This is a genomic window from Fulvivirga imtechensis AK7 (genome assembly GCF_000331535.1).
Lineage (GTDB): Bacteria > Bacteroidota > Bacteroidia > Cytophagales > Cyclobacteriaceae > Fulvivirga > Fulvivirga imtechensis.
Genome location: NZ_AMZN01000128.1, coordinates 1 through 47,675, shown reverse-complemented (window position 1 = coordinate 47,675; position 47,675 = coordinate 1). Strand labels below are relative to the sequence as shown.

Genomic DNA, 47,675 nt, shown 5'->3' with positions numbered 1-47,675 from the left:
CTATGTCATTATCCTCAAAATCAACTGAAAGTTGTTGGAAGCCTCGGGATGACGCCTTAACTTAAGAGCATTGTTCTCCTCCCAGGGAGGGGTGTAGTTTGCGTATATGAAACCATTCACGTTTACCGACCTATTTAGCCGCAAGCTTTACGCTTCAAGCTGCAAGCAAACCAGGACTCAACCTGAAACCAAATAAACAAGAAACCAGACGAAACCAGTAACCAGTCACAAGAAGCAACCAGAGATCAGCAACCAGCAACTAGCTAAACTTCACTTTTTCCTTGGTAAGATTTCGTTCATAAAGGTGTTGCATAATGCCATCTTTGAGACCAACATCGGGTACGATTATGCCTTTTGCTCCGGCCCACTCCATTACTGCAATGTAGATCTCAGAAGCAGGAATGATAACATCCGCCCGGTCAGGATTCAGTTGTAGATCATTGATACGCTCTTCCATAGTAAGTCCGCGTACAAATTTTTGAACCTCTTTTACCTTTGATAGCGTCAATTTATCACCAGGGGCTTTTTCGGCCAGCTCAAAGATCTTGTTGATGTTACCCCCCGTGCCTACTGCTATTACCTTATCTATCTTGCCGGCTATATTTTCAGAGACCCACTTCTTCATATTTTTCCAGATCAGAGGCGAATCATGATGCTCCAATCTGCGAACAGACCCTATTTTGAAAGACCGGGCGGTAAGTTTTTTGCCTCCTTTAATAATTGTTAACTCCGTGCTGCCACCACCAACATCGATGTGCAGATAATTCTTTTTGTTATCCAGAAAAGAACTAATAGCATTATTGATCAGCAAAGCTTCTTTTTTTCCATCGATAACTCTGATCTTTAGCTTCACATCTTCTTCTATCTCCTGCACTATGTCCGGTCCATTTTTAGCTTCTCGCATGGCAGAGGTAGCGCAGGCCATATAATCATCCACCTCATATAGGTCGATCAAGAGCTTAAAGGCACGCATGAGCTTTTTAAATTTTGTCTTTTTCGAAGGGCTGATGCTTCCGGTGTTAAAGACGTCCTGTCCAAGCCGGAGGGGAAAGCGCACGTACTCAAGCTTTTTGAAGTTAAGCTGCCCTTTGGTCCTGATCGTATTCGTAACCTGTAATCGTATGGCGTTGGAGCCTATGTCTATTGCTGCTAGTCTCAAATTGGAAAAGTTTTCACCATAAAATTAATAATCTATTGATTATAATAGAATTTTGCAGGATTATTTACAATTTTATATTTCAAAACAAAAACAAGGGGCTATGGATATTAAGGAGTTACTCACGAGAAGGATACTACTGCTCGATGGAGCTATGGGTACTATGATCCAGCGATATAAGTTGACAGAAGAAGACTTCAGGGGCGAAAGATTCAAAGATCACCAGTATTCGCTTAAGGGTAATAATGATCTTCTTTCCGTTACAAGACCCGATATTATTAAAGATATTCACCGGGCATACTTCGAAGCAGGAGCGGACATTGCTGAGACTAATACTTTTAGCAGTACTACTATTGCTCAGGCCGATTATCATCTTGAGGATGCGGTTTATGACATCAACTATCAGTCGGCGCGTTTGGCCAGAGAGGTAGCGGATGAGTTTACTGCTCAGCAACCTGATAAGCCAAGATTTGTGGCAGGTTCAATCGGCCCCACCAACAGAACAGCTTCATTATCACCGGATGTTAATAATCCTGGCTACAGAGCCATTAGCTTTGATCAATTGGCTCAGGCCTATAAAGAACAGGCGAGGGCATTGATCGATGGTGGAGTGGACATATTGCTAGTAGAAACGGTATTTGACACATTAAATGCTAAAGCAGCCCTCTTTGGAATATCTGAACTGTTTGAAGAAATAGGCCGGGAATTGCCGGTTATGGTGTCCGGAACTATTACCGATGCCAGTGGGCGAACCTTGTCAGGACAAACTACTCAGGCCTTTCTTATCTCCCTGGAGCACATGCCCCTGCTGAGCATAGGTCTGAATTGCGCATTGGGCGCCAAAGAATTGCGACCATATTTACAGGTGCTCGCAAAAGAATCAGAATTCTTCGTTAGCGCTCACCCAAATGCAGGGTTGCCCAACGAATTTGGAGAATACGATGAGACTCCTGAGGCCATGGCCGCACAGATAGAAGTATTTTTGAAAGAAGGATTGATCAATATCATTGGTGGTTGTTGTGGAACAACGCCAGAGCATATCAAAGCCATCGCAGAGGTAGCCGCTAAATATCCTCCGCGCCCGCTTCCCGTCATGGAAGTTCATTGAGAAATGCCATCGGTGTAGCCGGTGTTGCAGTTTGATGACATGATTAAAAGTGACACTAAATTGGAGCTTATCGCAAACCAATGATGAGTGCCATTGTTAGAATGGTGCAATTTCGTTGATGCTCTTTTTTACATTTTAACGATCATTTGGTATATTCATGTTATGGCAAGAACAATAATCGTATCTAACAGGCTTCCGGTTAAAGTACAAAAGGATAGCAAAGGAAACCTTCATTATAAACCCAGTGAAGGCGGGCTTGCTACAGGACTGGGATCAGTCTATAAACAGGGAGACAATGTATGGGTGGGCTGGCCTGGGCTGTATTTCACAGATGAATCCAATAAGAATGAAGCCTCCCAGCGGCTGAAAGAGGAAAACATGAGCCCCGTGTTCTTAACGGAAGAAGAGATACGGTTGTTTTATGAAGGGTTTAGCAATGAAACACTGTGGCCTACATTTCATTACTTTAATCAGTATGCATTATACAAGAAGTCTTATTGGGTAGAGTATAAAAAGGTAAATCAGAAGTTTTGCGACCAGGTGGTGGCGATAGCCAATCCAGATGATACCATCTGGGTGCATGATTATCAACTGATGCTCCTGCCTGACATGATCCGTCAGAAGCTGGCTGACGCTAGTATCGGCTTTTTCCTGCACATCCCATTCCCTTCATTTGAGGTCTTTCGCCTGCTTCCATGGAGGAAGGAATTGCTGGATGGCGTCATGGGTTCTGACCTGATTGGATTCCATACTTATGATGATATGCGTCACTTTCTCAGTGCAGTGAGCCGCATCAGTTTTTTGGGCAACCACCACGGGCAGATCATGAGAGACAGAAGGACAATTGTGGTCGATTCGTTTCCCATCGGTATCGACTACGATAAATATGCAGCTTCTGCGGCCTCACCAACTACACTGAGTAGAGAGGTAAAGTTCAGGACTTCTTTGGGTGACCAAAAGCTGATGTTGTCCATCGACAGGCTGGACTATTCCAAAGGTATCCCGGCCAGGCTACAGATCTTCGATATATTTTTATCCAAGCACCCTGAATATCAAGGCAAAGTTTCGCTGCTGATGGTAGTGGTGCCGTCAAGAGACAATGTGGAGAACTATAAGTCATTAAAGGAGGAGGTAGATCTGCTTGTAGGCCGGATTAACGGTAAGTACGGCTCTATGAACTGGACACCCATTCATTATTTCTACAGGTCTTTCCCTCTGGAGGATCTGTCTGCATTTTACCGCATGGCTGATGTGGCGCTCGTTACCCCTATGCGTGACGGTATGAATCTGGTTTGTAAGGAGTTTGTTGCCAGCAAACTAGACAAACGAGGGGTGCTCATTCTCAGTGAGATGGCTGGTGCTTCCAAGGAGTTATCAGAGGCGATCATAGTAAACCCTAACGATAAGCATCAGGTGGTGGATGCCATTTACGAAGCGCTGACTATGCCTGAGGACGAGCAGGAAGAACATATGGAATATATGCAGGATACGCTAAAGAAATTCAATATTCACCACTGGGTGAAGCTTTTCCTGGGTCGCCTCGATCAGGTGAAGGAAAAGCAGCGTAAGATGGCCACAAAAGTGATGGATATTCAGATGAAGGAGGATATGATCGATGCCTTTGCCAAGAGTAGAAGCAGGTTGCTATTCCTGGATTATGACGGCACACTGGTGCCATTTAACAATGATCCGCAGCAAGCCAAACCGGATAAGCAGTTGCGCGAGATATTGAAGGGCTTGTCAGAGTTAGAAAATACTCATGTGGTAGTAATTAGCGGCAGAGACCGGATGACTCTTGAGAAATGGCTCGGAGACCTGAACCTGGAGTTTGTCGGAGAACATGGTGTATGGGTGCGCATGAATGGTGAAGAATGGAAAACAATTGAAACACTGGATGCATCATGGAAGCAGGAGATAGGCCCTATTCTTGAAATGTATGCCGACAAAACACCCAGGTCTTTCATTGAAGAGAAGGATTACTCATTGGTGTGGCATTATAGAAAGGTAGAGACAGGTTTAGGTGAGCTTCGCGCACGCGAGATCATCAGTCACCTGAAGTATCTTTCAGTAAATATGAATTTACAGGTACTCGAAGGCAACAAAGTAGTTGAGATTAAAAACCTGGAAGTAAATAAGGGTAAAGCCAGCTCAAGATGGGTGGAGCGGCATAAAGATACCGACTTCATAATGGCCATTGGTGACGACTGGACTGATGAAGATACTTTCAAAGCCATGCCGGAGCATGCCTATACCATAAAGGTAGGAGACCTGCGCTCAGGGGCAAAGTATAGCGTTCGTGATTACGAAGCTGTGAGAAGCCTGCTGGAAAATATGCAGGGCGCTCTAAAAAAAGTTGGGTCTGTCTAGCTTTCTACTGATCCTATAGGCTGCGTTTACCAGGCCAACATGGCTATATGCCTGGGGGAAGTTGCCCCATTGACTGCCGGTTTTAGCATCTACATCTTCGCTAAGCAATCCCAGATGATTGCTATAGGTCAGCAGGTTTTCAAAGGCTTTAATGGCCTCGTCAACTCTTCCCGCACACGTAAGTGCTTCCACATGCCAAAAAGCACAGATCAGGAAGGTGGTTTCCGGTTCACCAAAATCATCCGAATGCTTGTAGCGGTAGAAAAGGCCCTCTTTGGAACGTAGTTCTTTTTCCAGTTCGATCAGGTGTTTTTTGGCTGCTTCCGAATCATTTTCCAGGTAGCCCATCATTATAAGCTGTAAATTGCTGGCATCAAGATTTTTGGAACCTATCGCCTGAGTATATACGCCACGCGTGGCATCAAAACATGCTTCTATCTTTTCTGATGAATCTTTTATGAGTTTCTCTGCCAACAGCATGATCTCCTTATTATCAAAGGCCTTTCCTATCTTATGAGCAGCTTTAGCGCCTGCCCAATGGAAAAGATAAGTATAGCAATGGTATTGGCTCAACGTTCGGAATTCCCATAAACCGGCATCGGGTTCGTCCATGAGTTGATCTATCTGCTTAAGAATGTCATGTATCAGGTTAAGGGAGTCTGATCTCTCCAGGTTGATGAATCTTCTGTCTACATACAAAGGAAGCAAGGCAGCCAGTAGTTGGCCATAAACGTCATTTTGTACGTGAGTATATGCTTGATTGCCAATACGCACCGGCTGGTTGCCCAAATAACCTTTAAGATCAAGGATCTGCTCAACAAGCTGCTCTTCACCGGTAATGCCGTATAGCGGCTGAAATCTTTCGCTGGACTTGACCGAAATATTGACAATATAATTGAAATACCGCTCTAACTCCTCAAAGTGGCCTATATTATTAAACGCAGTAAGCGTATAATATGCATCACGCATCCAGCAATACCTGTAGTCCCAGTTTCTGCCGCTGCCCGGGGATTCCGGCAGGCTGGTAGTGCCGGCAGCTATAATAGCCCCGGTGTCCTCGTATTGGTGGATCTTTAATACCAAGGCAGAGCGGTTGATCTGCGCCTGATGGAAGTTGCTGACGCTAAGGTTTTTTACCCATCCCCTCCAATATCGCTTCGTCATGTCCAGGAAGCTTTCGCAGGTGCTGGCCAGAGGGGCTTCAAGTGGGGCGCCATAGGTGAGCACGAGGTATTTTGTCTCATTAAGAACAATATCCCTGTTTTGTACGATATAAGAAAGGGAAAAATTGGAGGTAAGTCTAACCTCTTTTTCAAGACCAAGATATTCAATATGGTTGCTTGCCTCATATTGTGAAGGGGTGAGGTTGCCATAATCCGCTACCGGGTGGCAAATCACCTTTACCCGTGGCCGTCCCTGCAGAGGCTCGATCTTTCTTACAAGCATCAGCGGCTTAAAATACCGGTCGTACTGATGAAAGCGGGGAGCAAAATCGGTCACCCTGTAGGTGCCTTCAGCAGATGTGATCTCTGTGCAGAGGATATTAGTATTTTCCAGATAGTACTGACGGCTTTCCTTTATACCTTCCGAGGGTTGAATGGAGAATTCACCGCCTTTTTCGGAATCTAACATTTTACCGAATATAAAACTGCTGTCAAAGCGAGGCCAGCACATCCATTCTATATTGGTATTTTTGTGAATATGAGCCTGATAAGAGCAATTGCCGATCAGGCCATATTCATAAGTATGTTTCGTCATATACTAACGGATGATTTTTTATTTAAATAGTCGACTACCAAACTGCTTGCCCCAAGTATGGGGGCGCTTTGGTTTTGAAGACCCGAAGGTAAGACTTTTACTTTATTTTTGTAAATAGGCATAAGGTTAGCTTCCAGGTACTTTTTAGTAGGGGTGAATATCAAATCACCAGCGAGAGATAATCCTCCGAATATGAAAATGGCTTCCGGGTTTGTGTGTGCTACACTATCAGCAAGCTTGGACCCCAGAATTTTGCCGGTGTATTCAAATGCGGCCTTAGCCACCAGATCGCCTCGTAATGCTGCTTCGGTGATCATTTTAGTCGAAAGGTCGTGGAAGCTGATCCCCCTTAGCTCACTCTCTTCTATATAGTCAGCCAGTAGCTTATAAACAGTGCGCTTAATACCTGTGGCCGATACATATGTTTCGAGACATCCAACCTTACCACATCCACAGTGCCTTCCATTCGGGTTGACAGTAACATGGCCCAGCTCAGCAGCAAATCCCTCGAAACCGTAAATGAGTTCACCATTTGATACTATACCCGACCCTAAGCCGGTACCAAGCGTGATCATGATAAAGTCGCGCATGCCTTTGGCGTTGCCGTATATCATTTCACCCATAGCAGCGGCATTTGCATCATTGGTGATGATCACAGGTACATTAAAGTCTTTCTGTATGATCTCTACAATAGGTATAATGCCTTTCCATACCAGGTTGGGGGCATGCTCGATGGTGCCCCTGAAATAGTTGGCATTAGGAGCGCCAACTCCTATCCCCTGAATATTATAATTTTCTTTGGTTTGTGCCAGTCCCTGCCTGATGGCAGTGCCCAATTCTTTGATATAATCCTTGAAATCTGCGTGTCGTTGGGTGGGTAGTTTGCTCTGGTATATGACCTGGCCCTCGCTGTCTACAATGCCAAACTTGGTGTTGGTGCCACCAATGTCGATGCCTACGGTAACGTCCTTCATGATTGTTGGTAGTGTTTTTTTATGTGATATTGTACCAGGTCATCAATAGGCTCCTTAATGATTTTACCAACCATAATTCCCTTTTCTTCTGCAACTGGTTTTAAAATATCTTGAAAAATATGAGAAATAGCTCCTGTAAAGTGAGTTTTTACAGACTGATACTTAGTAAAGGTAGTAACATAAAGATCCATGAACTGGTTCATGCCCTCCTGGAGCATTTCCTGGAAGTACTCTTCATCTTTATACTTTTCGATAAACTTCATAAATGACGCCAGATATACATTGCCATAGGGCTTCATATATACATTTTCGAGAATATCGTCTTTTGAGAGATTATATCTTTCAGTAAAAGCCACGTGGATATGTGCCGGAAGCTTTTTGTACAGATACGCATTTAAAAGCTTCTTGCCATAATATGAACCCCCTCCTTCATCACCTAAAATATAGTCCAAAGCCGGGGTTTCCTGTCTTACTATATCACCATCAAAATAGCATGAATTAGCGCCTGTGCCTAGTATGCAGGAAATGCTGGGAGTGCCTTCGTAGGTGGCCAGGGCGGAAGCTACTATATCATGATTTACATAGTGATGCGCCCTGGGGATCACTTTTGAAACCGCCCTTTTTACTATCATCTGAAGGCTTTTACTGCCGCAGCCTGCACTGTAAACAAATGCTGCTTCAAGGGTGTCAGCATGATTGGTTATGTCAATAGCAGATCGGATGGTATCGGCAATCTTTTCTTCGCTGTGAAAGAAAGGATTAATTCCATCGGTGCTTACCTGCTTAATGATATTAGCATCGTCAACAAGCCGCCAGTCACACTTTGTAGAACCACTGATACCAATTAGAATCATATAGACAAGATTTTTGCTATTCTCAATAACTCAGGATCGATCTCTCGCTCCTTATTCATTGTTGTTTCAAAATCATTGTAAACGATCTGGTGATTTCTAACGCCCACCATCACGTCAGTTTTCCCCTGTATCAGGCCTTCCACAGCCGCTATCCCCATCTTACTGGCCAGCACCCTGTCAAAGTAGGTAGGGGAGCCGCCTCGCTGTAAATGACCCAATATAGTCACTTTTGTATCATAATAACTAAATCTCTCATTTACTTGTTTAGCGATTTCCATGGCGCTTCCACTTTTTCCACCCTCTGCTACTACTACCAGACTGGATCGTTTGTCGCTTTTGTCAAGCATTTCAATGAGCTCATCAGTGGTCATTTTCTCTTCAGGAATAATAGCTGCAATAGCTCCTCCGGCAATACCGCTATTGATAGCAATGTACCCGGAATCACGACCCATCACTTCTATAAAGAATAACCTGTTGTGAGACAGTGCCGTATCACGTATTTTGTCAATAGCCTCGACAGCAGTGTTGGTGGCTGTATCATATCCTATGGTGTAGTCAGTGCCTGGTAGATCATTATCTATGGTGCCCGGGATACAGATCACCGGTATGTTAAATTCCTGGTAAAATTTGTGAAGACCTGTAAAGGTACCGTCACCGCCTATAGCCACCAGGGCATCTATATTCCTTTCTTTTAAATTTTCATAAGCTTTCTGACGGCCTTCAGGGGTCCTGAACTCTTTGCTTCTTGCTGACTTTAAAATGGTACCCCCACGCTGTATAATATTACCTACCGACCGTGCATCAAGAGGCACAATGTCGTTATCTATCATTCCTTCGTAACCTCTGTATACAGCAAAGACCTCCTTGTCGTAATAAATGCTGGCCCTTACCACAGCCCTGATCGCTGCGTTCATTCCGGGTGCGTCACCACCGGAAGTAAAGACTGCGATTCTTTTTATTTCGGTGCTCATTAATTATTTTTTATATTTGACAAATCAAAGTTAGTGTAAAAGATACACTTAGGCAATAAAAAAATTGAATCAGATAATTTCAAATAATCTCAATCCCCATGTTTCAGTTGACTGCGTCATCTTTGGTTTTGACGGAGAACAACTCAAACTATTGATAATAGAACGTAAGCCGAAAGATGCTGTTTCGGCTTTGCCCGGTGATCTAATTAAAGATAACGAAAATCTTGATGAGGCGGCATGTCGCGTGTTGTATGAATTGACAGGTTTGAAAGATATTTACCTGAAACAGTTACAGGCATTCGGTGATCCTGACCGTATCAAAGACCTTGCTGATGTCAGGTGGCTTCGTGATGTCCGGGAGGAGCCTCTTACGCGAGTTATTACCATAGCATACTATTCGCTGGTGAATCTGGCAGAATTGGCGCCCCGGCCTGCATCATTTGCCAAGGAGGTTAGATGGGAATTGGTAAAAAAAGTAGGGAAACTGGGTTTCGATCACAATTACATAGTTGATAAAGCGCTGGAGCAATTGCGGCTGAATCTTAAATATGATCCTCTGATCGGTTTTGAGCTTTTACCTGAGAAATTTACCCTGCGACAGCTTCAAAAGTTATACGAAGCAGTACTGGATCAGCCTATTGATAAAAGGAATTTCCGAAAAAAGTTTTTGACTGCCAAAATAGTGGTTTCGCTAGATGAAAAGGAGCAGAATGTTCCTCACAAACCGGCACAATATTACCGGTTCGATCGCAAGCGCTACATGCGGATCAAAGACCGGTTTTGGTTTTGATGTTTTTTGACCGCAGAGAATGTAGTAATCAGTTCACAGTTTTCAGTTCACAGTTCACAGTTTTCAGTTCACAGTTTTCAGTTCCGTGTGAAATGTGTGTGTAGTGACCAGTAACATGGGACGAGCGACCAGAAGCCCTATCCAATAGGAGACGAGCCATTGATCATCAGCTCAGCAGTGGCCGGGTTGGTGGCCATAGGAATATTGTGTACGTCACATATTCTCATTAGCATCTGCACATCCGGTTCGTGGGGGTGCTTTCCTAAAGGGTCACGGAAGAATATTACCATATCCAGCTCATTTGTGGCTGCCATAGCGGCAATCTGCGCATCACCGCCTATGGGGCCTGAGAGTAGCTTTGTCACCTTCAGGCCTGCATTAGCTACATGACCACCTGTTGTACCTGTTGCGAATAGCTCTACATCTTTTAGCTTATCCTTATTCTTAAGCAGGAAAGCTACCATCTCAGGTTTTTTTCCGTCATGTGCGATAATGGCAATGCGCATATTGCTTATTTTTTCCGTGATATAGCTTTTAATGCAGCGTCTACAATGTTTTGAGGACCTAAACCATATTTCTCCAGTAGCTCCTCTGGGGTGCCGCTTTCTCCAAAACTGTCCTGAACCGCTACAAATTCCAAAGGAGCAGGATTATTTCGGATCAAGGTTTGGCTAATGCTATCACCCAGGCCACCATTGATCTGGTGCTCTTCCGCACTTACAGCACATCCGGTTTTCTTTACTGACTCCACGATAGCTTCCTCATCCAAAGGTTTTATAGTATGGATATTGATCACCTCTGCATTGACTCCTTTTTCAGCCAATATTTCCTCAGCCAGTATGGCCTGCCATACCATATGTCCGGTAGCAAAGATGGTAACATCGGTACCTTCTATCATTTTTATGGCTTTGCCGATTTCGAATTTTTGATCAGCAGGAGTAAAAACAGGCCATTTTGGTCTGCCGAACCGCAGGTATACCGGCCCGTCATGGTCAGCGATAGCTATGGTTGCCGCTTTGGTCTGGTTATAGTCGCAAGGGTTGATCACAGCCATGTGTGGCAGCATTTTCATCATGCCGAGGTCTTCCAGTATCTGATGTGTTGCGCCATCTTCTCCCAAAGTAAGGCCTGCATGAGAAGCACATATCTTGACATTTTTTCCGGAATATGCCACAGATTGCCTGATCTGATCGTAAACCCTTCCGGTGGAGAAATTGGCGAAAGTTCCCGTGAATGGTATTTTGCCGCCAATGGTCATACCTGCAGCCAGGCCAATCATATTGGCTTCAGCAATACCCACCTGAAAGAACCTCTCGGGAAACTCTTTTTGAAAAGCATCCATCTTAAGCGAACCGGTAAGGTCGGCACAAAGTCCTACTACCTGATCATTTTTTCTGCCTAACTCTAACAGGCCGTCACCAAAACCTGAACGGGTATCTTTTTTCTCTGAAAATGTGTATTTAGCCACTGCTGGGTATGATTTAAATAGTGTTAATTTTTAAAGCCCCAAATTTAGGAGTTTTAGTTTTAAAATCTACTGTCTGGTGGCTGGTTTCTTGTTTCTTGTTTCAGTTCACTGAACACTGAAACTGAGAACACTGAAACTGAGAACAGTAAACTGAGAACAGTAAACTGAGAACAGTAAACTGCTTAGTCGAAAAGCTTCACAACCACAGATCTGCCTTCCTCTATGGTTACTGTTTTAATGGCGGTATATTTACTTCCCGGAGCCCTATCTACACGGAATACTATTTTGTAGTTTCCCGGTTGGATGGCCAGTGTTACTCTCGACTGGTCATGAGGGAGGTTATAGACCCATTCCTGCTCTCCGGAGGGTTTGATCTCATAGATACTACCATAGCCTGCTGCACTGTTGTTGATGTTCAAAATTCCCGGGTCCGGCAGACTGATGGAGGTGGTTTTATCCTGCTCTACTGATATGTTTTTGAAATGCCGCCTGGGAATCGTTAGTACTTCGATATCATATTCTCCTACCAGGTACTGCTGATTCGTGTTGATATCGTGGGCATGGACCAGATGAGCACTATTTTTTTGTCTGATGAGCGCTTTTACGCCACTACCATAGGCTGTGGCGCCTCTTTGCTTAATAGAGAGGCCCCCTTGCGGAGATTTAATTGTGATTACATTGTGTTTTCCCGGAGTGAGATTGACATTTCTTTTTATCACAGGAGGTAAAGTATTTACCACTACGTCATAGGTAAGCACCGGGTCCAAAACAACAGAATCAGGCCTTCCCTGGGTGTCACGATAATGGACGAAGTCAAAAGCCGGTTCTTTAGTGAAGTTATTGACGAATGATACGTTCACATTAGTTTCTTTTGGTGCGTTGTTGATATCCAGCAGTTCTACACTTGCGGTGGTTTTATCCAGGGTGGTACTTACCGCTTTTGACAGCGCTTTTTGGAAAGATTGTATGTCTTTGGCATCGTAGTATTCGCCAATACATTTAAACTGATCCTTATATTCCTTCCCCATGCCGATCCCGATAATAAAAGGTTTGAGGAAAATACCCTTTTTCTGCAACGCCAGGGACACCGCGCAGGGATCACCATCGCAGGATTCGATGCCATCGGTAATGATAATAATAATGTTTCTGTATCCCGGGGCAGAGGGAAAATCATTGGCGCTTTGTTCCAGTGAGTAAGCAATCGGTGTAGTGCCTTTCGGATCTATCATCTTCAGCTTGTTGATGATCTGGTCATGGTTATTTTTACCGAAACCTACTTCAAGTCGCGTGTCTCTACAATTCTGGCTATGCCTTCGGTACAAATGGCCATAGGCTCTGAGCGCCAGTTCCAGTTGGTCATTTGATTTTAATGAATCCACCAGTTCCGTAAGTAATTCTTTCGCAGCGGTAATCCTGTTAGTGTTTCCCCAGCCTGCCAGCATGCTTCCCGACCCATCGAGCAGGAACAGGATCCTGGTTTTGGAGGGGAGTGTTTGCTGCACGCGTTGTGCCTGTGCTGTAGTGACACATAGGAGGGTGAAGAGGATAATAATTTTATACACCAATATATAACGCATTTAAGGCAGGGTTTAGTTTAATAGCCGGTCATTGAATATAATCAATTCCTCCACTACGACCTATATTATCAAAAACACCTTCTCATCAGTTTTTCATCCACCTCTTCTTCCTTCATGCCTAAACCGAGCGCTTTCGACAGGTCATCACAAGCCTTATTTTTTTTTCGTAATTGCATGTAGGTCAAAGCTCTGAAGTAGTAGCCCAAATAATATTTAGGTAAATGTTTCAGGCCATAGTTCAGGTCTTGCAATGCTTTTTCAGGTTCATTGGATAGGTAATAACTGTAGCCACGGTTAATATAAGTGAAGGGTTCATTTGGTGCGATGTCTAAGGCTTTGTTAAAAGCAGTAATGGCAGAGTCGTAGGCCTCGATCCTAAAAAAACTAAGACCCTTGTTGCGCCAGGCTTCTGCATTTTCGGGATTTAATGCCAATACATGATCCCAGTCTTCAAGTGCAGCATCCCATCGGTTTATTTCGCTGTTTAGTACGGCTCTTCGAAAGTAAAGCTCTTCGTTGGTGGAGTCAATGTCGATAAAAGCCGAGTATTGATCCAGTGCTTCATAGTATTGTTTCTTTTCGGTAAGGATCATTCCCGAATATAGGTATGGCCATTTTAAATTGGGAGCTTTCTTCTGAGTAATGGTATAGTAGTAAAGTGCACTATCAGTATTCTGGATCTTGTAGTGGACGTTACCAAGGTTAAAATAAGGTTTGTAGCTTACGGAATCAATGAATTTCGCCTGATGTAGCAAGACTAGTGCATCCTGGAGAAGACCAATCTCAAGATAGGTGAGGGCAAGATCGGTCAGTACCTCGCTATTCTGCTTTATCTCCAGGGCATTTTTAAACTCTTCAATGGCATCATCCCGTCTTAATTGCTTCAGCCTGACCCGTCCTTTCAGGTGATATATGCCGATCTTGTCAGTTTCATACCTTTGTATCTTTTGTTTTTCTTCTGCTATTTCTTCGGGGGTTGGAGTACTGTCAGCTTGAAGTTTCTCCATACTTTTGCCGATGAAGTTTTCAGTAATGTCAATCGCTATATTACAGTATTGAATAGCCGTGTTGTAATCCTCTATGTGGTAGTGAACCTCTGCCAGACGCATAGTAGCGGCAAAGCTTTGAGGGTATCGGGTCAGTGTTTGTCGAAATTGTGCAATGGCTGCCGTAGTGTCCCCATGTGCGAGTATTGCCTCTGCATTTAGCAGCATCTCAGTTTTAGATTGTGCCCATAAAGCCGGGGAAAATAATAGAATAAGGTAAATAATAGCTAATTTCTTCATGCTTTATTGTGAAGCCTCGTGTTGTTGGTGATATCTGCAACTATTTCCTTTAAACAAGACTGATAAAAAAAATATTAATCAAAAAGGGAATAATTGCCGAATTGATCGGCCGGGGCCATAGGCCTTACCAGTGAAGGGCCTTCATTATTCAGGTCGCTGATCCTTGGGGATACCGTGTATAACCCCATTTTATCGGGCGGGTAGGTCTTTAAACTTTCGATCAATTCCTCTTCAGGAGTATGTATATCTAACCAGGCTTTTTCGGCTTCCCTGGTAAGGACAGCGGGCATTCTGTCGTTGATGGATGCCATCAGGCGATTGGAAGGGGTGGTGATAATCCTGAAAGTATGCACAATATTTTCCTCATCATCTTCAAATTCTTCCCATATTCCTGCAAAGGACATGACAGCGTTATTTCCAAAAATGAATCGATGTGGTACCTTGCCTTTTTTGCTGATCTTTTTCCAGTCGTAGTAACCATCGGCAGGTATAAGGCAACGGTTTTTTAATAGGGCTTCCCGAAATGATAGCTTTTCAGTGAGTGTCTCCTTTTCGATGAACAGTAACTTAGGGCTTATAGCTCTATTCTTCGAGCGTCCCGGAATTTGCCCCCAATAGAAGAAAGAGAGCCCCTTACTACCCTGAGTGATGACCGGTAGTACCTGTGTGGGAGCAGCATTATACCGCGGTTCGTACCTGCCTGGCACCTCTGCATTAAACCTTTCCTTCAGGGCCTCCGCCTCAACGGTAATCGTATATCTGTCTCCCATAACACGAATGTACTAAAATTATAAATTAGAGTCAGTTTATAAAAGGTAAAATTAAACGGAAGCAACCACTCATTAGTGCTGTAAGAAAACTCAAGATGGCTTCAAGAGAACATTCCCGCTAAAGAGTGGCATAAAGTCCCTAAAAGCGGAGTCGCGTACAGTTGTTGCAGTTGTAGGAAAGAGTATTTTTGGGACAAGCGTAACGCAGACATGGTGTTTTCTTAGAGACATTAATTCGATTTTTTAGCCAGGCAGCTTACCTTCTGCGAAACTTAAGGCTCTTTTTTCAGACCAGTACAGCCCCTCCTTATTGAACTCGGTAAACCCCACATGCCCTCCCCTCTCAGGAGCTTCAAAGGTAATACACGGATGGCCTTTCAGCATTTCATGGGGATAGCATTGTTGAGAAAGGAAGGGATCATTTTTGGCGTTTACGATTAGGGTAGGTATACTTATATTTTTGAGAAAATTGATCGAGCTGCAGGCATTGTAGTAGTCGAGCGCATTTTTAAAACCGTGCAAAGGTGCGGTATAATGATCATCAAAGTCTTGGATGGTTTTGATCTTACTCAACGCCCCCGTACCCAGCTTGCCCGGCATGGTCTGTGCTTTTAAAAGTACTTTAGCCTTTAAATTATTGAGGAACCTCCTGGAATATATAAAATTTGAGCTTTCGGAAATTTTAATACAACTAGAGTACAGATCGAGTGGTACGGAAAAAGCAACCGCTTTGCTGATAGTATTTTTGATCTCAGGACCTTGCTCACCGACATATTTTAGTGTGAGATTGCCGCCCAGGCTAAAACCAATCAGACAAATATCTTTATAACCCTTTTGCGAAGCATGGTCTACCACCAGGTTCAGGTCATCAGTGGCGCCACTGTGATAAAACCTTAACTGTTTATTGATCTCATCGCTACAGCCTCTGAAGTTCCACGCCAGCACATCATATCCATATCTGAAAAATGCCCTGGCCATTCCTTTGATGTATGGCCTGGTTGAGTTGCCCTCCAGTCCGTGTGAGATGATCACCAGCTTTTTCGAATCTTTTCGCAGCCAGTCCAGGTCCAGAAAATCATCGTCCGGGGTATCGATTCTTTCGCGTTGGTATTTAATATCTTTAACCTTGCGGAACAGGGCCGGAAAAATAGTTTCAATATGTGATGAGAAGTAGGCCAGTGGTGGTTCGTAATTCATATAATCCGGATCAGTGTTCTCAAAAATAAAAAAATTATTATTTTCACCGGGGAATCAGAGGGCCTGGTGATCTTTCATTTTTGTTGCGATCATAAAAATTCTTTTTATAAAGGACGATTTTGGTTGGAAGAGGGAGTGGTTACGCTTACCTTTAAAATCATCCATTTATCATTTTTTTTGCCAATACTGGAAACTATTTAAAAAACAAGACGTCTGTAGACAGGTAACATTTAACAACTTCAAAACCTTAAAAAAATTGTCAGTCAAGAAATCAAAAAAATTATTGTTGTCGGGCGTGCTGATATTGCTATTTGGCCACGTCTCTATGGCTCAGGGGAAATACACCCTTAACGGCTATGTGAAAGATGCCGAAAACGGAGAGGAGCTGATTGGCGTCACCGTATATATAAAAGAGCTAAAGACAGGTACTGCTACCAATGTATATGGATTCTACGCGTTGTCGCTTCCTGCCGGGGATTATAACATCATTTATAGCTCTATTGGTTATCAAAGCATTGAAAAAACCGTAAGTCTCTCAGGCAATGTATCGATGAATGTTGAATTGCCCGTAGAAGTTACAACCATTGATGAGGTGGTTATAACTGACAAGCCCATCGATGCCAATGTTACAGATGTTAAAATGAGTAGGAATGAAATTAGTATTCAACAGGTAAAAAAGCTTCCGGCCCTGTTTGGAGAACCCGATATCATAAAGACTATCCAGATGATGCCCGGAGTGATCACGGCAGGGGAGGGTACCTCCAGTTTTTTCGTGAGGGGTGGTAGCGCTGATCAGAACCTCATCCTTATTGATGAGGCGCCCGTATATGACCCATCGCATTTATTCGGTCTGTTTTCTGTATTCAATGCCGATGTTATTAAAGACTCAGAGTTGTACAAGGGTGGCATACCTGCACGCTTCGGAGGGCGCCTGTCTTCAATACTTGATGTACGGACCAAGGATGGAAACAATAAAAGACTGGGAGGATCAGCCGGTATTGGTCTATTAGCCAGTCGATTTATGCTCGAAGGCCCAATCAAAAAAGAAAAAAGCTCTTTCATCATTTCCGGAAGGAGATCCTATGTCGACCTGTTCCTGAAAGCTGCCGGAAAGGAAAACCTTGTGCATTTTTATGACGTCAATGCAAAGGCCAACTGGAAACACAATAATAATAATCGTTTTTTTGTTGCCCTTTACCTGGGGCGTGATGTGTTTAGCTTTGATGATGCTTTTGGCTTTGATTGGGGCAATGCCACGGCTACCTTTAGATGGAACCACCTGTTTAATGATCGTTTATTTTCCAATACATCCATTATAGCCAGTAATTTTGACTACGCTCTTGAATTTGACGATCCTGTTCAGGGTTTTAAATGGACATCAAATCTTCAGGAACTATCCATCAAAGAGGATCTGAATTATTTTATTACTCCAAAAAATGAGCTTGATTTTGGATATCATCTCACCTACAGACGGTTTTCACCGGGAGAAATATCTCCTACAACAGAAGCTTCGATATTTGAGCCATTGAAGATACAGAATGACTACGCATTGGATCACGCTCTATATGTTAATAATGAGCAACAACTAAGTAATAAACTCACCTTGTCTTACGGGGCGCGACTTTCTATATTTCAAAATATAGGAAAATCGGAAGTTTATGTATATGAAGATCCAAGGGAGAATATTAATATCAATAAAATAGATACGCTTTACTTCGACAATTTTGAAACGATTAAAACATATATCAACATTGAGCCACGGTTTGCTGCGCGTTATATGCTTAACCCTGTAAGTTCAATAAAACTGTCGTACAATCGCATGGTGCAGAATACACACTTGATCTCAAGCGGTACTGTACCTATTCCATTTAACACCTGGAGCCCCAGTAATTACTATTTGAAACCTCAGTTAGCGGACCAGGTGGCGGTAGGGTATTTTAGAAATTTCAAAGACAATACCTTTGAGTTTTCAGTGGAGTCATATTATAAAGACATCGACAATGTGACTGATTTTGCGGATAATGCGGAAATTTTCTTCAATGAAGACCTGGCCACTGAGTATCGTCAGGGAGATTCGTGGTCTTACGGGCTGGAGCTAATGCTACAGAAGAAAGAAGGGAGGCTTACCGGTTTCGCCAGCTATACATGGTCGAAAACTCAAAGAAAGGTACCTGGAGTAAATCTTGATAAACCTTTCCTGGCAAATTATGACAGGAGGCATGTACTTAATCTGGCTGCCACCTACGATATGAATGAAAAATGGTCTTTTGGCGCCAATTTTACCTATAGCACCGGCCGTCCAATTACTGTACCTGCTGGTCGCTACGAATATAATGATGTATATCAGGTAGATCTTATTAGTGAGAGAAACGGCTATTTGCTGCCAGACTTCCACCGTATGGATCTTTCGGCTACCCTTACGCCAAGGAAAAATAAAGAAAGGAAATGGAAAACCAACTGGGTATTCTCTCTTTATAATGTCTACAGCAGAAAAAATGCATTTACGATATATACCAGGCTGAAGCAGGACGAAGATGGAAATGTAATCGGGGATGGGAAAGAGAAAGAAGCCCGGTTAATTTCACTGTTCCCTCTCCTGCCATCAGTTACTTACAACATTCAATTTTAATTTAAAATGAAAGGAATAATATACATATTAACAGGTCTTGTTGTGCTTGGCCTACTCGCCTGTGAGGAAACAGTAACGCTGGATACAAAACAGATAGATCCGCAGATAGTCATTGAGGGATTGGTGACAGATGAAACGAAAAGTCATTATGTGAGAGTCACGCGGTCTGTTGGCTTTTATGATTTTGGCCGGGCACGTGGAGTGGCCGATGCTGTAGTGACAGTGAGTGATAATGAAGGAAATGTATTTAATTATGTGCATAATCCTGGAGATATGCCGGAATCGGATGGTTACTACTATGCTGAAACGCCATTTGCCGGGGAAGTAGGTAACACCTATACGCTGACAGTAATTGTTGGAGGAGAAACCTATACCGGCAGTGACGTGCTACAGCCTGTTACAGCCATTGACTCCCTGTCAGTACGTATTGATGAGGATGAATTTGAAGACCCTGAAGATGTAGGCTATTATCATGAGGTGCTTTTTTATGCTAAAGAGCCCAAAGACCGCAAAGATTACTATCTCTTTAAGTTCTACAGAAATGATTCCATTATTTTAGATCAGGAAAATGATATATATTTTGCTAATGATGAAGTACTTGGAGAGAATATAGATGGTATACCTATTGCAGGATTTTACAAGAATGGTGATGTCGCTCGCGTAGAAATGTATAGCATAACCCGTCAGGGATACGTTTACTACAATGATTTGTTTAATATTCTAAACAATGACGGAGGTATGTTCAGTCCCCCGCCAGCCAACCCCAGAACAAATCTTTCAAATGATGCTTTAGGATTCTTTCAGGTAAGTGCAATGGTAAGCAAGTCGATAGTGATAGAATAATACTACAGAGGCCTATTATCAGGAAAATACAGGTGAAGTTATCATAGCTTCACCTGTTTTTGTTAATTTCGGGTTAAACCAAAACCCGTTATTATGTTTAAATTTTTATTGAAACTTTGCTTGATGGTTTTTATCGCAGGCATTTTTGCTGCCTGTGAGCAAACCAAACAAGCACGTGAAGCCGGTACAACGCCCGCTCCCCAGGATAATTCCGTTTATAATGCATTGCACAATAAATACACTACCGTAAAACTTACTGCGGATCTCACTTCGCTGTCTGACAGGCAGAAGCAAATGATTCCTTTGCTTATAGAGGTAGGAAAGATAATGGACGAGCTCTTTTGGTATGAAGCCTATGGCAAAAGAGATTCATTACTTGGCGCCCTGACAAATGATGGCGCTAAAAGGTTTGTCATGATCAATTATGGTCCATGGGACAGGCTAGCCAATAATAAGCCTTTTATTGAGGGAGTAGGGGATAAGCCTGCGGGCGCTAATTTTTACCCAGAAGATATGACCAGGGAAGAATTTGAATCTGCCGAAGTGGAGGGTAAAACTTCACTGTATACTTTCATAAGAAGAGATGATACCGGCAGTCTTATAGCTATTCCTTATCATGAGATGTTTAAAGATCAGGTCTCCAGGGCCGCGGAACTGTTGAGGGAAGCTGCGCGATTAGCTGAGAATGCCGAACTAAAGAAGTACCTCGAATTGCGAGCAGAGGCGTTGCTTACAGATGAATACTATGAAAGCGATATGGCATGGATGGATATGAAAACCAATCAACTGGACATCATTACTGGCCCTATTGAAACCTATGAAGATCAGTTATATGGGTATAAGGCTGCGCATGAAACATATGTGCTGGTAAAGGACATGAAATGGAGTGAAAGACTTGAGAAATATGCTACACTACTACCCGGACTGCAAAGAGGGCTGCCTGTGCCGGAAGTCTATAAACGCGAAGAACCCGGTACAGATTCACAACTGGCTGCATTTGATGTGATATACTATGCCGGTGATTGTAATTCCGGTAGCAAGACCATTGCAGTCAACCTGCCAAATGATGAAGAAGTTCAGCTTAAAAAAGGAACGAGAAGATCGCAGTTGAAAAATGCAATGAGGGCCAAGTTTGATAAAATATTGGTGCCCATAGCCGGGGAGTTAATTGCCGAAGAGCAGCGCAGGCACATTACCTTCGATGCTTTTTTTGCCAATACTATGTTTCATGAGGTTGCACATGGTCTGGGTATCAAAAACACTATAAATAAAAAAGGTACGGTGAGAGAGGCCTTAAAAGATAATGCCTCGGCACTTGAAGAAGGCAAGGCAGATGTGCTTGGGTTATACATGATCACCAGGCTCCATGAACAGGGTGAGATACAGGGAGAGTTGATGGATTACTACACCACTTTTATGGCCAGCATCTTCAGGTCGGTGAGGTTCGGAGCTTCCAGTGCACATGGAAAAGCCAATATGATCAGGTTCAACTTCTTTAAAGAGCAAGGTGCGTTTGCCAGAGATGCTGAAACTGGCACCTATACTATCGACTTTGAAAAAATGCAGGCAGCGATGAATGCCTTGTCTGAGAAAATTCTGATACTACAAGGTGAGGGTGATTATGAAGGGGTATCCACATTAGTCGCTGAAAAAGCTATGATCCAACCGGAGCTCCAAAATGACCTGGATCGCCTGGCTGACAAAGGTATACCTGTAGATATTGTATTTGAGCAGGGAGTGGGCGTCCTGGGGCTTCAACAATAATAAAATTTAATAAAAGAGGCCGTCTCAAAAGTCCTCTTCTGGCGTCATCCTGAGGCAACCAACAACTTTCAGTTGATTTTGTGGATAATGAAATGACAGTTACCTGAACGGCCTTGAGGAAATGGTGTTAAGAATTTCAATGCCACATGTACACTTTATAAATCACACTGTTTGAGCCCCGTTGTCTCAAACGGGGCGAGTTTGTGATTTGTTATCGCAGGCATTGAAATTTAGCCATTTGCTCACAGCCTTGACTTTTTTTGTTATCCCGAAAGCGTTATAGCTTTTCGGGAACAAAAAAGTAAAACATATGCTATGAAGAGTCAAAATAGAGACAAAAGTTACAAACTGAACAATAAGATGTTATCATCTGACTATCAGTATGTAATGAAAACTTGTCATTGGTAACTTGATTCGGATTTCAAATCAAGTTTTGAATGACGAGCTGACTTTTGAGACGGCCTCTTTTATTGGGTTATTTTGTCACAGCCACTCTGTTATCGCCTGATTATTAATGTTATACCTCGATGGCCAGTCCGAGTAGTTGGCTGGATACTTTCAGTCCCGAACGCTCGATTTCATCTCTGTTGATCTCAAATCGCAGCTTGCCGTCCACATTTATAAAATTGATCCCGCTCCCCTTTTTTGCCAAACCGGCTTTTTCAGTTACAACGAGTATATTCTTTAGTCCAAGTGACTTCACTTCGTTGAGATTACCGCTATTCTGAGCAGGAATAAAAAGAATGTCACAGCTTGCAGCTTCGCTTAGTGAGGTAAATGACTTGACTACGATTCTTTTGGTTGCTGCTTTTTTGGCTGCCATGTCCATAAAGGCGCTGAACGCCTCAGGGTCATTGCCGTATATCCCGATCGTAAACTCTTCTCCTTGCTTTGGCCATTCAATGTATCTGATGAAATTGTAAATAAAAACTGTTTTAACCTGATGCTCAGCGTTCTGTGCTTTCACGTGAGTATTAAAGGCCACCATCATCAACATGAGTAATAGGGTTCCAACTACTGTCTTACCTTTTTTCATAATTTATTTCATTTTTGTAAAATGCACCGCAAAGGTCGTGGTTGTGGCATCGTGAACTTTAAGAGGGTGTACGTAATATGAAAAATACGTGATTTGCGTACCCATACGAAATGATTTCTGGAGGGAATTTGTTAGATTTAATATTCAATTGCCGGCAACCTATGCCATATATGAGAAAACTGCTTCTTACATGCCTTTTAATAATTGTGGCGCTGGCTTCTGTAAGCGCCCAACGGACTTTACGCGTAGGGGTATATGATAATTATCCACTGGCTTTTATGGACTCCCGAGGTGAGGCCAGGGGTATTTTTATTGACATCCTCAAATACGTAGCCGAAAAGGAAGGCTGGCGGCTGATTTATAAGCCGGGAACCCCGGAAAAGTGCTTTCAATTGTTGGAGCAAGGAGAAATAGATGTTTTAGCAGAGTCGGGGGATTATAAAGGTAGAAGCTCGGAGTTCAAGATAGCCAAAGTGGGAATACTTTCAACCTGGGCTCGTGTGTATGCCAAAAGAGAATCCGATTACACTTCTCTACTTGATCTTGGAGGGAAAAAGGTAGCAGTATTGGAGGATAGTTATTTTATTACCGGGCCATATAAGGGCTTCTATGCCTCTATAAAGGAACTAGACCTGAGGTGTACCATCGTAAAGGCCAAAAACTATAAAGAAATATTTGAACTGATCGATAAAAAGAAAGTAGATGCCGGTATCGTAAGTCGTATTTATGGCGATGTGCATGACTACAAATATGATATTGTTCAAACCCCCGTGGTATTTTCTCCATTCAGGCTTACATTTTTATATCGTGATGCTACACCGTTGGCAGCTAAAGTCATGCCTATTGTAGAAAATCACCTGATAGCGTTAAAGGCCGACAAATCATCGATTTATTATAGCTCAATAGAGAACTATTTTACCAATAACAAACCTTTTGAAGTTCCCGTTTGGGGGTATGCGTTGTTGGCGGTTATTCTTTTTGTTGTGATCCAACTGGTGCTATATGTGAATGTGCTCCGCAGAATGGTCAGGGCCAGGACAGCGGACCTGAAACGGGCATATGCCAACATTAAATCAAGGCAGCAAACACTCTCACTTATTTATAATAATGCTTCGGAGCTGATCGCCTTATTTCAGGTAAGGAAAATTGGGTCATATTCAGTGGCCAAATTACCGGACTGGTATCTTCAGGAGCTTTACAGATCAAATAGTGATTATCCGGCATATAAGATTTTGGGTATGGGCCTGAAAGATTTATACCGCAAGCTACTAAAGCTGGATGACACGGAAATCAACTTCCGGTTTCAAAAAATAGCAGAAGCCATCAAGGCTAAGCATTCTATCAAATATGAAGAAGGTTTTAAGACCCCGGACGGAAATCGCGGAGTTGCTGAATCAAACCTGATACCCATCCTTGATAAGAATAGAAAATGTACGCACATACTTTATGTGTCGAGAAATATCACAGAGGAGCGTAAAATGCTTGAAGCCCTTTCTGAGAGTAAAAAACGTCTGCAGATGGCTATTGAAGGAGCGCGTGAAGGCATGTGGGACTGGAATATAAAAAGTGGCGCTTTGCATTTAAATGACTATCAGTTTACCATGTTGGGTTATGAGGTGAGCGAAATTTTACCGCGTGTTGAAGATTTTATAGAGATGGTCCATCCCGATGACCGCCAAAAGACAAATGATAGAGTTTCCCGCCACCTAAAAGGCGAAACAGACTACTATGAAAATGAATACCGGCTAAAGACCAAATCCGGGGAATGGAAATGGCTGCTGGTACATGGCCGGGTGGTAGACCGTGATGAGTATGGCAGAGCAGTACGGGCTATAGGTACCCATGTGGATATTCATGAGTTTAAGATGACAGAGCAGGCATTGATAGAAAGCCAGCAAACACTTTCTAACCTGATGGCCAATATTCCCGGAATGGTATACAGGAGTAAGACTGATAAGGATTTTACCCCATTGTTTGTAAGCGAGGGAAGTAAGGCGCTTTTCGGTATAGCGCCGGATGAATTTTTAAGTGGTAATCTGAGGATCAGTGATATGATCCCTGACGAATACAACGCAGAAAATATAAAGATCATTAACGAAGCTATTACCGCCAATAAGCCTTTTCAGATAGTTTATCCTGTCAATGTAAACGGGGAAAGGAAATGGTTATGGGAGCAGGGAAGAGCTATGTCACCTGCAGGAGATATTATTGAAGGCTTCGTAATGGATATTACAGACAGAAGACTAGCCCAGGAGAAGATCATCAGTACAATAATTGAAACAGAGGATAATGAAAGGGCCAGAATAGCCAAGGAGCTGCACGACACACTTGGGCAAAAACTGACTACTGTGTCTTTAAATTTCAATTCACTGAAAAAAGATATAGAGCCTAATAATGGCATACTCAAAAAACTTAACACAGGGCTTAACTACCTGAAAGAGGCGATTAGAGATAGCCGTGAAATTGCTCATAACCTGATGCCTCAAAGCATCGATGATTTTGGATATGTGTTGTCAGTGCAAAGTTTACTGGCTGATATTGAAACGGTTTCATCGGTGAAGTTTGATTTTTACGATAATCTGAAGGAAGAAAGATTGCCTAAAAATACCGAGCTGCATTTATACCGGATAACCCAGGAAGCTGTAAATAATATTATCAAATATTCGAAAGCACAAACCGCTTCCATACAATTGATGAAGTATGATGAAGAGGTGATCCTTACTATTGAAGATGACGGTGTGGGCTTCGATGCAGGCAATAAGATAAATGAGGGCAACAGCTTTGGATTGAAAAGTATGCTTAATCGGGTCAATTCGCTTTCAGGTACCCTGCAGATAGAAAGTGGCAAAGGAAAAGGAACGGTAATAATTGTAGAGATACCTTACCGGCAGAAGGTGACTATTGCATGAAATGATCATAAGGCTAAGGTATGTCCGGATAGGGATATAGCGATCGGGGCAGGCCGGATAATTAGTCGGCAGTAGGCAAAAGGAGTGTGAGTAATAGAGGAGAGTCTTCAGTGGTACGCTTCGGACTTCCGACTTCGGTCTTCGAGCTATCTCAATACTAAATATATACAAAAATAAGATCTATGAAATCAAAGATATTAATAGTAGACGATCATAAAGTGGTACGGGATGGAGTGGCATTATACCTTGAAAATGATCCTGATTATGAGGTTGTAAATCAGGTTTCAAGTGGTATGGAGGCTTTGAAAATATTGGAAAACGAGCGGGTAGACCTGGTAATAATAGATATTAATATGGATGGTCTTGATGGAATAGAGACCACCCGCAGAATTATGAAGATATCGAAAGATATCAGGGTGCTGGCGCTGACAATGCACAACGATTATCAGCATATAAAAGCGATGATGGATGCGGGGGCTAGTGGTTATATTTTGAAAAGCTGCGATGAAAATGAGATGAAAGAAGCTATAGCGGCCATACTGGGTGATGAGATCTATTATAGTAAAGAGGTGGCGCAGACTGTGATGAACAACCTGGCGAAGAAAAAGCCAAAATCAGGTAGCGATGGCCTTCCCACCCCTTTAACCCCAAGGGAGAAGGAGATTTACAGATTGATATTGGAAGAAGATTCCAATCAGGAAATTGCTGAAAAACTATTTATCAGTGTACGCACTGTAGAGGTTCACAAAAGAAACCTTTTGGAGAAAACAGGAGCTAAAAACTCAACAGGGTTGGTGCTTTACGCTATAAAAAATAACCTTTTCGAAGACATTTAAAGGTATGAATACGCGTTTCCCTTATATGTCAAATTACGCATAATTCCTTATAATCAGGCAGCCCTACTTTGGTAGATTTGTTTCGTGCCATTCGAATTTTTAAACGAGTCAAAGGGGATACGCGTTGCCTTCTTTAGTAATTCCAGTGAGGTTTTTGAAAGTATTCCAAAGCAGATCCTGAAGATCTGTGACTTCTTTTTTATGTCTCCGGATGAAGCCTCTCCTCAGCTCCAAAGAGTAAAAAAACCTGCACTTATTATAGTTGATACCTATTCACTGGGGATGAATTATTTGCAGGTGATACTGAAGATGAAAAAGGAAATGAATTGCCCTGTTCTGGTTTTGGATCATTATACCGAGCAACTCTTTATTAATGATATTCTTTCCAAAGGAGCAAATGGATATCTGCTGGTGCATTCCTTCGAAGAAGAATTAGGTGTTGCCATTGGTTATTTGCTGCATGGTGAGAACTACGTTTCAAAGCTACTGGAGGCGTATAAGGGAAACACGTATTTATTAAAATAAGTGATAACGCCTATAATATAAAAATTTCGAGCTTGTATGTTTGTAATATAATACGATTTTGATGGCGGGTGCTGACGACATCAAATGATTATTAAAACTAGGTTTAGGTTGATTAATGGTTTACGATTAATCATGGTAGCAGCCGGGAGGGGTCCTGGCTGCTTTTTTTATGTCATGCCGGAGTGTGGGTTGCGGATCACTCAATATTTCTGCGGAGGCACTGTAAATATTAACGGCAACACGAGTTTTTTTAAAATTTATTGCTGGTATGGAGTGCTCGGCAAGTAATCTCTCAATATTTTGACGTGAGTTCGATATAGAAGAATCGGTTATAGGTATGCATATCAGAAAACGGACGAAAAACATCCCTTTTTTTTGGTCATCCTGGAATGAAGAATCTTACGAAGTTTAAGGGTACTGTTCACAACTTAGGAAGCTCCTTCCTCCGGTACCAATGACAAGTTTTCACAGTGCAACAGAGAAAATATACAGGATCCTCCTGAACAGAGGCAGTCAGACCTCGTGCGATGTCACACATCAAAGGAGATTGCTTGTCTCCGTTGTGCTGCAATCTGGAATGACGAAAAAGAAAGGCTGTTTTAAGGATGACAACAAATGAGAAAGGCTGTTTCAGAACCAAAGTTCAACAAAAGATACTTTTAGGTTTATACTGATACTTCACCGGTTTCTCCGCTTGAATTGAGAAAATCTCCATTATTCAGGAAAAAATACCGCATAAATTACAGGGTAAGGGAAACGCTTAAATTGAAAAATACGGGGATACCCTGATGTTTTAAGGGGATAAAGACCTCTATATTTGTATCATCCTATTGGCAGACGGCCAAAAGGTTTCATAATAAATTTTTTAGGTTTAGGTTGATTAATGGTTTACGCCATAAAAGCAGTCAGAGGGGTCTGGCTGCTTTTTTTATCCCTTAACTTGCCTTGTAAGAAAACTTTAAGCGGCTTTAAGAAACCGTCAAGGCCAAACCCACCTTCGTGTGGCTGCTTGGGCACAGCAACCTCACCCATCAAAATGCTGTGGTTTTACTGCTGTCTGTACATCCCTCTCCTCAAGGAGAGGGCAATTTTGTAGTGCTTGTATTTCAGGCTGTTAAGGGGTGAGGTGTAAAGCAGATCAATCTTTTGACTCTCCAAACCCCAACTTTTCCGCTTAACTCCTGGAAGTGATCAGGCATACAGGCGTGAAGTTCCGTGCAAATGTTACAACTGTCGGGATGAGCATTTTGAGACAAGTATAATGCAACTATTGGCTTTTTATTAGAGACGCTAACTCATTGGTCGAACCCTACCGTAAGTAATCCCCGTATTCTGCCTTTTACGGTTTAGCCCTTATGAAAGCTGGTTTGAGCATTATTAATTTTACTGCTCGATCAATAACAAATAAATGAATAGAAGGTTACGTTTAAATGTCTATAAGTTGCTGTTCATTATTGTCATTGTTGCTTTTAACTTCCTGGTAAGGATGCTGTCTCTGGTGTGATCATTTATGCCTTCAAATAAAAAGAGGCTGTCTCAAAAATCTTCTTCTGGCGTCATCCTGAACTTGATTCAGGATCCCACATTAGTTCTTACGTACTTTTAGGGGATTCCAAATCAGGTTTGGAATGACGAATTGACTTTTGAGACAGCCTCTTTTAAAACCTGATTATTTAAAACCTTACATAACGGTTATTTCGTTGCCATTTTTGTCAACAAGTACCGGATTACCCATACCATCCACTTTTAGTCTTTCAAACTGAGTAGCCTTGTCTCCAACTATTACATAGACCATGTTCTTCAGATCCATATATTTGTTAACGAGAGCCTTTACATCTTCGGTAGTCATGTTCTTAAGTATTTCCTGTTGATGATCGATGTAGTTCAACGGAAGATCATAAGTACTTATGGTTTGCAATATGCCAACCAGAGAATACAATGTTTCGAAGTTTCTGGTATTGGTCTTTATCAGTGCGCTTTTAGTCTTCTCAAGATCTTCCTCGGTGTAGGTATCAGCATAGTTGCCTATCACTTCCTTAAAAGTCTCCAAAGCCTCGAGTGTAACATTTGATTTGACACTTGAAGCCGCAATAAATGGTCCTTTAATCTTTTTGCGCCCTACATAAGAATATGCCCCATAGGTATAGCCCTTGTCTTCCCTCAGTACCTGGAATAATCTACCACCAGAACCGGAACCCAACCTGTAGTTGGCTACTGTAAGTGGATAGAAGTCTTTATTATTGCCATCAACCGTTACCCTTCCGATCTGTATCACTGATTGTTTTGCATTAGGTACGTCTACAAAATAAACCTGGGGTTGTTCAGCGCTTGCAGGGATCTCCATCTCTGGCAAGGTCACTTCCTTTGCTGTCCATTTATTTCCTATTGATGCTATTGATGCTTTCACATCGTCTTTAGGCACATTTCCCGCAATGTGGAAGTTGGCAATTGATGGTGAAAAGTACTTATCATAATAGGCCTTCAGATCATCCATAGTGATAGACTCCACACTTTCAATGGTGCCCGAAATTGGAGCACCCAGAATATTGTCTTTACCATATAACTTCTTATCCATGACAATCGCTGCCAGGGAGTTTGGATTTACATCCCGCTGCTGGATCTTGTTAATGGCAGCTTTTTTGATTCTGTCAAACTCCTTTGCATCCCAGCGAGGGTCGAGCAGGATCTCTTCCACCAGGTTCAGGGTGGCTTCATAGTTTCGCGATAAGCAGTTTGCAGAAATAGTAATAGATTCGTCCGAAGTATAGACATTGATGTTTGCGCCTAACTGCCCGATTGCATCCTCCAGCTCCTCAGGAGTCTTCGATCTGGTGCCTTCCATCAGCAAATCAGTGAGAATATTGGTAAGTCCCGCTTTAGAAAGGTCTTCAGCCATATGCCCTCCTGCTATCCGGATGCTGAAATTAACAAGGGGAAGTTCATTATATTCTATACCGTACACTCCCATACCATTGGATAACTCACTGGTCCAGATGGCAGGAGGGTTCAACAGTGGCGCTTCTCCAAAAGGTGGCTCCTGAGTACGATCAAATGAACTCTCCGTTCTCGGATAGTCATCAGAAGGTTCCTGGTCCACTATGGCTGTTTCGGTACCGGGCACAATGGCCTCTTCTTTTAGCTCAGCGGCCTTCCCGCCGGTCACAGCCAGATCAAGTTTTCCTTTGGGTACAAAGCTGGTTTGTACATAGTGCTTATCTTTGATATATTTTTTGTATACCTTCATCACATCTTCCTGCGTTACGGCTTTAATATTGCCTATGTCAGTCTTTACAAAATCCGGACTTCCGGCGTATTCATTGTATGTGGCTAATTGGAAGGCCTTACCTAGCACGCTTGATATCCCATTGTAGAAATTGGTTTCAAGTCCGGCTTTTATCCTGTCCAGGTCTTTTATATTTACACCTTCATTCTCGAATTTTACCAGAGCATTGAACACTTCTGTTTTTACGGAATCCAGATCCACACCCTCATTAGCGCGTATTCTGATGGTAAATGTACCGGCCAGTTCGCTTGATCTGTTATTGGCTGAAACCTCAGGCGCTAATTCCCGGTCTTCTACGATTACCTTATAAAGAGGAGCTCGTTTGCCATCTGAGAGGATATTTCCCAATACATCCAATGCCCACTGATCCTGATGGTACTGCTCTACAGTAGGCCATACCATCCTTATCTCAGGTAGACTGGCAAAGTTATCCTCGTGATATAGCGCTATGGTAGAGTCAAGGGTTACGGGCTGAGGGTCGAGTGGCTTGTCAACACCTCTGGAGGGGATCTCACCAAAGTATTTTTCGATCATCTTTTTTGCTTCTTCCTTATCAAAATCACCGGTAAGTACCAGCGTAGCGTTGTTAGGACCATAATACTGATCGTAAAATTCCTTGACATCATCTAAAGTGGCATTTTGCAGGTCCTCTAACTCACCTATAGTAAGCCAGTTATAAGGGTGGTTGGGTGGATATAGCGCTTTATTAATAACTGCACTTGTGTTGCCATAAGCAACATTGTCGTAACGCTGTCTTTTCTCATTTTTTACTACGGGTTTCTCTCCTTCAAGGCTGGCTTTGGTTACTGAGTTAATAAAGAAGCCCATTCGATCCGACTCCATCCAAAGCACTTTTTCAAGAGCATCTTTGGGTACTACTTCATAGTAAACTGTTCCGTCAGTCCAGGTACCACCATTAAAGGTACCGCCCCATTCATTGATATTTTTGAAAAAGGCTCCTTCAGGTACATTCTCCGATCTTTGAAAAAGCATATGTTCAAAAAAATGAGCAAAGCCCGTTCTTCCCGGCTTTTCGCGGTTAGAACCAGCATGGATCAGAATAGCTACGGCTACTATGGGATCGGATTTATCCTGATGAAGAATTACATCCAGTCCGTTAGGGAGTGTAATTTTGTCATATTCAATAGACAGGTTTTCTGCACCTTCTACTGATTTTTCAGCTACTTGTGTACATGACTGTACCAATAGTAGGATAATCATCAGCATACTTAAATAACAATTTCTCATTTGCATGTCTTTTCAAGTTTAGTGTTTGATTAATGAGATAAAAAATGAAGATAGGTGATAATATTCGAAATATCATTGAAGATATGTTTAAATGGACTTTTGCTTTATTGAATGGTGCATTTGATATTTAAATACTATTTTAGACCTCTTGTGAAAATCTTGCTATGATCAGATATATATTTATAGGCATATTATTAGGCGTTTCCTGCCTGGCCGCAGCTCAGGATCAGGTCCTTGAAAATAACCCGACATCACTGAAATGGAGACAGGTCAACACACCGGGGTTTCGGGTCATCTATCCGGTAGGGCTCGATAGAGAGGCCCAAAAGATGGCTAATACACTGCAGCATCTTCATGAGGCTGAGGCTGAAACCATGGGGAATAAGCCGCCCAAAAAAATCAACATAATACTGCAAAACCAAAATGCTGTATCTAACGGATTTGTGACACTCGGCCCCAGGAGGTCTGAATTTTATACCATGCCACCACAAGATTATAATTTCATCGGAACCAACCGCTGGCTCGATCTGCTAGCCGTGCATGAGTTCCGGCATATCGTACAATTTCAGCAGAGTAAGAAAGGGTGGAATAAGCTTTTTTATTATTTGTTTGGAGAGAATACTCAGGCAGGCATGGCTTTTTCCGCAGCGCCACCCTGGTTTTGGGAAGGTGATGCTACTGCCATCGAAACCAGCTTTACCCATAGCGGCCGAGGCCGTATACCTTCTTTTAATCGTGTGTTTAGGACGAACTTGCTGGAGGGGAAGCGCTTCAACTACCACAAACAACACCTGCGGTCGTACAAAGACTTTATTCCTAACCATTATGTACTTGGGTACCATTACGCCACGCATCTAAGAAGAAGGACAAAGGATCCTGATGTTTTGGAAAAAGTGACGCACAGCGCATTTAGCTGGCCTTTTATTCCGTTTACGTTTTCCAATTCGCTGAAGAAGCATACGGGACACTTCATAGTGGATAATTATGAGATGATGATGGATGAGCTGGATGATGTGTGGAGCGATCAGTTACAAGGACTAGACATCTCTTTATTTGAACAGGTTACAAACCGTAAAAGTGGAGCTTTTACAGACTACGCATTTCCGCAGGTGCTGGAAGATGGTACCGTTATAGCACTAAAGTCGGGGATTGGTGATATAGACCAATTTGTCAGGCTGGCCGGTGGACAGGAAAAAAGAGAATTTGTGCCGGGTATCATCAATAACAGCGGTATGCTTTCCTCTACGCAATATAAAGTGGTATGGAATGAATACCATTATGATCCCAGGTGGCGTGTAAAAACATATTCTGTGATCAAATCCTATGACTTTGCTACCAATGAGTTACGTACCATTACAAAAAAGTCGAGATATGCCAGTGCAGCCATTTCTCCCGATGGGTACAAAATAGCTACAGTGCTCACCACAGAGGAAAATAATAATTACCTGGTGGTAGTGGATTATTATTCCGGTAAAGAGGTGAAAAGGTTTGAAAACCCTGGCAACGCTTTTTATTCGATGCCTCGTTGGTCTGATGATGGTGGAAAGATTGTAGTATTAAAAACAACGGATAAAGGTAAAGGTGTAGTGGTGATAGACTACGCAACCGGAGAAGAGCGAGTGTTGATCACTGCAGGATATGAAAATATCGGACATCCTGTGCTCTATAAAAATCACCTGTTTTTCAACTCACCCTATAGTGGTATCGACAATATTTATGCCCTGGATCTCAATACCCGGCAGCGTTATCAGGTCACAAGTAGTAAGTATGGAGCCTATAACCCTGAAATAACACACGATGGCAGTTACATTTACTATAACGACCACACCGTCAATGGGCTGGATGTGGTTAGGACCCCTTTTGCACCATCCGGCTGGAAGGCCATGAGCCAGGTGGAGGATCGTTCTGTCAAATATTACGAGCCAGTGGTGGAGCAGGAGGGCCATGAAAATATTTTGAATGAGGTGCCAGGCAGAGAGTACCCGGTGAGGAGGTACAGCAAGCTCGGGCATATACTTAATATCCACAGTTGGGGACCTTTTGCCTCTACAGATCTGAATCAGGCCCAGTTTGGTATTTTTTCCAGGGATGTATTGAGTACCACCACGATGTCAGTAGGCTATAACTATGATGTTGAAGAAGAGACCGGGTTTGCTTCTGCAAAATTGAGCTACCAGGGACTGTACCCCATTATTGATTTTGAGGTGCAAAAAGGAGACCGGGTATCTGACAGGGGTACTATCAGAGGGGAGGAGGTGAAGTTTAAGTGGGACGAACTAAGCTTTGAGACAGGTGTCCGCCTTCCGTTGCTGCTCACCAGGTCTAAATATCATACGCAACTGGCGCTGGGAAATGCCGTCAAGGTAACAAAAGTGAGCAGCTTCAGTAACTCTGTCTTTGGAGAAAGTCGCCTGGCCCCGATCAATGATTCACTAGCTTTTTTCTTTAGAGATGAGTTGGAAAATGGCGACCTTGTCTCTAACAGAGCCAGCCTCAGCTTTTTCAGATTAATGAAGCAAAGCACACGGGACCTCAATAGTAAGTGGGGGCAATCATTCACCTTTGAACATTTCAGTACACCTTATGGTGGGGATTTTAACGGACGACTCTTTGCCATACGGTCTAACCTTTATTTCCCGGGAATTTTCAAGCACCATTCATTTTACATCAGAACCGGGTACCAGTCCAGGGAGGCAGACCTAAGCGGAGACCTTTATTATTTTAGGAACAGGATATTCAAGCCCAGAGGATTTAGCTACCCGGATCATGAACGGTTTTCATCGTTTCAGATGAACTATACATTTCCGATCTGGTATCCTGATATTGCTTTAGGACCTGTGCTTAACATCAAGCGATTCAGATCCAATTTATTTTATGATGTGGGACGTGGCAAAGGTAAAAACTACTTCATTGAATATAATGGTTCGCAATCCAGGGTCTTTTTTTCAACCCTTGATGAAAGTTATTATTCTACAGGAGTGGAGCTGCATATGGACTTCAATATAATGCGCTTTACTCCCGAAATTTCGGTGGGTGTAAGGTATAGCTATCTGCTTACTACCAACGAAACCAACATCGAATTATTATTGGCAACGATTGCGTTTTAAAAACTGTTAAAATAAAAATCAATTATTTGAATAAAGGGATATTAACACCTATTTTTGACCCACAAAATTTTTTAAAATATACCTATGGCTGAAGTTATACGCATGCCCAAGATGAGCGATACCATGGAAGAAGGGGTAATCGCATCATGGCTCGTTAAAGAAGGCGACAAAGTTAAATCAGGCGATATACTGGCAGAAGTAGAGACAGACAAAGCAACCATGGAGTTGGAGTCTTACGAGGATGGAACACTGCTTCATATAGGCGCTAAAGAGAAGGAAGCGGTGCCTGTAGATGGTGTTATTGCTATCATAGGAGACGAAGGAGAAGATATCAGCGAGTTGCTAAATGACATAAAGAACAGTAGTGCAGGAAATGGTTCTGCAAGCAAAGAAGATGAGAAGGAAGAAGAAGAGGATGATAGTGCTACTGAGGAAGATACCGAAAGTGTTGATGCTTCTGACGTGAATGCCTCTCTTATCCTGATGCCCAAGATGAGCGACACCATGACAGAAGGTACTATTGCATCATGGCTGAAAAAGAAAGGAGATAAAGTACAATCAGGGGATATTCTGGCTGAAGTGGAAACAGATAAAGCCACTATGGAACTTGAGGCTTATGAGGATGGTACACTACTCTATGTAGGTGTTGAAGAAGGAGCATCCGTACCTGTAGATGGTGTTATCGCCATTATAGGTGAAAAGGGGGCCGACTATGAGAAACTGCTGAAGGCACACCAGGGCAAGAAAAAGGCTGCTACCGGGGAAGATAAAAAGAAAGAAGACAAAACCACTGCTCCTCAAAAGGCTGAAAAGCAGGAAGAACAACCGGCAGCGAGTCAAACTGCACCCTCAGTAACAGACGGAGGAAGAGTTAAGGCCTCTCCCTTGGCTAAGAAGATGGCCGAGGACAAAGGCTATGACATATCAAAAATAAGAGGCACCGGTGATAACGGGCGTATCATAAAAAGAGATATTGAAGAATATACCCCTGCTGCGGAAAGTGTAGAGAAAGCAGCCGAGGAAAAAGGAACCACCTTCCATGTACCTCAGGTAGTAGGAGAAGAGTCTTACGAAGAGGTGAGTGTTTCTCAGATGAGAAAGACGATCGGTAAGAGGCTTTCAGAAAGTAAGTTTACCTCTCCGCATTTCTATATAACAATGGAGATCAATATGGATAAGGCTATCGAGGCCAGAAAGTCCATGAACGAATTCTCTCCCGTAAAGATCAGCTTTAACGATATTGTGATCAAAGCAGTAGCCGCAGCATTGCGTCAACACCCCAAAATTAATGCCTCATGGCTTGGTGATAAGATCCGCTACAATAAACACATCCATATAGGTGTAGCTGTAGCCGTTGATGAGGGGCTTCTGGTACCGGTAGTTAGATTTGCGGATAATAAATCCCTTTCACATATCTCTGCTGAGGTGAAACAATTGGCGGAGAAAGCCCATAGTAAAAAGCTGCAGCCGAGCGATTGGGAAGGGAATACCTTCACTATCTCTAACCTGGGCATGTTTGGTGTGGAAGAGTTTACAGCCATTATTAATCCACCGGATGCTTGTATTTTGGCTGTGGGAGGTATCAAGGAAACAGCAGTGGTGAAAGATGGTCAGTTGGTGCCCGGTAATGTAATGAAGGTGACCCTATCCTCAGATCACAGGGTAGTGGATGGCGCATTAGGAGCGGCCTTCCTGCAGACTTTGAAAGGGTTGCTTGAAAACCCGGTGAGGATACTCGTTTAAGAAAAAAAATAAACAAAATGCCCTGACAGTTGATTAATTGTCAGGGTTATTTATTTAGGGCATGTAAGGAAACTCTAAGTGGCTTTAAAGAGACACTTTTAAAAGATATTGTAATGACAAAAGTAAGATCAACTACGGTATTGGCCGTGAAACATAATGGGGAAGTGGCGATAGGAGCAGACGGACAGGCAACCATGGGTAACTATGTAGCGAAAAGTAACGTGCGAAAGATACGAAAGCTGCAAGACGGAAAGATAATTACCGGTTTTGCCGGCTCCACAGCGGATGCATTTACACTCCTCGAAAGGTTCGATGAAAAACTTAACAGCTATGGGGGGAATATGAAGAGAGCAGCTATAGAGTTGGCTAAAGATTGGAGGACCGATCGTTACTTACGAAGGCTGGAAGCCATGCTCATTACCGCTGATAAGGATGAAATGCTGGTCATTTCGGGTACCGGAGATGTACTGGAGCCTGATCATGAAATAGCAGCTATTGGATCAGGGGCAATGTATGCGCAGTCGGCAGCTTTGGCTCTTAAAAAACACGCCACCGGTTTGTCAGCAGAGGACATTGTGAGAGAAAGCCTTAATATAGCCGCTGATATTTGCATTTATACTAATCACAACCTCATAGTCGAAACCATAAAAGGATAAACTTATTCATTAATTCTATATTCATTCATTCACTCATTATCTATGCTAACGATATATCATAACCCAAGGTGCAGTAAAAGCCGTCAGGCACTCCAGATAATCGAGGATTCCGGAGCTATGGTAGAGGTGGTGGAATATCTGAAAACCCCTCCTTCAAATGAAAGCCTTCGAAAGGTTATCGGGCAGTTGGGCATTAAGCCGGAGGAGTTGGTCAGGAAAGGTGAAGCCATCTATAAAGAAAGATATAAAGGTAAGAAGCTCAGCGATGACGAGTGGATAGAGGCGATGGTTGAAAACCCTGTGCTGATCGAAAGACCAATTGTGATCAAAGAAGGTAAAGCTGTTTTGGGCAGACCACCAGAGAATGTAAAGGAACTGCTTTTATGAATGATGGAATGATGGAAAGAATTAATTAAGTGAGGTTCTTTATGGCTTGCAGTATGATTTCGCAGGCCTTTTTTATTTCTTCTTCGCTGATATTGAGGGGAGGAGCTATGCGGAAACTGTTGGGGCAAGAGAGGAACCAGAAGCATATAACTCCATTATTAAGGCACTCCTGAACCACTTTTGATACTTCATCAGCGGTTTCAAACTCAAAGGCGAACATCAAGCCTTTTCTGCGTACTTCTCTGATTTTCGGATGTTGAAGTAGTTTTTCAAAAAGCTGTCCTTTTTCTTCAACGCTGTCCAATAGGTTTTCATTTTCAATTACCTCCAGTGTGGCCAGAGCAGAGGCGCAACATACCGGGTTTCCCCCAAATGTAGTAATGTGGCCCAACATAGGTTCATGAGTGAGTGACTGCATGATATCATAAGAGGAAATAAATGTACCAATAGGTAAGCCACCTCCCAGGGCTTTGGCAGAGGTTAGGATATCGGGGACAATTCCATAGTGCTCAAAAGCAAACATTTTTCCTGTACGTCCAATCCCCGTCTGTATTTCATCAAATATCAAAAGAGTACCCGTTGCCGAGCATTTCTGACGCAATGCATTCATATATGCTTGTGAGGGGATCCTGACTCCTGCATCTCCCTGAATGGTCTCAATGATCACACAGGCTGTTTTTTCGGTGATCAGTTCCAGGTCCTCAATTTTATTGAAATGAATAAAGCTTACATCGGGAAGGAGCGGTCTGAAAGCAAATTTTTTCATTTCATTGCCCGAAACACTCAACGAGCCATGGGTGCTGCCATGGTACGCACCCCGGCAGGAAATGATCCCCGTCCTACCAGTATACCTTTTAGCCAGCTTCAAGGCTCCTTCATTAGCTTCTGTACCACTATTGGTGAAGTAGCAGCAATTAAGTGTTTCAGGAAGTAAGCTTACCAGCTTTTTAGCCAACAGGTTCGGAGCGGATTGCACAAACTCCCCATAGACCATTACATGAAAATGCTTGTCCACTTGTTCTTTAACAACGCTCACTACATGGGGATGTCTATGGCCAATATTGCTGACACCAATACCGGAGATCAGGTCCATGTAACGCTTCCCACCCGGACTATATAAGTATAATCCTTCGGCCTGTTCTACATCTATTAAAAATGGGGTATTCGTAGTTTGAGCTATGTGCTTTAGAAAGATCTGATGATCAAAATTCATAAGGCAAAACTAAGTGGAAAATTTAGCAATGTGGCATTTAAGCTAATGAAAAAGAAGCGTGACCCTGCTTGTGAACTGATTTTAGAAAACTTTAAAATCAACTCTTCTGTTCATTTGCCGACCCTCTTCGGTAGAATTGTCATGAATGGCTACCTCCTCACCATAGCCAACCACAGAGATGTGGTCATCAGGTACGCCCATATCATGCATGAGCTGCCGGATCTTTTCCACTCGCTGGATAGATAGTTTTACATTATAGTTATCAGCGCCGTGGCTGTCTGTGTGTCCTTCTATTAATATCATCCTGCCTTGTAAGGCGTATTCCACTGCAATAAGAAAAGGCTCCATATCTACTACTGCAAATTCAGCATCATCATATACAAAATAGAGCGGCTCCAGTTCGATAGGATCACTGCCTTTATGGGTTTTAAGCTTCTGCTCCACCAGGTTCCTTATTCTTTCATGCTCTGCGGAGGTGGGTTTTGGTAAATTGTTTTTTGCGAGTACTTCATCCTCGATCTGGTGATGCTCTTCGAGAGTCTGATCTTCAAATTTTTTGTTATGAAAATCTTCTTTTTGCGTGTTTGTGGCCACAGGCTGGGGCTTGGGTGTAGGCTTTGGCCTGGTTACAGGAGGTTTGTCGTTTGGGTCTACCTCTGCCATGGGTTTGCTACTTGGCTTGGGTTTACCAAAAACTGATGACAGAAAGGAGCCACTGCTTTTCTTAGGGCTCTTGTATTTCTTTTTGAAAAGCAAAAAGCATTGTTTGTCTGCTTTTGGAGCAGGACGGTAATGAGACCGATAAAAGGCTTTGGTGTGTCTGCTTTTTCTTTGTCCCTCTGCACCGGGGATGATCAATAAAAAAAGAAGAATACCTACTACGAACGTTCTAAAAATTACCAACACAACACAACGCATTTTGACTTACTTCTTATTATAATACAATTTGCAACATTTTTTTTAAGATGTCAATTTATTCATATATAAACCTAATATTACAAATGTAACCTTTCCGCCCTGGAGAAGTTTTGATTTTTTGGATCTTCAGGAAGCCCTAAAAATGATGTTTTACAGGTCTGTTCGAGAATTTTACCATGTAATTTATTGATAACTCTTACATGATAAGCTACTTCGTGTTTGTAAGAAAACTCTAAGTGGCTTTAAGAAAACGTTCCCGCCAAAGGGCGGGACGAAGTCCCAGAAAGCTGAGCGTACTGAGGTACGAGAGCATTTTTGGGACAAGCGTAACGCAGGCATTGGCGTTTTCTAAGAGGCACTACTTCTCTGACTCGTATCCTTCTACCAGCTTGATGAATTCTTGTATTGCATCATTAGGCACAGTTACCGACAGATGATATTGTTTGATTTTCCAGCCGGATCTGTCCTTAAGGAGTATTCCAGAACCCCGGCATACACCCATCCACGTCTCCAATAGTTCTGAGAACCAGGCGATAGTGCCGTCCTCTGAAGTAAAGACCTGGCGATCATATGGTTTGAAGTCCCAGGCTTTACCCCTGTCGAAATAAGGCTTTGAAAACTCCCAAAATGATTCCTTATCCCATCTTTCAGTAGCATCGGTGCCAATATAAATACCATCGCCAGCAATGCTTCCGAAGAAAATCTCAGCATTAGCTACGGCTGCGGCCTGATGCCATGTGTCAAGGAAGTTATTTATTTCTGTTTTATCCTGAGCGCCGGCACCAACTGCTACCAGCAAAAAGAGTATGATAATAATATTTTTCATGTATATGTATATTTTAGTATTGAGTTAACTCGAAGACCGAAGTCGGAAGTCCGAATTACACCATTGAAGACTTTCCTCTATTACTCACCCCTTTTGCCAACTGCCGACTAATTAGTGTTTGTAAGAAAACTCTAAGTGGCTTTAAGAAACGTTCCCGCCAAAGGGCGGGACGAAGTCCCAAAAAGCGGAGCGTACCGAGGTACGTGAGCATTTCGGGGGCGAGCGTAACGCAGGCATTGGCGTTTTCTTAGAGACACTAATTATCCTGGATCTTCCCCGATCGCTGTCATGACTATGGTTTTCCTATGATCATTTTATTTTTTGTTTTTTTCTTCCTGGTATAGTAAAATAAGCAATGAATACACTGATTCCCGAAAGTATGGAAGCGATCAGCGCTGATTGTTTAAATGTATCAATAAATGCAAATTTTATAGCTTTTTCAACTACTTTTTGTTGCTCCTTTGTGGCTGCCTCCGGGGGCTGGGCCTCAGCCAGCCTTACTACTTCTTTTTTTAACTGCATTAGGGCCGTGCTATTTAACTCCAGGTGAGCGATTCTCCAGGTGAGCGATTCTTCAAATCTAAAGAGCCCCAGGGCTCCCATAATAGCGATAGCTAATACACCTGCGGTACGGGCTACGGTATTGTTCACTCCGGAAGCTGTTCCCGTTCTTTCATAGGGCACTGCATTCATAACAGCCGTAGTTAGTGGGGCAACAGTAATTCCCATCCCTATGCCCAGGAGTAGCATAGGGGGTAAAAAAGTGTTCCAGAAGGAGGAGGGGCCAGCGGTGATTCCCGGTAATGAAAAAATGAAAAAGCCTGAAGCAGTGAACATCGGGCCTATGATCAGAGGAATGCGTGTCCCGATTTTGTCCGCTAACGCCCCAGACCATCGAGAAAGAAAGGCGATGAGCAATCCAAAAGGCAATAGCGTAAGTCCTGCCAATTCAGCAGGATAACCCTGAACCTGAATGAGGTTAAGAGGAAAGAAAAAGAGAAATCCACCTAATGCGCCATATACAAACAGCGTAATAAGATTGGCACCGGTAAACACCTTTGACTGAAATAGTGGCAGGGGCATCATGGGTTGTTTTGCCTGATGTTCGTGCGCCAGGAAGGCCAGGAACAGAATGCCTCCGCCCATTAATGCAATGAGTATAGTCGGGTGGCTAAAACCGGAATTCGGGGCTTCGATAAACCCATAAGTAATGCCTCCAAGAGCTAAAATAGCTAGTAATGCTCCTGCCAGGTCGAGCTTCTTTTGTGTGAGTCTCTCCGTTTCGGGCACATCTCTGATCAGGAAAAAAGCTGAAATGATGGCAAGTGGTATATTAATAAAAAAGACCATCCTCCACAGGCCTTGCCCGGCAAGCCAGCCGCCAATCACCGGACCAAATACAGTGGTCATAGCGCTGAACATAGACCATGTGCCGATGGCCCATCCTCTTTTTTCTTTACCAAAAAGCGCTGAGATGATGGCAAGACTCCCTGGTACCATTAATGCCCCTCCAATACCCTGTATACACCTTGAGATAATCAGCATCAGGGGAGATGTCGATAAACCACATAGTGCGGAGGAAATCGTGAATACAGTAATTCCGGTTAGAAAGACCCTTTTTCTTCCGTACTGGTCGCCTAACGACCCTCCAATTAGGAGCAAGGCAGAAAGGAACAGCGCATAGCCATTAACTACCCACAATAGCGATGACCCTGACATATTCAGATCCTCCTGAAGAGCCGGAAGCGCTACATTTAGCGCTGTAGAATCAATAAAGGCCATGCTGGATGCCAATATGGTTGATATCAGCACCGCTTTTTGTTGTTTTGGTGTGAGCATGAGCGATATTAAGAAAAAAGAGCGCTTTTGACGCTCTTTTTATGTGACTTTTATTGCTGTGATAGCAACCTTTTTTCTTTTGTCCTCAGGTCATAAATATAGGTGTGATCATCCAATGATTGATCGGCCTTCATAATTCCCGGGATCAAGACAATCTTCAGCTCATGATCAGAGTGAAAACTTACCGAACCATTATCCAGGCCATCTTCGAGCACCAGCTTATTGGTTGTCAGGTCATGCACCAGATATCTAATGTTATTCTGAGGATGTTTAGGAGTGCCCTTTTTCTCATTCAGTGCCAGCACATAGGTGGAATCAGCGCTAAAGCTGTATTCCACCGGTGCTGGTAATTTTGCCTCGGAGATGGACTGGTAGTCATAGCGGGTAGCCTGTTTTTTCCCGTTGATGCAGGAGGCCAGTATAAGAAAAAAAATGACCGGTAAATAAGTTGTCCTCACCATTTTATTGTAGCTTTTGTATGTTCAACTTCACAGTCTCTGACTTGCCTGTCAGCTCTAGTATATACTGTCCGGGCTGCAGGTGCGCCAGGTTGATGATCTCATTTTGGAATATACCGTTTCTTGAAAGCACTACCTGTCCTGACAAGCTATATATCCTGAGGCTGCTAAATTTTCCGCTTTGGTTGACGTGGATCAGGCCGGATGTCGGATTGGGATAGACCTTTAGTTCACCTGTTTTTAGCATATCTTCCACACTAAGGATAGTGGCTACAAATGCTTCGGAAACTGTGGTGCAACCATTTTGGGTAACCTGAACAGTATACTTACCAAAAGATCTTGCTTGTATTATACTGGAGAATTGGTTGAGTCGTTCTCCATCCAAAAACCATTCAATACTGCCTATGTTTTCCGAACATATCAAAGTCGAGCCGTCTGCTGTAATAACAGGGTCCGGGTTAGGCTTGGCATATACCTTAAAAGGTTCAAAAGGAATAGTACACGAAGCAGATTTGGCTATGATCTGTACATCAACGGTGTCAGTAATAGTATAAGAGATGATCTCGAGGTCATCACCGGTTCCTTCAAAATCGTCACTGATCGTTTCGGCATTGGTGATATCATATAAAGTATATGTTACCCCTACCTCAGAGCCGGTGACTGTCAGCGATACCTCATTATCTGCACATACTTCATCACTGGCCACCTCAAATAATTTGTAGGTGGGCAGAACGGTGATCTTAGGCTGTTCGGTAAGTATGATTGAACAAGGCGAATTCATATCCTTTACCTCTACATAATATGATGTTGTTATAGAAAGCGCACCTGTTTCAAACTCAAGTGTGCCTGAGTTTCCTTCTACCTTGCCACTTACAGGTATGTTTGTGTGAGCATTAAAAAGCTGGTAGGTGAAGCCTGCTTCCGTGTTTTCTACTGAAATTGTTACATTTTCATTTACACAAACATCATTTGAGATCACAGAAACGGCTTTATCCTGTATGTTATTGTCCAGGATCTCAATAAAATCGGATTTCATAACTACCTGGGTACTATTCACCTCTCCTCCAACGCTCAGAGAAACGCTCTTAAATCCTGCAGTAGAGTACGATACTGAGTGAGGCCCTCTTCCCTCGGCTGTTGCAGGTGTTGCGCCATCTCCAAAATCCCACTGATAGGAAGTGATGGAGCCCGTGGATTGATCGTGAAAAGTAACCACACTGCCCTTACAGGCCGTACCTGTAACAGGGGTAGCTTTAAATTCCGGGACAGCAGCTACCTTTACCCCTGAAATCTGAAAATCATCCAATGCCATTCCTGCATCAACCTCGGCGGGATCGCTTCTGAAAACGAACCTGAAACCAACCCGGCCTTCTCCGCTTAAAGAAGAAATGTCTGCGGTTTTTGTTTCAAAACCTTCACCGGAAGTGCTACCAGTGAAAATAGGAACGGAAACTCCAAAAATGGAATTCTCGTGTGATAGCACATCATACCAGTCATTCGCAACTTCATTTCTCAACTTAGACCAGGTTTTTCCGCTGTCTAATGTATACTGCACGATAAAACCATCCCAGGTGTCCTCAAAGGAATACTTTGCTTTAAACGAAAGTTCATAGCTGCCAGCCTCTGACAGATCGAAATGTGGTGTGTACAGTAGGGCGGTTGAATAGTTGGCATATTTTTCGTCAGTAATACCTGTCACCCAGGCATTGACGCCACTTGCCGTCCCATCTTTTCCTTTTATTTCCGAGCTGCCAAGTTCAAAAGAGGTTCCTGCCAGGTTTAGGGGTATAAAATCATCAGTGAACGAGTCAAAATCACCACCCTCAGCAGTGGAATAATCACCATCACGATCAGGCAGTACGGATATTACCTGTTGTTTGCTTTCCCTGCCGTCATTTGTGCTCAATGTTATTGTATAGCTTCCGGGGGTTTCATAGGTATGTATTGGGTCCTCCTCCGTACTTGTTGTTCCATCACCAAAGTTCCATAAATAATTTTCAACTTTTCCTATGGTCTGATTCTCAAACTGTACAGGAACTCCCATATAAGTAATGTCAGCATCTTTTGAGAAGTCAGGGAATGTACCATCAACAAATACATTAGTAGTAAAAAGGCCACGCCCAAAGGTAGCAACCACCACCTGGCGATCTGACTCTCTGTATTGAAGCATCATACATTTCACATTGGCCAACCCTTCAACTGTAGGCTCCCACTCGGGCGTTTCCACAGAGATATCATCGGTTGACCATACACCAAATTCAGTAGCCAAAAGTACCTCATTTCTATTCTCAGGATTGTACAGACCCCATCTGATAGGCATGTTCGGCAGATTCCCTTCTTTGTTTGTCCAGGTATCGCCACCATCCTTAGTCTCCCATACCGACACTATATCATAGTTAGAAAGTGTCACTAAAAGGTGGTCATCACCGGAGCCGATCTCTATGGAGGAAACATAGCCATTAGGAGGGAATTGGTCGTTATCAATTCTGGTTAACTGTGGGTTTGTATTAGCATTGTCAACCAGGTAAACCTGGCTAAGGCCATTCCCTATGAAAATCCTGTTTTCAGTATAGGGAGAAACTTTTACATGACTGATCCGCTGATTATTGATAGAAATGGACTTGGTGGCTTTATCAACGGTTGCTTCTGAAAGGCCGCTATATACAGCGAGCTGATTAGGTGCATATGCTGCATAGAGGATATTGGTCTCATCGTCATAATCTGCCGGATTGATGAACCTGCCGTTACTCTCATTGTCATCAGCAAAGGACTGAAAGCTTGCCCCTCCGTTAAGCGATCTGTAGTAATTGTTATATACATAGCTGGTGATCATTATGTCGGGATTATCCTGGTCTATAAAACAGAAGGCACCATCCCCCCCGGTTACTTCCGGTGTTGAGTTAATTCCCGGCTCGGTAAATAAACGGGAACCATTATCCTGAGCCCCTGCCAGGTACGTGTTGGAAGCCCCTACATTGGTAGCAGCACAGGCATAAAAAAGAGCAGTATTATACCCGTTGATCCGCTCTTCAAACTCCGGTACATTTTCATCCAGGTTTTCCGAATAAAATACTCCTCCATCATTTCCGAAGAGGGCTGTTGTTGAGCTTCCATCCTTAAAAAGAATGGCATGTTGGTCTGCATGAACATAATCGGCACAGTTGCCTGTCCAATAGGATAGAAGTTGCCAGTTGTCGCCCCCATCGGTTGACCTGTGCAGGTCGATACCGCCAACGATAACAGAATTGGGATCATTTGGGTAAACTGCCAGTATCAAATCAAAAAACGATTGCCCACGAGTGAAATCGCTACTGGACACTGAGCAGTTTTGGTTTTGATATTTGGGAATAGTAATGTCTTCCCAGTTTTCACCACCATCAACAGTCTTTTTAAAATAACCTACATCCGATCGGTTATTAGCTTCAGAAACAGCATATACTACTAATGGGTTAGAAGGAGCAGAGGCAAGCTCGACCCGGAAACCGCTGCCAGACAGAATGTTTTCCCATGTTTCGGCATCATCAGTCGATTTAAAGATGTCTCCGGAATAGTTGCTGATGTAAAAAGTGCCATCAGACGCGAGATCAATATCTGTAACGGTCTGTTCGAAGGTATTCTCCCAGGAAGTTCCACCGTTTGTCGATACCTGAATCCCCGATGAAGTTGCAACAACTATCTTTGAATCAGGGGTGATTACTATTTTTTGTACATAGAGAAAATCCTCGTTGTTGTCTGTAAGTGTACTGCTTAAGTGATTCCACGTAGCTCCGGCATCCTCTGATTTCCAGATCCCACCGCCTCTTACATCTTGAGTGAATATGAGGCCGGTGCCGGCATAATAGGTGTTAGTGTTTTGTGGGTCGTAGGTTATTGTGCTGATGGCAATATTAGCCATAAAGTCATCCACATTTTGCCATTGAGAGTTGGCATCAGTGATATCGTTGTTATACCAAATTCCCCCTGCTACCGCTCCGGCCCACACCTTTTTGCCTGTCTCGTCATTAGGATCGAACATAAGTGCCCGGGTGCGCCCCCCAACATTGTTCGGGCCTCTTTCAGTCCATTCTACATTCGCAATGGCTTTTGCATTTGCCTTTTTCTGCAACAGCCTTTGTGTCTCTCTAAAAGCTTCAATTTTTTTGTGGGTAGGTGGGTAACCTAGCACAGGTGATTTTGTCATCTCGATCTCCTGGGCTGCTGCCAGGTCGGGTCTGTCCTTTTCTTTAGCTTCTTTGTTCCACTTTAACTTTGATGTTTTAGAAGTTACACCTGTGTTTTGTGCTGAATTCAGGTGGTTAAGGTAAAAAACAATGGAAACAATGAAAGTAAGTAAAAGGAATGGGTAAAGGTATTTTTTCATAGGTTTACGATTAGTGAAAAGTGCAAACTTAAAAAAATATTCGCTTTATCCCTTCTTTTAAGAAATATTATTACATGTGGGGCAAAATTGGCATTAAACGGGGTAATATAATATCACTCTACATCATGCAGCTTTAAGAATTCTTTCACTTCTTTTCTCACTTCGGTTGAAGATTTGCCATCATATGGTGCCGTTGCAATGGCTTTGAAAAGTTCGCCAACTACCGATGCTCTGAAGCCAAGCTTTTGGGCGTAAATAGATGCCACTTCCAACTCTATATCTTCCACAATATTATCGAGGTAGATCATACGCACAAGATGATAGATGGCTTCCATTTTAGTAATTTTATCTTCCGGGGAAGTAAATTCCAGGCGATCAAAATTACCTTCTATGTGATGGAGATCCTCATTTGAAAGATTAAGCTGAGCGCTCCACTTAAGCAGGCAGGCTACATATTTACTTTCTACCTGTTTTTCAGTGAGAAACAATGCAAGTATATTCAGATAACTTCTCTTTACAGATTCCAACTCGTTTTGATTTAATCTATCCATCTTTTAATTATAGCATGAAATGAGCATAAACTTAGGCATCCTTAAATTGCACATCACGTGGATGCGTAAAATTTGTAGCGAATTCCAGTGACCATTGAAAAAATAAATTGCGTACACATGGAAATAAGCAAGTAGCAATCTAAAAAAAAGAAATGTAATGACAAAGCAGTTTTGTTGATACGATGCTAACGAAAGAAGGTGTCTCAAAAGTCAAGGTCATCCAGAGGCACCTAACAACTTTGAGTTGATTTTGAGGGTAATGACAATA

General features: G+C 42.9%; 33 protein-coding genes. 13 read left to right on the top strand and 20 right to left on the bottom strand.

Translation table 11 applies throughout. The features are described from left to right. Positions 1–259: 259 nt before the first annotated feature. Complete coding sequence (locus C900_RS26450; protein WP_009583523.1) at positions 260–1,159, bottom strand: Ppx/GppA phosphatase family protein; 900 nt, start codon at positions 1,157–1,159, stop codon at positions 260–262. A gap of 100 nt (positions 1,160–1,259) precedes the next feature. Between C900_RS26450 and C900_RS26445 the strand changes: the two genes are divergently transcribed. After that, positions 1,260–2,264 (top strand): homocysteine S-methyltransferase family protein, encoded by a 1,005-nt coding sequence (locus C900_RS26445; protein WP_009583522.1) that lies wholly within the window; start codon positions 1,260–1,262, stop codon positions 2,262–2,264. 162 nt (positions 2,265–2,426) lie between these two features. Continuing rightward, entirely contained in the window at positions 2,427–4,631 is a 2,205-nt protein-coding gene (locus tag C900_RS26440; protein WP_040497623.1) for a bifunctional alpha,alpha-trehalose-phosphate synthase (UDP-forming)/trehalose-phosphatase, read from the top strand. Here the strand turns inward: C900_RS26440 and C900_RS26435 are convergent. Genes C900_RS26435 through pfkA form a run of 4 tightly spaced genes read right to left on the bottom strand, consistent with a single transcriptional unit; the run spans position 4,608 to position 9,188 of the window. Next, positions 4,608–6,389 (bottom strand): glycoside hydrolase family 15 protein, encoded by a 1,782-nt coding sequence (locus C900_RS26435; RefSeq protein WP_009583520.1) that lies wholly within the window; start codon positions 6,387–6,389, stop codon positions 4,608–4,610. The genes C900_RS26440 and C900_RS26435 overlap by 24 nt on opposite strands. Next, complete coding sequence (locus C900_RS26430) at positions 6,386–7,363, bottom strand: ROK family protein (protein WP_009583519.1); 978 nt, start codon at positions 7,361–7,363, stop codon at positions 6,386–6,388. Before C900_RS26430 ends, C900_RS26435 begins: the two co-directional genes overlap by 4 nt. Then, complete coding sequence (locus tag C900_RS26425; RefSeq protein ID WP_009583518.1) at positions 7,360–8,217, bottom strand: hypothetical protein; 858 nt, start codon at positions 8,215–8,217, stop codon at positions 7,360–7,362. Before C900_RS26425 ends, C900_RS26430 begins: the two co-directional genes overlap by 4 nt. After that, positions 8,214–9,188, bottom strand: coding sequence for a 6-phosphofructokinase (gene pfkA, locus C900_RS26420; protein WP_009583517.1), 975 nt, complete (start codon positions 9,186–9,188; stop codon positions 8,214–8,216). Before pfkA ends, C900_RS26425 begins: the two co-directional genes overlap by 4 nt. Positions 9,189–9,252: 64 nt before the next feature. Here pfkA and C900_RS26415 point away from each other — a divergent pair, with 64 nt between their 5' ends. Further along, a complete protein-coding gene (locus C900_RS26415) occupies positions 9,253–9,978 on the top strand; it encodes an NUDIX hydrolase (protein WP_009583516.1) in 726 nt (241 codons plus the stop codon). 137 nt (positions 9,979–10,115) lie between these two features. On the opposite strand, the gene C900_RS26410 is transcribed toward C900_RS26415, so the two are convergent. The 6 genes from C900_RS26410 to C900_RS26385 form a co-directional block, all read right to left on the bottom strand. After that, positions 10,116–10,484: a methylglyoxal synthase gene (locus C900_RS26410; protein ID WP_009583515.1), complete on the bottom strand. Its 369-nt coding sequence runs from the start codon at positions 10,482–10,484 to the stop codon at positions 10,116–10,118. Between the two features lie 5 nt (positions 10,485–10,489). Next, positions 10,490–11,446 (bottom strand): transketolase family protein, encoded by a 957-nt coding sequence (locus C900_RS26405; protein ID WP_009583514.1) that lies wholly within the window; start codon positions 11,444–11,446, stop codon positions 10,490–10,492. 182 nt (positions 11,447–11,628) lie between these two features. Continuing rightward, a complete protein-coding gene (locus C900_RS26400; protein WP_040497622.1) occupies positions 11,629–13,023 on the bottom strand; it encodes a vWA domain-containing protein in 1,395 nt (464 codons plus the stop codon). A gap of 68 nt (positions 13,024–13,091) precedes the next feature. Beyond that, positions 13,092–14,309 carry a tetratricopeptide repeat protein gene (locus C900_RS26395; protein WP_040497621.1) on the bottom strand — a complete coding sequence of 406 codons (1,218 nt, stop codon included), beginning with the start codon at positions 14,307–14,309 and terminating at the stop codon, positions 13,092–13,094. Positions 14,310–14,383: 74 nt separating this feature from the next. Continuing rightward, on the bottom strand, positions 14,384–15,079 hold the full coding sequence (locus tag C900_RS26390; protein ID WP_009583511.1) for an SOS response-associated peptidase: 696 nt from the start codon (positions 15,077–15,079) through the stop codon (positions 14,384–14,386). A gap of 243 nt (positions 15,080–15,322) precedes the next feature. After that, a complete protein-coding gene (locus tag C900_RS26385) occupies positions 15,323–16,276 on the bottom strand; it encodes a YheT family hydrolase (RefSeq protein ID WP_009583510.1) in 954 nt (317 codons plus the stop codon). Positions 16,277–16,532: 256 nt separating this feature from the next. On the opposite strand from C900_RS26385, the gene C900_RS26380 reads away from it, so the two are divergent. From C900_RS26380 to C900_RS26370, 3 genes are all read left to right on the top strand, one after another. Then, positions 16,533–18,905, top strand: a complete 2,373-nt coding sequence (locus C900_RS26380) for a TonB-dependent receptor (protein ID WP_245558494.1) — start codon at positions 16,533–16,535, stop codon at positions 18,903–18,905. A 6-nt stretch (positions 18,906–18,911) separates the two neighbouring features. Next, positions 18,912–19,748 carry a DUF4249 domain-containing protein gene (locus C900_RS26375; protein ID WP_040497620.1) on the top strand — a complete coding sequence of 279 codons (837 nt, stop codon included), beginning with the start codon at positions 18,912–18,914 and terminating at the stop codon, positions 19,746–19,748. A 93-nt stretch (positions 19,749–19,841) separates the two neighbouring features. Next, positions 19,842–21,512, top strand: a complete 1,671-nt coding sequence (locus C900_RS26370) for a dipeptidyl-peptidase 3 family protein (protein ID WP_157494251.1) — start codon at positions 19,842–19,844, stop codon at positions 21,510–21,512. A gap of 517 nt (positions 21,513–22,029) precedes the next feature. Here the strand turns inward: C900_RS26370 and C900_RS26365 are convergent. Further along, positions 22,030–22,548 (bottom strand): YfiR family protein, encoded by a 519-nt coding sequence (locus C900_RS26365; protein WP_009583506.1) that lies wholly within the window; start codon positions 22,546–22,548, stop codon positions 22,030–22,032. Positions 22,549–22,718: 170 nt separating this feature from the next. Between C900_RS26365 and C900_RS26360 the strand changes: the two genes are divergently transcribed. The 3 genes from C900_RS26360 to C900_RS26350 all read left to right on the top strand — a co-directional run bounded on the left by C900_RS26360 (position 22,719) and on the right by C900_RS26350 (position 26,818). Further along, entirely contained in the window at positions 22,719–25,457 is a 2,739-nt protein-coding gene (locus C900_RS26360; RefSeq protein ID WP_009583505.1) for a PAS domain-containing protein, read from the top strand. 182 nt (positions 25,458–25,639) lie between these two features. Further along, positions 25,640–26,293, top strand: coding sequence for a response regulator transcription factor (locus C900_RS26355; protein WP_009583504.1), 654 nt, complete (start codon positions 25,640–25,642; stop codon positions 26,291–26,293). 84 nt (positions 26,294–26,377) lie between these two features. After that, the gene (locus C900_RS26350) at positions 26,378–26,818 is read left to right on the top strand and encodes a response regulator (protein WP_157494248.1); all 441 of its coding nucleotides are present in this window, start codon (positions 26,378–26,380) and stop codon (positions 26,816–26,818) included. A 1,681-nt stretch (positions 26,819–28,499) separates the two neighbouring features. On the opposite strand, the gene C900_RS26345 is transcribed toward C900_RS26350, so the two are convergent. Then, on the bottom strand, positions 28,500–31,349 hold the full coding sequence (locus tag C900_RS26345) for a M16 family metallopeptidase (protein WP_009583499.1): 2,850 nt from the start codon (positions 31,347–31,349) through the stop codon (positions 28,500–28,502). A gap of 164 nt (positions 31,350–31,513) precedes the next feature. Here C900_RS26345 and C900_RS26340 point away from each other — a divergent pair, with 164 nt between their 5' ends. The 4 genes from C900_RS26340 (at position 31,514) to arsC (ending at position 37,242) form a co-directional block, all read left to right on the top strand. Further along, complete coding sequence (locus tag C900_RS26340; RefSeq protein ID WP_009583498.1) at positions 31,514–34,456, top strand: hypothetical protein; 2,943 nt, start codon at positions 31,514–31,516, stop codon at positions 34,454–34,456. 84 nt (positions 34,457–34,540) lie between these two features. Beyond that, positions 34,541–36,199 carry a pyruvate dehydrogenase complex dihydrolipoamide acetyltransferase gene (locus C900_RS26335; protein WP_009583497.1) on the top strand — a complete coding sequence of 553 codons (1,659 nt, stop codon included), beginning with the start codon at positions 34,541–34,543 and terminating at the stop codon, positions 36,197–36,199. 113 nt (positions 36,200–36,312) lie between these two features. Further along, a complete protein-coding gene (gene hslV, locus C900_RS26330; protein ID WP_009583496.1) occupies positions 36,313–36,855 on the top strand; it encodes an ATP-dependent protease subunit HslV in 543 nt (180 codons plus the stop codon). Between the two features lie 42 nt (positions 36,856–36,897). Beyond that, positions 36,898–37,242 carry an arsenate reductase (glutaredoxin) gene (gene arsC / locus C900_RS26325; RefSeq protein WP_040497619.1) on the top strand — a complete coding sequence of 115 codons (345 nt, stop codon included), beginning with the start codon at positions 36,898–36,900 and terminating at the stop codon, positions 37,240–37,242. Positions 37,243–37,267: 25 nt separating this feature from the next. Here the strand turns inward: arsC and C900_RS26320 are convergent, their stop codons facing one another. The 7 genes from C900_RS26320 to C900_RS26290 all read right to left on the bottom strand — a co-directional run bounded on the left by C900_RS26320 (position 37,268) and on the right by C900_RS26290 (position 47,407). Continuing rightward, positions 37,268–38,455 carry an aspartate aminotransferase family protein gene (locus tag C900_RS26320; protein WP_009583494.1) on the bottom strand — a complete coding sequence of 396 codons (1,188 nt, stop codon included), beginning with the start codon at positions 38,453–38,455 and terminating at the stop codon, positions 37,268–37,270. Between the two features lie 81 nt (positions 38,456–38,536). Further along, on the bottom strand, positions 38,537–39,361 hold the full coding sequence (locus C900_RS29040) for an OmpA family protein (protein ID WP_051053045.1): 825 nt from the start codon (positions 39,359–39,361) through the stop codon (positions 38,537–38,539). A gap of 370 nt (positions 39,362–39,731) precedes the next feature. Further along, positions 39,732–40,199, bottom strand: coding sequence for a nuclear transport factor 2 family protein (locus tag C900_RS26310; protein ID WP_009583491.1), 468 nt, complete (start codon positions 40,197–40,199; stop codon positions 39,732–39,734). A gap of 309 nt (positions 40,200–40,508) precedes the next feature. Further along, positions 40,509–42,038 (bottom strand): MFS transporter, encoded by a 1,530-nt coding sequence (locus C900_RS26305; protein ID WP_009583490.1) that lies wholly within the window; start codon positions 42,036–42,038, stop codon positions 40,509–40,511. A 50-nt stretch (positions 42,039–42,088) separates the two neighbouring features. Next, positions 42,089–42,499 (bottom strand): hypothetical protein, encoded by a 411-nt coding sequence (locus C900_RS26300; RefSeq protein WP_009583489.1) that lies wholly within the window; start codon positions 42,497–42,499, stop codon positions 42,089–42,091. 1 nt (position 42,500) lies between these two features. After that, positions 42,501–46,856, bottom strand: coding sequence for a PKD domain-containing protein (locus tag C900_RS30930; protein WP_009583488.1), 4,356 nt, complete (start codon positions 46,854–46,856; stop codon positions 42,501–42,503). A 113-nt stretch (positions 46,857–46,969) separates the two neighbouring features. Then, positions 46,970–47,407: a hypothetical protein gene (locus tag C900_RS26290; protein WP_040497618.1), complete on the bottom strand. Its 438-nt coding sequence runs from the start codon at positions 47,405–47,407 to the stop codon at positions 46,970–46,972. Positions 47,408–47,675: the final 268 nt, after the last annotated feature.

Bases quoted from the DNA above. Each gene is read 5' to 3' on its own strand.
- C900_RS26305 (WP_009583490.1), bottom strand. From the start codon at position 42,038: ATGCTCACACCAAAACAACAAAAAGCGGTGCTGATATCAACCATATTG.
- C900_RS26320 (WP_009583494.1), bottom strand. From the start codon at position 38,455: ATGAATTTTGATCATCAGATCTTTCTAAAGCACATAGCTCAAACTACG.
- C900_RS26390 (WP_009583511.1), bottom strand. From the start codon at position 15,079: ATGGGAGACAGATATACGATTACCGTTGAGGCGGAGGCCCTGAAGGAA.
- C900_RS26290 (WP_040497618.1), bottom strand. From the start codon at position 47,407: ATGGATAGATTAAATCAAAACGAGTTGGAATCTGTAAAGAGAAGTTAT.
- C900_RS26440 (WP_040497623.1), top strand. From the start codon at position 2,427: ATGGCAAGAACAATAATCGTATCTAACAGGCTTCCGGTTAAAGTACAA.
- C900_RS26340 (WP_009583498.1), top strand. From the start codon at position 31,514: ATGATCAGATATATATTTATAGGCATATTATTAGGCGTTTCCTGCCTG.
- C900_RS26425 (WP_009583518.1), bottom strand. From the start codon at position 8,217: ATGATTCTAATTGGTATCAGTGGTTCTACAAAGTGTGACTGGCGGCTT.
- hslV (WP_009583496.1), top strand. From the start codon at position 36,313: ATGACAAAAGTAAGATCAACTACGGTATTGGCCGTGAAACATAATGGG.
- C900_RS26310 (WP_009583491.1), bottom strand. From the start codon at position 40,199: ATGAAAAATATTATTATCATACTCTTTTTGCTGGTAGCAGTTGGTGCC.
- C900_RS26370 (WP_157494251.1), top strand. From the start codon at position 19,842: ATGTTTAAATTTTTATTGAAACTTTGCTTGATGGTTTTTATCGCAGGC.
- C900_RS26435 (WP_009583520.1), bottom strand. From the start codon at position 6,389: ATGACGAAACATACTTATGAATATGGCCTGATCGGCAATTGCTCTTAT.
- C900_RS26400 (WP_040497622.1), bottom strand. From the start codon at position 13,023: ATGCGTTATATATTGGTGTATAAAATTATTATCCTCTTCACCCTCCTA.
- C900_RS30930 (WP_009583488.1), bottom strand. From the start codon at position 46,856: ATGAAAAAATACCTTTACCCATTCCTTTTACTTACTTTCATTGTTTCC.
- C900_RS26395 (WP_040497621.1), bottom strand. From the start codon at position 14,309: ATGAAGAAATTAGCTATTATTTACCTTATTCTATTATTTTCCCCGGCT.
- C900_RS26385 (WP_009583510.1), bottom strand. From the start codon at position 16,276: ATGAATTACGAACCACCACTGGCCTACTTCTCATCACATATTGAAACT.
- C900_RS26355 (WP_009583504.1), top strand. From the start codon at position 25,640: ATGAAATCAAAGATATTAATAGTAGACGATCATAAAGTGGTACGGGAT.
- C900_RS26300 (WP_009583489.1), bottom strand. From the start codon at position 42,499: ATGGTGAGGACAACTTATTTACCGGTCATTTTTTTTCTTATACTGGCC.
- C900_RS26360 (WP_009583505.1), top strand. From the start codon at position 22,719: ATGAGAAAACTGCTTCTTACATGCCTTTTAATAATTGTGGCGCTGGCT.
- C900_RS26410 (WP_009583515.1), bottom strand. From the start codon at position 10,484: ATGCGCATTGCCATTATCGCACATGACGGAAAAAAACCTGAGATGGTA.
- C900_RS26345 (WP_009583499.1), bottom strand. From the start codon at position 31,349: ATGAGAAATTGTTATTTAAGTATGCTGATGATTATCCTACTATTGGTA.
- pfkA (WP_009583517.1), bottom strand. From the start codon at position 9,188: ATGAGCACCGAAATAAAAAGAATCGCAGTCTTTACTTCCGGTGGTGAC.
- C900_RS26445 (WP_009583522.1), top strand. From the start codon at position 1,260: ATGGATATTAAGGAGTTACTCACGAGAAGGATACTACTGCTCGATGGA.
- C900_RS26430 (WP_009583519.1), bottom strand. From the start codon at position 7,363: ATGAAGGACGTTACCGTAGGCATCGACATTGGTGGCACCAACACCAAG.
- C900_RS26375 (WP_040497620.1), top strand. From the start codon at position 18,912: ATGAAAGGAATAATATACATATTAACAGGTCTTGTTGTGCTTGGCCTA.
- C900_RS26365 (WP_009583506.1), bottom strand. From the start codon at position 22,548: ATGAAAAAAGGTAAGACAGTAGTTGGAACCCTATTACTCATGTTGATG.
- arsC (WP_040497619.1), top strand. From the start codon at position 36,898: ATGCTAACGATATATCATAACCCAAGGTGCAGTAAAAGCCGTCAGGCA.
- C900_RS26335 (WP_009583497.1), top strand. From the start codon at position 34,541: ATGGCTGAAGTTATACGCATGCCCAAGATGAGCGATACCATGGAAGAA.